The sequence below is a fragment of the Levilactobacillus sp. FUA 3915 genome (genome assembly GCF_044053135.1).
Classification (GTDB): Bacteria; Bacillota; Bacilli; order Lactobacillales; family Lactobacillaceae; genus Levilactobacillus; species Levilactobacillus lanxiensis.
On record NZ_CP168704.1, the window covers coordinates 2,595,216 to 2,652,886 of the forward strand.

58 protein-coding genes (2 of these 58 cut by a window edge) are annotated in these 57,671 nt (G+C 50.1%); 48 read left to right on the forward strand and 10 right to left on the reverse strand.

The genetic code is table 11. From position 1 onward, the window contains the following. The 26 genes from ACEPST_RS11985 to ACEPST_RS12110 form a co-directional block, all read left to right on the forward strand. Positions 1-383: the final stretch of a proline--tRNA ligase gene (locus tag ACEPST_RS11985; protein ID WP_203645477.1), read on the forward strand. The gene continues 1,330 nt to the left of window position 1, outside the view; the window shows 383 of its 1,713 coding nt (coding positions 1,331-1,713); its start codon lies off the left edge, out of view; it ends in the stop codon at positions 381-383. Between the two features lie 81 nt (positions 384-464). Further along, positions 465-4,802, forward strand: a complete 4,338-nt coding sequence (locus ACEPST_RS11990) for a PolC-type DNA polymerase III (RefSeq protein WP_204121451.1) — start codon at positions 465-467, stop codon at positions 4,800-4,802. A 1,077-nt stretch (positions 4,803-5,879) separates the two neighbouring features. Continuing rightward, complete coding sequence (locus tag ACEPST_RS11995; RefSeq protein ID WP_236000748.1) at positions 5,880-6,140, forward strand: hypothetical protein; 261 nt, start codon at positions 5,880-5,882, stop codon at positions 6,138-6,140. A gap of 127 nt (positions 6,141-6,267) precedes the next feature. Next, complete coding sequence (gene rimP, locus ACEPST_RS12000; protein WP_204121450.1) at positions 6,268-6,741, forward strand: ribosome maturation factor RimP; 474 nt, start codon at positions 6,268-6,270, stop codon at positions 6,739-6,741. 21 nt (positions 6,742-6,762) lie between these two features. After that, a complete protein-coding gene (gene nusA / locus ACEPST_RS12005) occupies positions 6,763-8,028 on the forward strand; it encodes a transcription termination factor NusA (RefSeq protein WP_203645485.1) in 1,266 nt (421 codons plus the stop codon). 26 nt (positions 8,029-8,054) lie between these two features. Then, on the forward strand, positions 8,055-8,351 hold the full coding sequence (gene rnpM / locus ACEPST_RS12010) for an RNase P modulator RnpM (protein WP_125579840.1): 297 nt from the start codon (positions 8,055-8,057) through the stop codon (positions 8,349-8,351). Beyond that, on the forward strand, positions 8,344-8,646 hold the full coding sequence (locus ACEPST_RS12015) for a L7Ae/L30e/S12e/Gadd45 family ribosomal protein (protein WP_203637347.1): 303 nt from the start codon (positions 8,344-8,346) through the stop codon (positions 8,644-8,646). The genes rnpM and ACEPST_RS12015 overlap by 8 nt, the downstream gene beginning before the upstream one ends. Positions 8,647-8,693: 47 nt before the next feature. Then, positions 8,694-11,186 (forward strand): translation initiation factor IF-2, encoded by a 2,493-nt coding sequence (gene infB / locus ACEPST_RS12020; RefSeq protein ID WP_204121449.1) that lies wholly within the window; start codon positions 8,694-8,696, stop codon positions 11,184-11,186. A gap of 19 nt (positions 11,187-11,205) precedes the next feature. Beyond that, positions 11,206-11,556: a 30S ribosome-binding factor RbfA gene (gene rbfA, locus ACEPST_RS12025; RefSeq protein ID WP_204121448.1), complete on the forward strand. Its 351-nt coding sequence runs from the start codon at positions 11,206-11,208 to the stop codon at positions 11,554-11,556. Between the two features lie 503 nt (positions 11,557-12,059). Next, positions 12,060-12,971, forward strand: a complete 912-nt coding sequence (gene truB / locus ACEPST_RS12030) for a tRNA pseudouridine(55) synthase TruB (RefSeq protein ID WP_395390909.1) — start codon at positions 12,060-12,062, stop codon at positions 12,969-12,971. 22 nt (positions 12,972-12,993) lie between these two features. Then, a complete protein-coding gene (gene ribF, locus ACEPST_RS12035; RefSeq protein ID WP_204121446.1) occupies positions 12,994-13,950 on the forward strand; it encodes a riboflavin biosynthesis protein RibF in 957 nt (318 codons plus the stop codon). A 638-nt stretch (positions 13,951-14,588) separates the two neighbouring features. Next, positions 14,589-15,626 (forward strand): heat-inducible transcriptional repressor HrcA, encoded by a 1,038-nt coding sequence (hrcA, locus tag ACEPST_RS12040; protein WP_203637351.1) that lies wholly within the window; start codon positions 14,589-14,591, stop codon positions 15,624-15,626. A gap of 20 nt (positions 15,627-15,646) precedes the next feature. Next, complete coding sequence (grpE, locus tag ACEPST_RS12045; RefSeq protein WP_204121445.1) at positions 15,647-16,231, forward strand: nucleotide exchange factor GrpE; 585 nt, start codon at positions 15,647-15,649, stop codon at positions 16,229-16,231. 36 nt (positions 16,232-16,267) lie between these two features. Further along, the gene (dnaK, locus tag ACEPST_RS12050) at positions 16,268-18,139 is read left to right on the forward strand and encodes a molecular chaperone DnaK (protein WP_204121444.1); all 1,872 of its coding nucleotides are present in this window, start codon (positions 16,268-16,270) and stop codon (positions 18,137-18,139) included. 170 nt (positions 18,140-18,309) lie between these two features. Next, positions 18,310-19,458 (forward strand): molecular chaperone DnaJ, encoded by a 1,149-nt coding sequence (gene dnaJ / locus ACEPST_RS12055; RefSeq protein WP_204121443.1) that lies wholly within the window; start codon positions 18,310-18,312, stop codon positions 19,456-19,458. A 304-nt stretch (positions 19,459-19,762) separates the two neighbouring features. Beyond that, positions 19,763-19,912 (forward strand): teichoic acid D-Ala incorporation-associated protein DltX, encoded by a 150-nt coding sequence (locus ACEPST_RS12060; RefSeq protein WP_125762847.1) that lies wholly within the window; start codon positions 19,763-19,765, stop codon positions 19,910-19,912. A gap of 53 nt (positions 19,913-19,965) precedes the next feature. Further along, entirely contained in the window at positions 19,966-21,492 is a 1,527-nt protein-coding gene (gene dltA / locus ACEPST_RS12065) for a D-alanine--poly(phosphoribitol) ligase subunit DltA (protein WP_204121442.1), read from the forward strand. Beyond that, positions 21,492-22,700: a D-alanyl-lipoteichoic acid biosynthesis protein DltB gene (gene dltB / locus ACEPST_RS12070; RefSeq protein WP_203645506.1), complete on the forward strand. Its 1,209-nt coding sequence runs from the start codon at positions 21,492-21,494 to the stop codon at positions 22,698-22,700. The genes dltA and dltB overlap by 1 nt, the downstream gene beginning before the upstream one ends. A gap of 35 nt (positions 22,701-22,735) precedes the next feature. Next, the gene (gene dltC, locus ACEPST_RS12075; RefSeq protein WP_125762841.1) at positions 22,736-22,969 is read left to right on the forward strand and encodes a D-alanine--poly(phosphoribitol) ligase subunit DltC; all 234 of its coding nucleotides are present in this window, start codon (positions 22,736-22,738) and stop codon (positions 22,967-22,969) included. A gap of 3 nt (positions 22,970-22,972) precedes the next feature. Further along, complete coding sequence (gene dltD / locus ACEPST_RS12080) at positions 22,973-24,262, forward strand: D-alanyl-lipoteichoic acid biosynthesis protein DltD (RefSeq protein ID WP_204121441.1); 1,290 nt, start codon at positions 22,973-22,975, stop codon at positions 24,260-24,262. Between the two features lie 195 nt (positions 24,263-24,457). Then, positions 24,458-26,290 carry a translation elongation factor 4 gene (lepA, locus tag ACEPST_RS12085; RefSeq protein ID WP_204121440.1) on the forward strand — a complete coding sequence of 611 codons (1,833 nt, stop codon included), beginning with the start codon at positions 24,458-24,460 and terminating at the stop codon, positions 26,288-26,290. A 390-nt stretch (positions 26,291-26,680) separates the two neighbouring features. Beyond that, positions 26,681-27,208, forward strand: coding sequence for a hypothetical protein (locus ACEPST_RS12090; protein WP_204121439.1), 528 nt, complete (start codon positions 26,681-26,683; stop codon positions 27,206-27,208). 420 nt (positions 27,209-27,628) lie between these two features. Beyond that, positions 27,629-28,012 (forward strand): hypothetical protein, encoded by a 384-nt coding sequence (locus ACEPST_RS12095; protein WP_395425073.1) that lies wholly within the window; start codon positions 27,629-27,631, stop codon positions 28,010-28,012. A gap of 135 nt (positions 28,013-28,147) precedes the next feature. Beyond that, positions 28,148-28,921 carry a hypothetical protein gene (locus ACEPST_RS12100; protein WP_395390916.1) on the forward strand — a complete coding sequence of 258 codons (774 nt, stop codon included), beginning with the start codon at positions 28,148-28,150 and terminating at the stop codon, positions 28,919-28,921. Between the two features lie 313 nt (positions 28,922-29,234). After that, a complete protein-coding gene (locus ACEPST_RS12105) occupies positions 29,235-29,579 on the forward strand; it encodes a hypothetical protein (protein WP_395409186.1) in 345 nt (114 codons plus the stop codon). A gap of 38 nt (positions 29,580-29,617) precedes the next feature. Then, the gene (locus tag ACEPST_RS12110; RefSeq protein WP_395390920.1) at positions 29,618-30,421 is read left to right on the forward strand and encodes a metallophosphoesterase family protein; all 804 of its coding nucleotides are present in this window, start codon (positions 29,618-29,620) and stop codon (positions 30,419-30,421) included. Positions 30,422-30,469: 48 nt separating this feature from the next. Here the strand turns inward: ACEPST_RS12110 and ACEPST_RS12115 are convergent, their stop codons facing one another. Then, positions 30,470-30,943 (reverse strand): hypothetical protein, encoded by a 474-nt coding sequence (locus ACEPST_RS12115; RefSeq protein WP_204121579.1) that lies wholly within the window; start codon positions 30,941-30,943, stop codon positions 30,470-30,472. A gap of 291 nt (positions 30,944-31,234) precedes the next feature. Between ACEPST_RS12115 and ACEPST_RS12120 the strand changes: the two genes are divergently transcribed. The 7 genes from ACEPST_RS12120 to ACEPST_RS12150 all read left to right on the forward strand — a co-directional run bounded on the left by ACEPST_RS12120 (position 31,235) and on the right by ACEPST_RS12150 (position 35,763). Next, entirely contained in the window at positions 31,235-31,699 is a 465-nt protein-coding gene (locus ACEPST_RS12120; RefSeq protein ID WP_204121580.1) for a hypothetical protein, read from the forward strand. A 26-nt stretch (positions 31,700-31,725) separates the two neighbouring features. Next, positions 31,726-32,532: a metallophosphoesterase gene (locus ACEPST_RS12125; protein ID WP_204121581.1), complete on the forward strand. Its 807-nt coding sequence runs from the start codon at positions 31,726-31,728 to the stop codon at positions 32,530-32,532. A 46-nt stretch (positions 32,533-32,578) separates the two neighbouring features. Further along, a complete protein-coding gene (locus tag ACEPST_RS12130; protein ID WP_204121582.1) occupies positions 32,579-33,265 on the forward strand; it encodes an endonuclease/exonuclease/phosphatase family protein in 687 nt (228 codons plus the stop codon). Between the two features lie 40 nt (positions 33,266-33,305). After that, positions 33,306-34,592 (forward strand): metallophosphoesterase, encoded by a 1,287-nt coding sequence (locus ACEPST_RS12135; RefSeq protein WP_204121583.1) that lies wholly within the window; start codon positions 33,306-33,308, stop codon positions 34,590-34,592. Between the two features lie 159 nt (positions 34,593-34,751). Next, a complete protein-coding gene (locus ACEPST_RS12140) occupies positions 34,752-34,994 on the forward strand; it encodes a hypothetical protein (RefSeq protein ID WP_204121584.1) in 243 nt (80 codons plus the stop codon). 179 nt (positions 34,995-35,173) lie between these two features. Continuing rightward, positions 35,174-35,410 carry a hypothetical protein gene (locus ACEPST_RS12145; protein ID WP_204121585.1) on the forward strand — a complete coding sequence of 79 codons (237 nt, stop codon included), beginning with the start codon at positions 35,174-35,176 and terminating at the stop codon, positions 35,408-35,410. 50 nt (positions 35,411-35,460) lie between these two features. After that, on the forward strand, positions 35,461-35,763 hold the full coding sequence (locus ACEPST_RS12150) for a hypothetical protein (protein WP_204121586.1): 303 nt from the start codon (positions 35,461-35,463) through the stop codon (positions 35,761-35,763). Between the two features lie 131 nt (positions 35,764-35,894). On the opposite strand, the gene ACEPST_RS12155 is transcribed toward ACEPST_RS12150, so the two are convergent. The 7 genes from ACEPST_RS12155 to mscL form a co-directional block, all read right to left on the reverse strand. Continuing rightward, positions 35,895-36,302 carry a hypothetical protein gene (locus ACEPST_RS12155; RefSeq protein WP_204121587.1) on the reverse strand — a complete coding sequence of 136 codons (408 nt, stop codon included), beginning with the start codon at positions 36,300-36,302 and terminating at the stop codon, positions 35,895-35,897. A 167-nt stretch (positions 36,303-36,469) separates the two neighbouring features. Further along, complete coding sequence (locus ACEPST_RS12160) at positions 36,470-36,829, reverse strand: hypothetical protein (RefSeq protein WP_204121588.1); 360 nt, start codon at positions 36,827-36,829, stop codon at positions 36,470-36,472. A gap of 133 nt (positions 36,830-36,962) precedes the next feature. Further along, complete coding sequence (locus ACEPST_RS12165) at positions 36,963-37,325, reverse strand: hypothetical protein (protein WP_125762827.1); 363 nt, start codon at positions 37,323-37,325, stop codon at positions 36,963-36,965. A 170-nt stretch (positions 37,326-37,495) separates the two neighbouring features. Next, complete coding sequence (locus ACEPST_RS12170) at positions 37,496-37,747, reverse strand: hypothetical protein (protein ID WP_204121589.1); 252 nt, start codon at positions 37,745-37,747, stop codon at positions 37,496-37,498. Positions 37,748-37,807: 60 nt separating this feature from the next. Beyond that, a complete protein-coding gene (locus ACEPST_RS12175) occupies positions 37,808-38,668 on the reverse strand; it encodes a DNA/RNA non-specific endonuclease (protein WP_204121590.1) in 861 nt (286 codons plus the stop codon). 1 nt (position 38,669) lies between these two features. After that, the gene (locus tag ACEPST_RS12180; RefSeq protein ID WP_204121591.1) at positions 38,670-39,299 is read right to left on the reverse strand and encodes a hypothetical protein; all 630 of its coding nucleotides are present in this window, start codon (positions 39,297-39,299) and stop codon (positions 38,670-38,672) included. Positions 39,300-39,599: 300 nt separating this feature from the next. Further along, positions 39,600-39,974, reverse strand: coding sequence for a large-conductance mechanosensitive channel protein MscL (gene mscL, locus ACEPST_RS12185; protein WP_204121592.1), 375 nt, complete (start codon positions 39,972-39,974; stop codon positions 39,600-39,602). Between the two features lie 191 nt (positions 39,975-40,165). On the opposite strand from mscL, the gene ACEPST_RS12190 reads away from it, so the two are divergent. From ACEPST_RS12190 to ACEPST_RS12230, 9 genes are all read left to right on the forward strand, one after another. Next, positions 40,166-40,564: an iron-sulfur cluster biosynthesis family protein gene (locus ACEPST_RS12190; RefSeq protein ID WP_204121593.1), complete on the forward strand. Its 399-nt coding sequence runs from the start codon at positions 40,166-40,168 to the stop codon at positions 40,562-40,564. A gap of 296 nt (positions 40,565-40,860) precedes the next feature. Further along, positions 40,861-41,178 carry a hypothetical protein gene (locus tag ACEPST_RS12195; protein WP_191988054.1) on the forward strand — a complete coding sequence of 106 codons (318 nt, stop codon included), beginning with the start codon at positions 40,861-40,863 and terminating at the stop codon, positions 41,176-41,178. A gap of 676 nt (positions 41,179-41,854) precedes the next feature. Next, positions 41,855-42,805 carry a 50S ribosomal protein L11 methyltransferase gene (gene prmA / locus ACEPST_RS12200; protein ID WP_204121594.1) on the forward strand — a complete coding sequence of 317 codons (951 nt, stop codon included), beginning with the start codon at positions 41,855-41,857 and terminating at the stop codon, positions 42,803-42,805. Between the two features lie 2 nt (positions 42,806-42,807). Continuing rightward, positions 42,808-43,566 carry a 16S rRNA (uracil(1498)-N(3))-methyltransferase gene (locus tag ACEPST_RS12205; RefSeq protein WP_204121595.1) on the forward strand — a complete coding sequence of 253 codons (759 nt, stop codon included), beginning with the start codon at positions 42,808-42,810 and terminating at the stop codon, positions 43,564-43,566. 95 nt (positions 43,567-43,661) lie between these two features. After that, positions 43,662-43,994 (forward strand): hypothetical protein, encoded by a 333-nt coding sequence (locus ACEPST_RS12210; protein WP_204121596.1) that lies wholly within the window; start codon positions 43,662-43,664, stop codon positions 43,992-43,994. An 87-nt stretch (positions 43,995-44,081) separates the two neighbouring features. Next, a complete protein-coding gene (locus ACEPST_RS12215) occupies positions 44,082-46,316 on the forward strand; it encodes a RelA/SpoT family protein (protein ID WP_204121597.1) in 2,235 nt (744 codons plus the stop codon). A gap of 14 nt (positions 46,317-46,330) precedes the next feature. Beyond that, a complete protein-coding gene (dtd, locus tag ACEPST_RS12220) occupies positions 46,331-46,777 on the forward strand; it encodes a D-aminoacyl-tRNA deacylase (protein ID WP_203645540.1) in 447 nt (148 codons plus the stop codon). A gap of 343 nt (positions 46,778-47,120) precedes the next feature. Then, complete coding sequence (locus tag ACEPST_RS12225; protein WP_204121598.1) at positions 47,121-47,765, forward strand: HAD-IA family hydrolase; 645 nt, start codon at positions 47,121-47,123, stop codon at positions 47,763-47,765. 124 nt (positions 47,766-47,889) lie between these two features. Further along, positions 47,890-48,252: a hypothetical protein gene (locus ACEPST_RS12230; RefSeq protein WP_204121599.1), complete on the forward strand. Its 363-nt coding sequence runs from the start codon at positions 47,890-47,892 to the stop codon at positions 48,250-48,252. Positions 48,253-48,703: 451 nt separating this feature from the next. On the opposite strand, the gene ACEPST_RS12235 is transcribed toward ACEPST_RS12230, so the two are convergent. Continuing rightward, positions 48,704-49,546, reverse strand: coding sequence for a fructosamine kinase family protein (locus ACEPST_RS12235; RefSeq protein WP_204121600.1), 843 nt, complete (start codon positions 49,544-49,546; stop codon positions 48,704-48,706). 24 nt (positions 49,547-49,570) lie between these two features. Further along, entirely contained in the window at positions 49,571-50,422 is an 852-nt protein-coding gene (locus ACEPST_RS12240; RefSeq protein ID WP_203645548.1) for an N-acetylmuramoyl-L-alanine amidase, read from the reverse strand. 403 nt (positions 50,423-50,825) lie between these two features. Here ACEPST_RS12240 and hisS point away from each other — a divergent pair, with 403 nt between their 5' ends. From hisS to ACEPST_RS12270, 6 genes are all read left to right on the forward strand, one after another. After that, entirely contained in the window at positions 50,826-52,121 is a 1,296-nt protein-coding gene (gene hisS / locus ACEPST_RS12245; protein ID WP_204121601.1) for a histidine--tRNA ligase, read from the forward strand. A 25-nt stretch (positions 52,122-52,146) separates the two neighbouring features. Next, the gene (gene aspS, locus ACEPST_RS12250) at positions 52,147-53,934 is read left to right on the forward strand and encodes an aspartate--tRNA ligase (protein ID WP_204121649.1); all 1,788 of its coding nucleotides are present in this window, start codon (positions 52,147-52,149) and stop codon (positions 53,932-53,934) included. A gap of 721 nt (positions 53,935-54,655) precedes the next feature. Further along, positions 54,656-55,183, forward strand: a complete 528-nt coding sequence (gene msrA, locus ACEPST_RS12255) for a peptide-methionine (S)-S-oxide reductase MsrA (RefSeq protein ID WP_204121602.1) — start codon at positions 54,656-54,658, stop codon at positions 55,181-55,183. A gap of 110 nt (positions 55,184-55,293) precedes the next feature. Further along, a complete protein-coding gene (locus ACEPST_RS12260; protein ID WP_125762790.1) occupies positions 55,294-56,169 on the forward strand; it encodes a YitT family protein in 876 nt (291 codons plus the stop codon). 329 nt (positions 56,170-56,498) lie between these two features. Further along, positions 56,499-57,647: a CDP-glycerol glycerophosphotransferase family protein gene (locus tag ACEPST_RS12265; protein ID WP_239064527.1), complete on the forward strand. Its 1,149-nt coding sequence runs from the start codon at positions 56,499-56,501 to the stop codon at positions 57,645-57,647. 20 nt (positions 57,648-57,667) lie between these two features. Beyond that, a protein-coding gene (locus tag ACEPST_RS12270; RefSeq protein ID WP_125762786.1) for an ABC transporter permease crosses the window boundary here: on the forward strand, positions 57,668-57,671 show its 5' end (the start). It continues 806 nt past the right edge of the window; only the first 4 of its 810 coding nucleotides appear in the window; it begins with the start codon at positions 57,668-57,670; its stop codon lies beyond the right edge, outside the window.

Consider the following 57,671-nt stretch of genomic DNA (forward strand, 5'->3'; position numbering starts at 1 on the left):
TCGGTGTAAGCCGTTTACTGTCTGCCATTGCGGAACAACAAGCTGATGAGAACGGGCTGGTTTGGCCCCGGAACATTGCGCCATTTGATATTCACCTGGTTCCCGTCAACCTGAAGAAGGAAGACCAAGCGAACCTGACGACTGAACTCGAAAATGAGTTGACTGCCAAGGGTTACCGCGTGCTGACCGATGACCGGAAAGAACGCCCAGGCGTGAAATTCGCTGACTCTGATTTGATGGGGATTCCGGTCCGCATCACGATTGGGAAAAAGGCCGGCGAAGGTATCGTTGAAATTAAAATTCGCAAGACTGGTGAAACGGTCGAAGTGATCAAGGACGAGGTTGCTAGTACCGTTGAAATCCTGTTCAAGGACATCGACTAGCGACACCGTAAAGACCAGCATTGATGGCTGGTCTTTTTGGTTCCTCACAGAAATGTTTCAAGTGATGAAAGGAGTTTCCTCGTGGACGAAGATCGCCATGCTTTATTTGAAAAATTATTACAACAACTAGATCTGTCTGCCGCTGCGACGCAACCGTATTTCCAGACGGCCACTATTGACCGGCTCACGGTGCACGAGCAATCACGGCGGTGGCACTTCTTCTTGAAGTTACCAAGTTTGATGCCGTTCACGGCTTTCGTTGATTTTCACAATCATTTACAAATGGCCTTTAAGGATATCGCCAAGGTTGAGGCCACCTTGGAAGTGGACCAGCCGGAGCTGACGAATCGGGCGCTCGGGGACTACTGGAAGTGGGTCGTTGAGAACAGCGGCTTGACCAGTAACCTGGTGCAGGAATTGTGTCAGTCACAGGTTCCGGGACTGGACGAGGATAACCGCGTTCTGTTATATGCGCAAAATGAAGTCGTCAAAGACTTCTTGACCAATCAGGCCCTTGGCCCGTTGGAAGCCACGTACCGGGATGCCGGTTTCCCTAAGTTTAATATCAAGGTCATGGTCGACGAATCTAAGTCCCAGGCCAAGATTGATGAATTCAAGGCTCGTCAGGAAAAGAACGATGCCCAGCTGGCCCAACAGGCAGCTGCAGCAATCGAAAAGGCCAATCAGAAGCGCGCCGCTCAGGGCGATACGCCGGCTGCGGAGGGTCCTACTCAGATTGGGAAGACCATCAAGGGTGACCAGCCGATTACCCGGATGGTGGATATCACCCAAGAAGAACGTTCCGTGGTGGTTGAAGGTTACGTCTTCGACAAGGAAGTGCGGAAGTTACGGTCGGGTCGGCAACTGTTGACTCTGAAGATTACCGACTACACGTCCTCGTTTGCCGTGAAGAAATTTTCGCGGGGAGCGGAGGACGAAGCCCAATTTGCTGGCGTTGAAGAAGGTAGTTGGGTCAAGGTTCGGGGGAGCGTGCAGGAAGACACCTACATGCATGACCTGGCCTTGAACGCCTACGACATTAACCAAGTGAAGCACGCCACGCGCCAGGATACGGCACCGGCCGATGAGAAACGGGTCGAACTTCATTTACACACGTCCATGAGTCAGATGGACGCGACGAACCCCATCACGGATTACGTGAGCCGGGCGAAAAAATGGGGGATGCCAGCCCTGGCCATTACCGATCATTCTGACGTGCAGGGATTTCCTGCCGCCTTTAATTCGGGGTCTAAGGCAGGCATCAAGATGCTCTACGGGGTGGAAGCCAACCTGGTGGACGATGGGGTACCAATTGGGTACAACAGCGCTCACGAGGCCTTAGATGGCGCCACGTACGTTGTCTTTGACGTGGAAACCACCGGGTTGTCCGCCATTTACGATAAAGTTATCGAACTCTCGGCGGTCAAGATGCAACATAAAAACGTGATTGAACAGTTTGAAGAGTTCATTGATCCTGGGTTTCCGCTGTCCGAGCAGACGACCAATTTGACCAGTATCACGGACGATATGGTTGCCGGTTCTAAGTCGGAAGAGGAAGTCTTTAAGCTCTTCCGTGAATTCTGTGGGGATGCCATCATCGTTGGGCATAACGTCACGTTTGACGTCGGGTTCATGAACACCGGGTACCAGCGTCACGGGATGCCGGAAATCAGTAACCCCATCATTGATACCTTAACGTTGGCCCGGTTCTTGTACCCAACGCTGAAGAGTTACCGGTTGAATACCTTGGCGAAACGCTTCCATGTCAGCCTGGAGCACCATCACCGGGCCGTCTACGATGCGGAATCCACGGGACACTTGAATTACCTGTTCTTAAAGGATGCCGAGGACCGCTATAACATTCAGTACCATGATCAGTTGAATGATCACATGACCGACAATGATGCCTACAAGCACGCGCGGCCGAGCCATGCCATTCTGATTGCCAAGACCCAGGACGGGTTGAAGAACATGTTTAAGCTGGTTTCGGCTTCGAACGTGGATTACTTCTACCGGGTGCCTCGGGTACCGCGGAGCTTGCTGGATAAGTACCGAGACGGCATCATTGTCGGGTCGGCTTGTTCCTCGGGTGAAGTCTTTACGGCCATGATGCAAAAGGGTCAGGTCGAGGCGGCGGCGAAGGCTAAGTATTATGATTACTTGGAAGTTCAACCCAAGGCGGCCTACAAACCCCTGATTGATTCCGGCTTGATTGCTGACGAAGCCAACCTGGAAGAAATCGTGGGCAACATGGTCAAGCTGGGGCACGACCTCAACAAGCCCGTCGTGGCAACCGGGGATGTGCATTATCTGGATCCGGAAGATTTCATTTACCGGAAAATCCTGATTCACTCCCAAGGGGGCGCCAACCCCCTGAACCGTCACGAATTGCCAGACGCGCATTTCATGACGACTAATGAGATGTTGGATGACTTTGCTTACCTGGGACCGGAAACGGCCAAGGAAATCGTGGTCACCAACACACAGAAGATTGCCAACGACGTGGACGAGGTTCATCCGTTAAAGGATAAGCTGTACACGCCTCGCATGGAGGGTGCCGAGGATGAAATTCGGCAACGGACCATGGATACCGCGCACGCGTGGTATGGCGATCCACTGCCCGAGTTGGTCCAACACCGGGTCGACCGGGAACTGAAGTCCATCATTGGGAACGGGTTCTCCGTGATTTATTTGATTGCCCAACGGTTAGTAGCCAAGTCCAATAAGGACGGGTACTTAGTTGGGTCACGGGGGTCCGTCGGGTCCAGTGTCGTGGCCACGTTCACCGGAATTACCGAAGTGAACCCGTTGCCACCACACTACCGGTGCCCGAACTGCCAGTATTCTCATTTCTATACCAAAGGGGAATACAGTTCCGGCTACGATTTACCTGAAAAGAACTGCCCCAACTGTGGGACGTTAATGATCGGTGACGGCCATAACATTCCTTTCGAAACTTTCTTAGGGTTTAAGGGAAACAAGGTCCCCGATATTGATTTGAACTTCTCCGGGGACTACCAACCGATTGCCCACAACTATACCAAAGTCTTGTTCGGTGAGAAAAATGTGTACCGGGCCGGCACGATTGGGACGGTGGCGGACAAGACCGGTTACGGGTACGTTAAGGCTTACGAACGGGATACCGAGCAGAACTTGCGGGGCGCCGAAATTGATCGGCTAGCCAAGGGTGTGACCGGGGTCAAACGGAACACGGGTCAACATCCCGCGGGGATCATTGTTGTGCCGGACTACATGGATATTTACGACTTTACGCCGATCCAGTACCCAGCCGATGACCAAAACGCGGCTTGGCAAACGACCCACTTCGATTTCCATTCGATCCATGATAATATTTTGAAAATTGATATTCTGGGGCATGATGATCCCACGATGATCCGGACGCTCCAAGATTTATCCGGGGTCGATCCGCAGACCATTCCGATGGATGATCCCGGGGTCATGGCGTTGTTCTCTGGGACGGATTCCTTAGGCGTGACGCCAGAAGAAATTCAATCCAAGACGGGGACGCTGGGTGTGCCTGAATTTGGGACGCGGTTTGTCCGGGGGATGCTGGAAGAAACGCATCCGCAGAACTACTCGCAACTCCTTCAAATTTCTGGACTCTCTCACGGGACCGACGTGTGGTTAGGGAATGCCGAAGAGTTGATCAAGAACGGTACCGCCACCATCGCCAACGTGATTGGGTGTCGGGATAACATCATGACCGACTTGATCAACTTCGGCCTTGATTCCGAAACGTCCTTCCAGGTCATGGAACACGTGCGGAAAGGCCGGGGTATCCCGGATGAATGGCAAGAGAAAATGAAGGAGACCGACTGCCCGGACTGGTACATTGATTCTTGCTTGAAAATCAAGTACATGTTCCCACGGGCCCATGCCGCAGCCTACGTGTTGATGGCGTTGCGGGTGGCCTACTTCAAGGTCTACTTCCCAATCATTTACTACGCCGCTTACTTCTCTGTCCGGGCCGATGACTTTGACGTCGTCGCCATGTCACAGGGGAAGACGGCGGTTAAGGCGGCCATGAAGGCCATCAACGACCAGGGGATGGACGCGTCCACCAAGGACAAAAACCTCCTGACCGTGTTGGAATTGGCCAACGAAATGCTCGAACGGGGCTTCAACTTCAAGATGATCGACCTGGAACGTTCCGACGCTGCCGATTGGATTATCGATGGGGACACGCTGATTGCGCCATTCCAAGCCGCACCTGGCTTGGGATTGAACGTCGCCAAGCAAATCGTGGCTGCCCGCAACGACCGGCCGTTTATTTCCAAGGAAGACCTGGCCAAGCGTGGGAAGGTCTCGAAGACCATCATCGACTTTATGACTGAGAACGGCGTGCTGAAAGGCTTGCCGGATGAAAACCAACTCAGCCTCTTCGACGACATGATGTAACCGCTCCTGACTCTAGGTTGTGTTGGCCGTGCCTTGCCGGGCGAGAAAAATGGGCCGGAACGCTGGGGGCAGGACGGCCAGAGCCAAAGGGCGGTCTCTGCCCTCGCTTTGAACCACCAAAACCGTGTTTCAAAGTCGCCATTTTCTAAGCAAGTCACTTAGAAAATCCCCCGGCTGAGCCCATTTTTCTCGCCCTATCGGCTTACATGGTGGAGAAGTCAGCAGATGCTACTTCATTGACTATGTCTTGTTAGGGTGTGGCGTCACGTGGAAGCTGGTTCAACTGGCGGTCACAGCGCCTTACCGGGCGGCGAAAATAAACCGGAACGCTGTAGGCGGACAGCCGAAGCCAAAGAGCGGTCTTCGGCTTCGCTTTGAGCCTCAAAGGACGAGTCTCAAAGACGCCAATTGCCTTGGCGAACCGCCAAGGCAATTCCCACAGCTGGGTTTATTTTCGCCGCCCTCACGGCTGACACCAGTTGAACCCGGTTCACGGCAACATCAGGTTACCTTGTATGATATTGTGTTAAGAAGGCAGAATTCCTATTTGGGGTTCTGCCTTTTTGTTTACTTTTTTTGTTTTTTAAAGCCAACACTGAAAGTTTTGAAAGAGTGATGATGACGGGAATGATTTTGGTCAAACGAGTTAGTTCGATGACCGTTAAATTGCGCGTTAGAAGTTGCTAAAAGTATTTCCAGTTTACGTGACTGCCAATATGGCCAGTTAACCATGATTCTGGGCTAAGACAGTGTAAGCCGCAGGTCTGGTGAAAATGGGCTCAGCCGGGGGAATGCCCTTAGTGGCGCACTTTGCCGCTTAGGGCATTGATATCTTTGAGACGCGTTTCTCAGCGGCTCAAAGTAAGACCGGAGACCGTCCTTTGGCTCCGGTCGTTCGCCCACAGCGGACCGGTCCCATTTTCACCAGACCGGAGGCGCAAACACAGTCTTAATGCCCAAACAGTCGGACTGTAAACGCTTACAAAATTCGCTAACTATGTTATAATTTACTTAAGGAAAACGTAAACCATTAATAAACTTTAGCGAAAGCGGGTGTTCACCATGTTACGGCGGTTCGTGCGATTACCAGATGGGTGGATTTTTCTGGCAGGTTATTGTTTGCTTGGCTTAGGTTACATTTTGTTCGGTATCATGGCGAGCGTGGGTGAGGCCACGTTCTTGGCGATGGTGTTAGCCTACTTCGTGGTGGCTTTCATCCTCACGCTGATTAAGGCCATTAGTTTAAAGTCGGTGTCCACGACGCGATTAAATTTCTTAGTCTTTGAATTTATCACGATTGTCGGCTTCGTTTTACTCCTGTTAACTTGTGAAGCGTAAGGGGCCCGACGGTTGCAATCACGCGGTAGCTGTAGTAAACTAGCTCTTGTAGTTAAACTCGTTTTTTAAATGAGTGAGCAGTCATTGCTCACTCTTTTTAATGGAAAAATATAGGAGGCGGAATTCTTTGAGTACTGTCGTCGAGACCGTGACGGCCTTAGCCCAGCCAATCGTGGCGCAGCATCAGTTTGAACTAGTTGACGTTGAATTTGTCAAAGAAGGTAAGAGTTGGTACCTGCGGCTCTACATCGATAAGCCGGGGGGCATCAACATTGAAGAATGTGCGATGGTCAGTGATGAGATATCCGAAAAGATGGATAGCTTGGATCCAGACCCCATTCCTCAAGCCTACTTCTTGGAGGTATCCTCACCGGGTGCTGAACGACCATTGAAGAAGCCGGCCGACTTTGAAAAAGCTGTCGGGGATTACATCCACGTATCCCTTTACCAAAAGATCGGTAATAGCAAGGTTTATGAAGGAACTTTGGAATCATTAAGCGCAGATAGTATGGAGTTAACGGTTAATTTAAAGGGTCGTATCAAGACCTTAACGATTCCCCGCGACGCCATTGCGCAAGCCCGGTTAGCTATCAAGTTCTAACAATAAGGAGCGAAACAACACATGAGTAAAGAATTATTGGGTGCCTTAGATGTTCTGGAAACGGAAAAAGGCATCGACAAACAAATCGTGATTGACGCCCTCGAAGCCGCTTTGGTTTCGGCATACAAGCGTAATTACGACCAAGCCCAAAACGTTGAGGTCAACTTTGACCAACGGAAAGGGGACATTCACGTCTTTGCCGTTAAGAAAGTCGTTGACCAAGTCTACGATTCACGGCTGGAAGTTAGCCTGGATGAAGCCCTGACCATCAACAAGGGTTATGAAATTGGCGATGACATCAAGTTTGAGGTCACCCCTAAGAACTTCGGTCGAATCGCTGCACAAACGGCCAAGCAGGTGATCCTGCAACGGGTTCGTGAAGCCGAACGGAACATCATTTACAACCAATACAGCCAATACGAAAATGAAATCGTGACCGGGGAAGTTGAACGCCAAGATTCACGGTTCGTTTACGTTAGCTTAGGTAAGGTTGAAGCCGTGATGGGTCGTCAGGATCAAATGCCTAACGAAACTTACCGGATTCACGACCGCATCAAGGTCTACGTGACCCGCGTGGAAAACGCCACCAAGGGCCCACAAGTCTTTGTTAGCCGGACCCACGCCGATTTATTGAAGCGGTTATTTGAACAAGAAGTCCCAGAAGTTTACGATGGGACTGTGGAAATCATGGCGATTGCGCGTGAAGCCGGTGACCGGGCCAAGGTTGCGGTTCGCTCAAACAACCCTGACATCGACCCCGTGGGGACCAGTGTTGGCCCTCGTGGTCAACGGGTTCAGACCATCGTGAATGAACTCGGTGGTGAAAACATGGATATCGTTGAATGGACGGATGACGAAGCCAAGTTTATCGCTAACGCGTTGAACCCAGCCGAAGTTCTGGATGTTATCTTTGACCCGAACAACGAACGGGCTTGCCAAGTTATCGTGCCAGACTATCAATTATCCCTGGCCATTGGGAAGCGGGGCCAAAACGCCCGTTTAGCCGCTAAGTTGACCGGTTATAAGATCGATATCAAATCAGAATCCGAAGCATCTGCTATAATGGAAGCTGATCAGACTGCTAGCGACGATACGACTGAAGCCAGTGATGTTTCTGCCGCAGCGACGCCTGATGAAGACGCGGCCGCAACTACTGAAGCCACGACGGACGTTCCATCAGCTGAGACTGAAACGACTGAAGATGCCGCAACGGCAACCCCAGCTGATTCAGCAGCGGATACCGACGCCACTAGTGACGCTACCGACGACGGTGACGACGCCGAATAGCGCCATTTACAAGGAGGGTTAGGTCCATGAAACAACGGAAGATCCCCATGCGCAAGGATATTGTGACTGGGGAAATGGCACCGAAGAAACAATTGGTGCGGGTCGTCCGCAACCAAGAACAAGCGGTCAGCATTGATCCGACCGGCAAGCAATCCGGGCGTGGGGCTTACATCAGTTTGGATGTAGCCATTGCGCAACGGGCCAAGAAGGAACGGACCTTTGACCACGCCTTTGGTGTTAAGATCGATGATCAATTTTACGATGATTTAATTGCGTACGTTGATCATCAGCAAGCACGACGGGAATTATTCGACAATGACTAATCCCGAGCGCGCCTTACAATTATTAGGACTGGTCCGGCGAGCAGGTAAACTGGTTACCGGCGAGTCCTTTGTCCTAGCCGCCGTACGGGATCGATCAGCTAAATTGGTACTCATGGCCAGTGATACTGGTAAGAGTAGTCAAAAGCAATTCCGTGATAAAACGACGAGCTATGACGTCCCATTGAATGAATCATTTACTAAGGACCAACTGAGCACGGCCATCGGGTCGGCGCGCACGGTCATCGCAATTACTGATCCGGGATTTGTCCGGAAGTTACAACAATTACTTGAGTAGCCACCTGACGTTCTCGTGATCGGTAGAATATTAAGGAGTGTGAAGATATGGGGAAAAAGCGAATCTATGAACTCGCAAAAGAAATTAATGTCTCCAGTAAACAGATCATCGCGAAAGCCGAAGAAAAAGGCTTTCCGGTGAAAAACCACATGTCAACGCTCGGCGAGAACGAAGAACGTCAGTTACGGGCTGCTTTTAAGCCTCAAGGCAAGCCAGCAGCTAAACCAGCCGCTGGTAAGTCGCAGCCGGCTCGGCAATCTGCGTCAAGTACGCAGGCTGCGCGACCAGCACAATCCGGGAACCAAACCCGTGGCAACGCAACGACTCACCAGAATCATGGGAGTTCGCAGCAGTCCGGTAACCAGCAGAAGTCATCGACGAACGGGAAGCAACAACGTTCACAGCAGAATTCAGCTGGCGGGAACCGTAACCAACAGAACGGCAACAATGGCAACCGGAACCATAATAATGGTAATGGGGGCAACAATCAGAATCACCGTAACAACAATAAAAATAATGGCCAGACCGGGAGTACACACACTGAGCAACACAATTCCGGTACCGGCAGATTTGGTGGAAGCTTGAATAATAATACAAACAATAGTAACGGCCGGCGTAGTAGCAACGGTGGCAACGGCAATAGCCGTGGGGGCCGTAATAACCGGAACAACCGCAATAACCGCCGTCGTAATAATAACAACAATAATCGTTACAAGAAGAACCAACGGATTAAAGACACGAACCAACACAAGGGCGCACCAGAACGGAAGAACAAGGCTTTACCAGAAGTTTTGGTCTATTCCGATGGGATGAACGCCCAAGACTTGGCCAAAATCTTACACCGTTCTTCAGCTGAAATCGTGAAGAAACTCTTCATGTTGGGCGTCATGGTCAACCAAAACCAATCCCTGGACAAGGACACGATTGAAATTTTGGCCGATGACTACGGCATCAAAGCCCAAGAAAAGGTTGAAGTCGACGTTTCTGATATCGACAAGGCCTTTGAAGAAGAAATGGCCAACAAGGATCACCTGGTTAGCCGGGCACCAGTCGTTACCATCATGGGTCACGTTGACCATGGGAAGACGACGTTGTTGGACCACTTGCGTCATTCTCACATTACTGAGGGTGAAGCCGGTGGGATCACGCAGGCCATTGGGGCTTACCAAGTCCACTACAATGACAAGCTGATCACCTTCTTGGATACCCCAGGACATGCGGCCTTTACTGAAATGCGGGCCCGTGGTGCCGAAATCACCGACATCACTGTCTTGGTGGTTGCTGCCGATGATGGGGTTATGCCACAAACCATCGAAGCCATTCACCATGCGAAGGCTGCTGGGACGCCAATTATCGTGGCTGTGAACAAGATTGATAAGCCAGGTGCTAACCCGAACCACGTCATGGAACAATTGACGGAATACGAATTGATTCCTGAAGACTGGGGTGGCGACACCATCTTCGTTGAAATTTCAGCGAAGTTTGGCAAGAACATCGACGAACTGCTCGACATGATTTTGCTGCAGTCCGAAGTCTTGGAATTAAAGGCGAACCCTGAACAAAACGGTGCTGGGAACGTTATCGAAGCCCGTTTGGATCAAGGTCAAGGCTCCGTTGCGACTTTACTGGTTCAACAAGGGACCTTACACGTTGGGGACCCAATCGTTGTCGGGAACACGTTTGGTCGTGTCCGGACGATGGTCAACGAACGTGGTCGTCGGATTAAGGACGCCGTACCATCAACCCCTGTTGAAATTACTGGGTTGAACGACGTGCCAGAAGCTGGGGACCGGTTCGTGGTCTTCAACGATGAAAAGACGGCTCGGGCAGCCGGTGAAGAACGGGCCAAGGAAGCCTTGGTCAAGGAACGCCGGAACACGAGTCATGTCACGTTGGACAACCTCTTCGATTCCCTTAAGGAAGGCGAAATGAAGGAAGTCGACGTGATTATCAAGGCCGACGTTCAAGGTTCCGTTGAAGCTTTAGCTGGGAGTTTGAAGAAGATCGACGTCTCTGGCGTGCGGGTCAACATCATTCACTCTGCTGTTGGGGCCATTAACGAAAGTGATGTCACTTTGGCGGAAGCCTCAGATGCCATCATTATCGGGTTCAACGTCCGCCCAACACCACAAGCACGGGCCCAAGCCGACAGCGACAAGGTCGACATTCGCCTGCACAACGTCATCTACAACGCCATCGATGAAATTGAGACGGCGATGAAGGGGCTGCTGGAACCAACCTACGAAGAAGAAATCACTGGTGAAATTGAAGTCAAGGATATCTTCCATGCCTCTAAGGTCGGCACAATTGTCGGTGGGATGGTGACTGAAGGTTACGTCAGCGCTGATAGCGACGTCCGGTTGATCCGTGACGGCGTGGTCATTTACGAAGGTAAGCTGGGTAGCTTGAAGCGGTTCAAGGACGACGTCAAGCAAGTTAAGATGGGTTACGAATTAGGGTTAACTATCGAGAACTACAACGACATCAAGGTAGACGACGTGATCGAAGCCTACGTGATGAAGGAAGTTCCCGTTAAATAAATAATCGGAGGCAAACGCCATGGCACAATATCGAGTTGGCCGGTTGGAACAAGAAATCCAGCGGGAAGTTACGGATATTCTCCTAAAACGTGTCCGCGATCCGCGGGTCGAGGGCGTCACCGTTACCGGTGTGGAAGTCACCGGTGACTTGCAACAGGCAACGATTTACTACAGTATCTTATCCGACAAGGCTTCTTCAGCGGAAAAGACGCAGCAAGGTCTGAACAAGGCCACTGGGTTGATCCGGTCCGAATTGGGTTCACGCTTAAGCATCTACAAGACGCCAGAGCTGAACTTCGAACAGGACTCTTCCGTGCGTTACGGGAGTCATATCGATGAACTGTTAAATGATTTACATCACCGCGAGTAATCGCAGGTGCTAGAAGGGCGTCGGTCGTTAATGACCGGGGTCCTTTTTCTGTGCGGTGGTGGTTAACGCGCACGACGACAACGTAATTCTGGGGTTTCCATTAGCCAGCAACCTTTTGTCTGTGGTAAACTATATGAGCTATGCATCTTAGGATTAATTAAAGCAACTTGATAGCCAAATGAGACGTGTTATTGCATGAATGCGGGACCAATTAGTCTGGACTGCAGGATTGGTGAAAATGGGTGGCTAATGTAAGCGACCAGAGGCGAATCAAAATTCCCGGCCGTGTCGATGCTCTTAGCTGAGCGATTTTCTCAGTTTAGAGCATGGGACGACCTTGGAGACTGGTGTCCTTCCAGGCTCCAAGGCGAGCTGGAAGACCGGGTCTCAGGCTGGAAGCGTTCCCCACAGCAGGGGGTTTTGAACCCGCCGCCGGAAGCGACTGGTTAGAGACCTTATTTTCACCAGTAACTAACACATAGAAATGAAATGGAGGAACCAGCATGGATGGGATTATCCCCCTGTATAAAGAACGCGGCATGACCAGCTTCGACTGTGTTGCCAAACTGCGTCACATTTTACACACAAAAAAAGTTGGCCACAGTGGCACACTGGACCCCAGCGTCGACGGTGTTTTGCCAATTTGTATTGGCTCAGCGACGAAGGTCGTTCCGTACCTGATGGCCTCCGGTAAAATGTACCGGGGAACCGTCACGTTAGGCTTTGCGACCACGACCGAAGATTTAGATGGTGAGGTCGTGGAGAAGCAATCGTTGACCACGCCGTTCACCTTTGAACAATTAACGGCTGCGACGGCGAAATTGACCGGGACTATTCAACAGACCCCGCCGATGTTTTCCGCGGTCAAGGTCAACGGGCGTAAGCTGTACGAGTACGCGCGTGCTGGTGAAACGGTTGAACGGCCCACGCGGACGATTACCGTCGACCATTTTACGTTGACTGATGCCGGGACCTTTGACGCCGACGCAGGAACCCAGACCGTGGCCTTTGAAGTGGCCTGCTCCAAGGGAACCTACGTCCGGACGCTGGCCGTTGACCTGGGTCGCCAACTTGGCGTGCCCGCAGTCATGGCCTCGTTGACGCGGCACAAGAGTGGAGGTTTTACCTTGGACCAGACGGTGACGTTGGATCAGGTAGCCGAAGCCATGGCCAATGAAGACTTGAGTCCCATCTTACGGCCAATCGACTATGCCTTGGCTGAATACCCACACGTGGCTCTGAGCGACCGTGTCTGGGCTTTAGTGAAGAACGGGGTCTTCCTGACAACGGAAGAGGTGGACGGCGCTACGGCACCGGAAATCGCCTTGACCTATCAAGGCGCGACCAAGTGTCTGTACCAGTGGTCTGAAGAAAAACAACAATATAAACCGCTAAAAATGTTTGCGGTGAACTAAGTTTTGAGAAGAGGAATTTCCAATGGAAGTTATTCACATACATCACCCCTTAGATGCACGTCAGATTCCCGATGAGCCGGTCGTCTTGGCCATGGGCTTTTTCGATGGCGTTCACCGGGGGCACCAGGCGGTCATCAACCGGGCGAAGGCGGTGGCACAAGCCAAGGGCGTCAAGCTAGCCGTCTTGACTTATGATCACCATCCAGCCCTGGTTTACCGGCCATTACAAGCGGATGATCAAAAATATTTGAGTCCCATCAAACGGAAGCTACAACAACTGGACCGTTTGGGCGTTGACCGGGTATTTTTAGTGAACTATACCGGTGATTTTGCTTCACAAACGCCCCAGGAGTTCGTTGACAACTACCTGGTCGGTTTTCACACGGTGGCCGCAGTAGCGGGCTTTGATCACACCTACGGCAAGAAGGACGTGGCCAACATGGACTTGTTGCCAGGCTACGCTCAGGGCCGTTTTGAGGTGGTTACCGTTCCCGAAGAGGCTAACGGCACGCAAAAGGTGAGCTCCAGCCATATTCGCGAAGCCATGAAGGCGGGAGACATTGACTTGGTTAACCAATTACTGGGCTATACCTACCGTTCGACCGGGCTGGTCGTTCACGGCGAGGCCCGTGGCCGGACAATTGGGTACCCAACAGCCAACGTGTTGGCGCCCCAGGACGAATGGATCCCCGGTATCGGTATCTATACGGCTCGGCTTAAGGTCGGCGCCATCTGGTACCCTGGGATGGTCTCTGTGGGGCGCAACGTGACCTTTGGGGATAACCGGCCCATCACGGTGGAAATGAACCTGTTGGACTTCCAGGGCGACCTGTACGGCGAACCCGTTGAGGTCGAATGGCACCACCGGCTTCGTGGCGAGGTCAAATTCGATGATGCGGATGGCTTAGTGGCCCAGTTGAAGCAGGACGAGGACGATACGCGGGCCTACTTCCAGCAACTAGCAGCGCACGAATCGTAACGGGCTAAACTAGTCTTTGTTGGCGCCTCCGGGCTGGTGAAAATAGGCCGTGACGCTGTGGGCGCACGTCTGGAGCCGAAGGGCGGTCTCCAGACTTACTTTGAGCCGAAGACCACGTCTCAAAGACAGCAGTTGCCTAAGCGGGAAACCCGCTAAGGCAACTCCCACGGCTGAGCCCATTTTCACCAACCCTGCGGCTAGCACTGGTTTGGACCGTGACACAGTCGTTTTTGAGTCCTGTGTCGTTGGTTGAAAGTAATGTTGGCCAGTGTAATTTGAAATTAACTTAATCATATTTCACAATAAATCGTGTCACGCACTTCCTGAAACCAGGTTGTGGCGTGGCATTTTTAATTTGTGCTCGGCTATTTTGACAAATTAATTGGGTGAATGTCGGGGACGTGTTACCATCTGGCGTGGTGATACTGGTGGTAACGGCTATTATTGGTTTAGGACCGGTTACCCTTAAAAATCACCAAAAATGGGTATTTTTCTCAGTAAATTCCAAAAATTAGCACTTAATAGCAACGATTGCTAAAAATTCTACCAGATTTCTTGACTTCAAAACCGGGTTTTGCTACATTATATATGTGTCTTAGCACTTGTGATGTTTGAGTGCTAAAAAAGGGGTGATTGTGATGCTTTCAGAAAGACAAATGATGATTCTGCGAGCCGTTGTCCGCGACTTTACTAACACTGGTGTGCCAGTGGGGTCCAAGACATTAGCCAAGCAGTTACCCATCCACGTAAGCTCAGCGACAATTCGTAACGAGCTGGCGGCGTTGGAGGAGCAGGGGCTCATTGAGAAAACCCACTCGTCTTCCGGTCGAATTCCTTCTGGCGAAGGTTACCGGTACTACGTCGACCACCTGGTTAAACCAGATCCGTTACGGCCCAACGATATGGACGTGATTCAGTCTTCGTTAGGCGGCGATTTCCATAAGATTGACGAAATTATTTCGCAATCGGCAACGATTTTGTCCAACCTGACCAGCTACACGGCCTTTACGTTGAAGCCTGAATTGAAGAACAGTCGTCTCAGTGGGTTCCGGTTAGTGCCACTCGGCAAGCGGCAAGTGATGGCCATCCTCGTCACCGATAGTGGTGACGTGGAGAACCAGACCTTCGACGTGAACGAGACGGTGACTGGCGACCAGCTTGAGGCGGTCGTCCGGTTGATTAATGATCAGCTGGTTGGTTTGACGTTGCCAGAAGTCTTACAGAAGTTACAAGCAGATATTCCGATGAAAATTGCCAATTATTTACAGAGTCCTGAGGGCTTCCTGGATATCTTTGGCGACGTGCTCACCCGGGCCGCACAAGAGCGGTTCTACGTGGGCGGTCGGCTCAACCTGTTGAACTTCTCACAGGACAGTGACGTGGATTCACTGAAGTCGTTGTATTCATTGATCGATAAGACCGATGACATTGCCAACGTCCTGGGGCAACCGAGTGATAAGATTTCCGTGCAAATTGGAAATGAAATGACCAACGATGCGCTCCGTAACTTCAGCTTGATCACCGCCACCTACGACGTCAACCAGCACGGCAAGGGTATGATCGCCATTCTGGGGCCAACCCGGATGCCATACTCACGGATGCTGGGAATTGTCGGTGCGTTTCGTGAAGAGCTCGCGAAAAAACTATTAGATTATTATCGGTTTTATGACGAGTAAAGAAAGGGAGGTTTTTTATCGTGGCTGACAAGCAACAACCATCCACTGATGATGAAACTGCGGCAAAGGCCGCCACTACTAAGCAAGACCCAGACAAGACTGAGCAAGGCACAGCAGCGGAACCCAAAGCCGCCGCTAAGCCAACCGTTACGGCTGAACAGTTAGCCGCCGTGCAAAAGAAGGTGGATGACTTCGAAGACAAGTATCTTCGGGCCGAGGCGGAAGTGCAGAACATGCAGGCGCGTTACCAAAAGGAACAAGCGTCGCTCATCAAGTATGATGGTCAGCAACTCGCGAAGGATGTGCTCCCCGTGATTGATAATTTGGAGCGAGCTTTAGCGGTTGAAGCGACCGATGATGCCAGCAAGCAGATCAAGAAGGGTGTTCAGATGACCTATGACCACATGGAAGACGCGCTGAAGCGTAACCACGTGACCGAGATCGAAGCACTGGGCAAACCATTTGATCCAACGTTACATCAGGCTGTTCAGTCCGTACCCGTTAGTGATGGACAAACGGCTGAAACAGTGGTTAACGTGCTGCAAAAGGGCTACCAATTGAAGGACCGGGTTCTCCGGCCGGCAATGGTTGTCGTGGCACAATAAATTTATAAATAAAAACTAAAAAAGAGGGAATTTTTGATGGCAAGTAACAAGATTATCGGAATTGACTTAGGGACGACGAACTCTGCTGTCGCCGTTCTCGAAGGTAGCACGCCTAAGATCATCGCGAACAAGGAAGGCGCCCGGACGACGCCATCCGTTGTCGCTTTTAAAGACGGCGAAACGCAAGTTGGTGAAGTGGCCAAGCGCCAAGCAATCACCAACCCTAACACCATTTCATCTATCAAGAGTCACATGGGTGAATCAGGTTTCAAGGAAACGATTGATGGCAAGGATTACACGCCAGAACAAGTTTCCGCAATGATTTTACAACACCTGAAATCATTCGCCGAAGATTACATTGGCGACACGGTTGACAAGGCCGTTATCACGGTCCCAGCTTACTTCAACGATGCCCAACGGCAAGCGACGAAGGATGCCGGTAAGATTGCTGGCTTGAACGTTGAACGGATCATCAACGAACCAACGGCCGCTGCTTTGGCTTACGGTTTGGACAAGCAAGACAAAGATGAAAAAGTCATGGTCTACGACCTTGGTGGTGGGACCTTTGATGTTTCCATCCTGGACTTAGGTGACGGTGTCTTCGATGTGCTCTCCACGAACGGGGATACGCATTTAGGTGGGGACGACTTTGACCAAAAGATCATGGACTGGTTGATTGCCGGCTTCAAGGACGAAAACGGTGTCGACTTATCCAAGGATAAGATGGCTGTTCAACGGTTAAAGGACGCTGCTGAAAAGGCCAAGAAGGACCTTTCTGGTGTGACTGAAGCCTCAATCAGCTTGCCATTTATCTCCGCTGGCGACAACGGCCCCTTGCACTTGGAAAAGAGCTTGAGCCGTGCTAAGTTCAACGAATTGACTGCTGACCTGGTTGAAAAGACCCGGATCCCCGTTGAAAATGCGTTGAAGGATGCTGACTTACAAGCTAGCGACGTTGACGTTGTCATCTTAAACGGTGGTTCTACGCGGATTCCAGCCGTGCAAGAAGCTGTACAAAAGTGGACGGGTAAGGAACCTAACCACTCCATCAACCCTGATGAAGCCGTTGCTTTAGGTGCCGCCGTTCAAGGTGGGGTCATCACCGGTGATGTGAAGGACGTTGTTTTACTTGATGTGACGCCATTATCCTTGGGTATCGAAACCATGGGTGGGGTCTTCACCAAGTTGATCGACCGGAACACGACCATTCCTACCAGCAAGTCACAAGTCTTCTCAACTGCTGCTGACAACCAACCAGCCGTTGATATCCATGTCTTACAAGGTGAACGGCCAATGGCTGCTGACAACAAGACGTTGGGTAACTTCCAACTCGCTGACATTCCAGCTGCCCCTCGTGGTGTTCCTCAAATCCAAGTAACGTTCGATATCGACAAGAACGGGATCGTTAACGTTTCTGCCAAGGATATGGGAACAAACAAGGAACAAAAGATTACCATCAAGAGCTCCGACGGCCTGTCTGACGACGAAGTTGAAAAGATGATGAAGGAAGCTAAGGAAAACGAAGCTGCCGACAAGCAACGTAAGGAAGAAGTCGACACTAAGAACGAAGTCGACCAATTACTCTTCCAGACCGACAAGACGTTGAAAGACGTTAAGGGTAAGGTCTCTGACGATGAAATCAAGAAGGCTGAAGATGCCCGCGATGCTCTGAAGAAAGCCCAAGAAGCAAACAACTTGGACGACATGAAGAGCAAGAAGGACGACCTGAACAAGATCATCCAGGACCTCTCCGTCAAGTTATACCAACAAGCACAACAGGCACAACAAGCACAAGGTGCTGACGGCGCTGCTGCTGGCCAAGCTAGCGGTGATGCTAAGAGCGATGGTAAGGATGACGATACCGTTGACGGTGACTTCCACGAAGTTAACGACGACGATAAGAAGTAATCTTACCGTCAGTGTGTAAGCAGAAAGTCAGAGTCCGTGGGGCTTTGGCTTTTTGTTTCGAGTATGCTATTCTTACTAGAGGATGTTTTAACAGCTGAATCGGTTGTACCGAGTCTAGTTAGCGAACGACGCTAGTAACGGAAATATCGGAATTGATTGGGAGGAAAAAGATGGCGGAAACGGACTTATATGGCGTACTGGGCGTCGCAAAGGATGCCAGCCAAGCAGAAATTAAAAAGGCCTATCGCAAATTGTCAAAGAAGTATCACCCGGACTTGAATAAGGCCCCTGATGCGGCGGAGAAATTCAAGGCCGTGCAGGATGCCTATGACGTTTTGGGTGACGAGCAGAAGCGGTCTAACTATGATCAATATGGTTCCGCTGATGGCGCACAAGGCGGTTTCGGTGGTTTTGGCAGCGGTCAACAGGGTGGCTTCGGCGGCTTTGGTGGCGGCGGTGGTTTCGACGACATCTTTAACCAATTCTTTGGTGGCGGTGGCGGGCAACGTAACCCGAACGCCCCACGGCCAGGTCGGGACCTGCAATACCAAATGGACTTGAAGTTTGAAGAAGCCATCTTTGGGAAGAAGACCAAGATCAAGTATACTCGTGAAGCCCAATGCCACACCTGTGGCGGGAACGGCGCTAAGCCAGGGACTTCACCCGTCACTTGTCACCAATGTGGCGGTTCCGGTTATGTCACGACTGAAACCAACACGCCACTGGGCCGGATGCGGAGTCAACAACCTTGTCCTGTCTGCCACGGTACGGGCCAAGAAATCAAAGAAAAGTGCCCAACCTGTGGGGGTACCGGTCATACGGAAGACCAACACGAAGTTGAAGTCACCATCCCAGCTGGGGTCGATGACGGACAACAAATGCGGTTACAGGGCCAAGGCGAAGCCGGTCAAAACGGTGGTGGCTATGGTGACCTGTTTATCATTTTCCAAGTGGAACCAAGCAAGGACTTCCGGCGCGATGGCACGGAAATCTACTTTAACCAAGACGTCTCATTTGTCCAGGCAACCCTGGGGGATGACGTCACGGTCAAAACGGTCCACGGTGACGTTAAGCTGAAGGTGCCAGCCGGTACCCAAGGCGGCACGACCTTCCGTTTGAAGGGCAAGGGTGCACCAAGATTGCGGGGCAATGGTAACGGTGACGAACACGTGACCGTGAAGGTTGTCACACCTAAGAACTTGAATAAGGGGCAACGCGATGCCTTACGTGACTTTGCGAAGGCCAGTGGCGAAAGTGTTACAGGTACTGGCAAAGGAAACTTATTTAACAAAATGCGCGACAAGTTCAACGAAAATTAAGCATGGGTTAAGAATGCGTAAATAGTTGATATATCAAGGCTGCTGACGATTGTCAGTGGCCTTTTTTGATGGGCAAAATAACCGTGACCCCCCTGAAATGAAAAGAAAGGTTTAAGGTTGAGTGAGGTTGTTTGCAATCCGGGTAGGGCAATGATATTCTCAGAACATAAGGAGCGTGGTAGGGACCACATAAGCTCCAGGCTTAGCCAGCGTCGATTCGTCGGGGAGTTACCGATCTGGTTAAGTGGTGTACGGACGTCGACTTTGGGGGCGAATCGGTCGACAAACTTTGGGGGTGAATTTCATGAGAGCAAAGTGGCTGGCTTTATGGCATCAGCCGGTGGTCGCTTTTATTGGCTGGACCTTATTCTACTTTGTGATTTTGATGGCGTTGGTTTATTTATACGGGTATAGCGGTTTGAATAATTCAACGTTCATTTACAACGAGTTCTAGTTGCGAGAACAACCAGCTCGCGGGAGTATGATTAATCTTTGGGGGGATTGAGTATGATTAGAAACATGATTACGGCCATGGATCAGTGGGCGCTCCAAGACCCGGAACGGTTAGCTTACGATGACCTTGGTCACACAAACACTTACGGGGAATTAAAACAACGTTCAGACGCCCTTGCGGCTCACCTGGACAGTATGGACCTACCGGCTCACGCACCGATCATGGTGTACGGGGGCCAAACCTTTGACATGATGGCGACGTTCCTGGGAATCGTCAAGAGTGGTCACGCTTATGTGCCAATCGACACGCATTCACCCTTGGAACGGATTACCACGATCAAAGAAATTGCCCAACCAGCCGCGGCGATTGCCGTCAGCGACTTACCAACCACGTTGGGTGACACACCGGTGCTCACCGCCGATGACTTAACGACAATTTTTAACCAGTCCGTCGACTATCACGTGAATCATGGGGTTAGCGGGGATGACACCTACTACATCATCTTCACGTCAGGGACGACTGGGAAGCCTAAAGGGGTTCAGATTTCACACACCAATCTTTTAAGCTATGTGAACTGGATGCTGAGTGACGACTTTACGTTACCAGCCAACGCCCGCACGTTATCACAAGCGCCATACTCGTTTGACCTGTCCGTCATGGACTGGGGACCGACCTTGGCAGCTGGTGGCACGCTGGTGGCGTTACCGAAGACCGTGACGGATAACTTCCGTGCCTTGTTTGAAACCTTACCAACGATGAACCTGAACGTCTGGGTCTCAACGCCATCCTTCGTGGACATTTGCTTAATGGAGCCCACATTTGATGGGACTCATTATCCACAGCTCACCCGGTTCCTGTTCTGTGGCGAGGAATTGACCCACGCCACGGCAGCGAACCTGCACCAACGCTTCCCAAAGGCTCGTATCTTCAACACTTATGGCCCAACGGAAACCACGGTGGCGGTGACCCAAGTGGAAATTACCGAACAGATTTTAGCGGACTACCCACGGTTACCAATTGGCTATGCCAAGGATGATACGACGATCACCGTCGTTGATGACCAGCTCCAACCGGTTCCAGTAGGGACTGAGGGTGAGCTGATGATCAGCGGACCGTCCATGTCCAAAGGGTACCTGAACAATCCAGAAAAGACTGAAAAGGCCTTTGTCACAGTGGATGGGAAAACAGTTTACCGTGCTGGTGACTTAGGGGTCCAATTGGACAACGGGTTGATCATGTACCGTGGCCGGACTGATTTTCAAATCAAGCTCCACGGTTATCGAATCGAACTGGAAGAAGTTAACCACTACCTGTCCCAAGAGGACCACATCCAAGTGGGAGTTGCCGTGCCACGGTACGACCGCAACCACAAGGTTAGCCAGTTGATTGCCTGGGTCGTCCCAAGCGAACCAGACATTGAAAGTGAATTAGCCCTGACCAAGGCTATCAAACAGAATTTACAGGGCGGCGACATGATGGAATACATGATTCCACAGCGTTTCGTCTACAAGGAAAGCCTACCGATGACCCCCAACGGCAAGGTTGATATTAAATCGATTATCGCCGAGGTCAATCAGTAATGTTGTCATTTGAACCTTACGGCAACCCAACGTACTTTGCCTTGTTGGGCGTGGCGTTACTGCCACTGATGATTGGTCTTCTGTACGGCAAACGGTCACGCCTGTACGAAACGTTGATCTCAATCTTCTTTCTGGTCTTAACCTTTGGCGGTCCAAAATGGACGCAAGGGGTGGCCTTGATCATCTACATTTTGTACGAAGTGGCGTTGACCTGGGGGTATGCCGTTTATCGCAAGCACCAAAATTCGGGGCCGATATTTTACCTGATGGTGATTCTCGCCATTATTCCGTTGACCATCGTGAAGGTCACACCCGCCGTGGAAAACGGTCAGGCTTCCCTAATTGGGTTTCTGGGGGTCAGCTACCTGACGTTCCGGGCGGTGCAAACCATGATGGAAACGCGGGATGGCACGTTAAAAGACTATCAGGTCATGACGTTCTTGCAGTTCATGCTGTTCTTCCCCACGATTTCATCCGGGCCCATTGACCGTTACCGGCGGTTTGAAGCCGATTACCGGTCGGTGCCCGATCGCGAGAAATATCTCGGGATGATTCAAAAGGGGATTCGTTACATCTTCGTTGGTTTCTTGTACAAGTTCATTCTGGCCTACTACTTCGGGACGATGCTGATGCCTAAGCTACAAGTGATGGCGATGCATTCTCGGGGCGGCTTCCTGGACTTGTCCTGGCCGGTGCTGGGGTACATGTATGCTTACAGTGCTGACTTGTTCTTTGACTTCGCGGGATACTCATTGTTTGCCGTCGGCACGTCCTATATCATGGGCATTGCGACGCCAATGAACTTCAATCAACCGTGGCGGTCACCGAACATCAAGGATTTCTGGAATCGGTGGCACATTACGTTGTCCTTCTGGTTCCGAGACTTTATCTACATGCGCCTGGTTTTCTGGTTCATGAAGCATAAGGTCTTCAAGAAGCCAACCACCACGGCTAACGTGACGTACATTATTAACATGTTGGTCATGGGGTTCTGGCACGGGGTCACCTGGTACTACATTACGTACGGGCTGTTTCATGGGTGCGCGTTGGTTATCAACGACACCTGGCTGCGGTACAAGAAGAAGCACCGGGCCAGTGTGCCACACAACGGCTTCACCCAAGTATTTGCCATCTTCTTAACGGCAAATATGGTCTGCTTCAGCTTCCTGATCTTCTCAGGGATGCTGGATAAATTATGGTTTCATTAAGTAGGGTTATAACTATTATTTAGGGGGAAATTATTATGGATATCAAAGAAACTGTTTTAGGGATTTTGAACGACTTAACGGGTAACGATGTTAGCGGCGCGATGGACGACAACTTGTTCGACAGTGGCCTGATGGACTCTATGGGGTCTGTTCAACTGTTATTGCAATTACAAGGGGACTTAGGCATCAACGTGCCCGTTTCTGAATTTGAGCGGTCAGAGTGGGACACGCCCAACAAGATCATTGCGAAAGTCGAAAGTCTGGCTTAGCCAATGGCAAAGCGATTACTACGGATCTTTGGTCCGTTAATTCTCGCGGCGATTCTGGTTTTTGCGGTGTTGGCAATGCCCGTTACCTGGGGCTTCAGTCACGTTAGCGCGGCTCGTGAACGACAGGCGGCAGTTTCCTTGTCACCCAACGTCTTACGGGGGAAGCATATGAAGGAACAGGCGCTAAAGGATGGCTACGTGCCGTTCTTTGGTTCCTCCGAGTGGTCACGGTTTGACCCCATGCATCCGTCCGTGTTGGCCCAGAAGTACAAGCGGTCTTACCGGCCGTTTCTGCTGGGGGCCCGGGGCTCACAATCTCTGACACAGTACTTCGTGATGCAAAACATTCAGGGCGAATTGCGGAACAAGAAAGCCGTCTTCGTGATTTCACCACAATGGTTCGTGAAGAACGGGACGCGGAAGGACGCGTTTGGCTTCTACTACTCACAATTACAAACGGCGGAATGGTTGACCCATTTCCGGCATGATGCAATTGACAAGTACGCGGCCCAACGCTTGCTTCAAATGCCCGCAGCTAATTCGGACCACTTCATCTACGCTGCGCTACAACGCGTGGCCAAGGGTGAAAAGTTGACGGATTTCCAGCGGTTCTACCTGCAAACGCGCAAGAATATGCTGACACAAGAAGACCAGTTCTTCTCCGGCATTGACCTGCCATCGCAAAACCTCAATCGGGTGAACCAGCAAGCCAAGAAGTTACCCACTCATTATTCCTACTCGGCACTGGATCGCCTGGGTGGTCAGTTAGGGAAAGCTGCGACGGGTGATAACCGATTCCATATCAGCGATAAGTTCTATAAGCAAGGGCTGAAGAAGGAATTGAAGACGGGCAATCTGAAGAACTTCCAGAAAAACCTGTCGTACACCAAGTCGCCGGAATTCGCTGACTTCCAGCTGTGTCTGGATCAATTTTCACGGTTGAACACCAACGTGCTCTTCATCATTCCACCAATCAACGCGCGGTGGCAGAAGTACACGGGCTTATCGGCCACGATGCTCAAGCAATTTGACCAAAAGATTCACTACCAATTACAATCACAAGGGTTCAACAACATTGTTGATCTCAGCAACAAGGGGAACGTGCCGTACTTCATGACGGATACGATTCACTTGGGCTGGCGTGGTTGGTTGGCCGTCGATCAAAAGGTCAATCCGTTCCTCAGTAAGCAACAACCGCAACCGCACTATGCGATTAACGACAAATTCTACAGCAAGCAATGGCAGAACTTGGCGCCAAGCGATTTAAAGCAGTACGAGGCGGACAATAAATAGATGTTAGACGGCGGGTACCCCTTTGGTGGGGTACCCGTTTTTGGTTTTTGAAGGGATGAAACGAATTTTCAGAATCAAATTCGTTTTAGGTAAACTTTCTATTGCTTATCGGATTCAGTAGGGGTTAAAGGTAGGAAAATGCGATGGCTATGTTATAATTGTTGAGAATGGCGTTTAAGAAAGTAGGAAATCAACATGGATCTTGAGAAATTAAAGCAACATCAAAAATACATCCGTAACTTTTCTATCGTGGCGCATATTGACCACGGGAAGTCCACGATTGCGGACCGAATCTTGGAGTTAACGGATACCATTTCCAAGCGCGACATGCAAGATCAAGTGTTGGATAACATGGACCTTGAGCGTGAACGCGGAATTACGATTAAATTAAACGCGGTTGAATTGACGTATCACGCCAAGGACGGCCACGACTATGAATTTCACCTGATCGATACACCTGGGCACGTCGACTTCTCCTATGAGGTTTCACGGAGTCTGGCAGCCTGTGAAGGGGCCGTCCTGGTCGTGGATGCTGCCCAAGGGGTCGAAGCCCAGACGTTGGCCAACGTTTACTTAGCCTTGGACGACAACCTGGAAATCGTGCCGGTCGTTAACAAGATCGACCTGCCCGCCGCTGATCCCGAAAAGGTTAAGAAAGAAATTGAAGACGTGATTGGGTTGGATGCGTCTGACGCCGTCTTGGCCAGTGCCAAGCAGGGTATCGGGATTCCAGAACTCTTGGAACAAATCGTGGCCAAGGTCCCTGCACCTAGTGGTGACTTGGATGCGCCGCTAAAGGCTTTGGTCTTTGACTCCGTTTACGATGATTACCGGGGCGTTGTGCTGAGTGTCCGGGTATTTGAGGGCACGGTTCAACCCGGCGATAAGATTCGTCTGATGAACAGCGGTAGTGAATATGAAGTGACTGAGGTCGGGGTCAACTCGCCTAAGCCAATTTCACGCGATTACCTGATTGCCGGTGACGTGGGTTACATCACGGCCAGCATCAAGGACATCACGGATACGCGAGTGGGTGATACCGTCACCAATGCGGCTAAGCCTGCCGTCAAGGCCTTGCCTGGGTACCGGGAAATGAGTCCGATGGTTTACGCTGGGCTTTACCCGACCGACAACGCGAAGTTGAACGACCTGCGTGAGGCTTTGGAAAAATTGAAGCTGAACGATGCTGCATTGGAATTTGAACCCGAAGCGTCGCAAGCGTTAGGATTTGGGTTCCGGTGTGGGTTCTTGGGGATGCTCCACATGGACGTCATCCAGGAACGCTTGGAACGAGAATTCAACTTGGACTTGATTACCACGGCACCATCTGTTACCTACCACGCGTACTTGACGGACGGTGGCATGAAGGAAGTTGAAAACCCTGCAGAAATGCCGGAAGCTTCCGCCATCAAGCGGATTGAAGAACCTATCGTGAAGGCCACTATCATGGCGCCTAACGAATACGTCGGGGCCGTTATGGACCTGTGCCAACACCGACGGGGCCAGTTCTTGACGATGGAATACCTGGACGATTATCGGGTCAACATTATCTATAACATGCCGCTGTCGGAAATCATTTTTGATTTCTTTGACAAGTTGAAGTCGAGCACTCGGGGTTACGCTTCCTTGGATTACGAGCGGGCCGGGTACCAACAGGCCGACTTGGTTAAGATCGATATTCTCCTGAATGGCGACAAGGTCGATGCTCTGAGCTTCATCGCGCACCGCACCTTCGCCGCCCAACGGGGGCGTGAAATTGCGTCTCGTTTGAAGGGCATTATCCCACGCCAAAACTTTGAAATCCCTGTGCAAGCAGCTATCGGGGCTAAGATCATTGCGAGAACGACGATCAAGGCCTACCGGAAGGACGTGACCGCCAAGCTTTACGGTGGTGACCGGACTCGACGGATGAAGCTGTTAGAGAAACAAAAAGTTGGGAAAAAGCGGATGAAGGCTGTTGGGAAAGTGGATATCCCTCAGGAAGCGTTCATGGCCGTTCTCAAAACCGATGAGGATGAAACCAAGTAGTGACGCGGGTTCTAGGGGACTGCCTTTTCAGTATTCTACCTGTATCCGACGAAAAATTTCAGCACCCGTTTTCTTAATTACATGCAAATATGTCTTTAATATTGTAGAGAGCCAAGCATGGTCTAATCGTGCCTGGCTCTTTTTTATTCCCACAATTCACTTGGTGCATGACCACCATATAAAGAATAAAAGTCTAAAGTGAGCCCTTCTTCTTAGTGGATTTATGAGTGCATGTAACGACATGTCTTGTCGGATTAACTCATAATGCAAACATTTCCTACCAGATATAGTCATGGCCGTTGATGTGAATTTTACTTTGCTTTATACTAATTGAGCAGGACTGTTATCCTGGCTTAACAAAATTCTAAATTAGAGCAGAAGGCGTTATTTATGAAACAATTACAATTACATAAAAATCTATCCAGGCTTTTAATCGTCACTGCAGTTTTCTTAGGTCTATTAGGAATTGGAAACATTACGGCCAGCGCTACAAATAAAAAGCCGTATTGGGGAACCTATGACACCCGCCGAATCACCTACTATTCATACTCAAAGACGAAGCATTACAAGGGTGTTTGGAATTATGCAATCAAACAATGGAATAAACAAAAGGTCGTAAAATTAGTTAAAGTTAAAAAAGTCAATGATGCTTTAATTGAACTCGACACGGCAGCTCCTAAGCGCAATACAACCGAACCATATTTGACGGAAAACGCAGTCATGGGGGATGTTCCCAACGTTGGCATTGGAGGATTTTGGTTGACGTTGAATCGGACCTACTTTAAACACGAAAGGACTTCATTGAAGAATCAAAAGTCCAAGCCATGCAAGCCCTTGGTTGGGGACTCGGCTTATCATACGATCAGACCTGGTCAAAAAATAGTATCATGGGAACCGCTGATCACATTACTGCTTTAGATAAAGCCAATCTTAAGCGCGACTATAGACATACGCCTAAGCACTAAATGTGAGAATGGTTCCAGTGAACAGTTAGCAATCAATATCTCTTAGACTCTTCCCAAAGCATAGGTAGAGATTGTTAATTTTTCTAAATTACGTAACAGGTGTTCATGCCCCTTCTCAAAACTGACGAAGAAACTTAATAAGATAGGTTAGTAAACTGTAAGTAGTCTCGCAATAGCGATTCTACTTATTTTTTTGAAAAATATTTAAAGATAAATAGCTAATATTAGAAGAAATATAGATGCATTGTGGTATTATATAGACTGTGGTATATGTTGGACGCTTTGATATCGATAAGTATCCATTTAGCTGGGGTTATTACTGCATGAATTAAAAAAATTAGTGAATTGAAAGGGACGAGGACATATGCTTCAATTGAGTGAAAATGAAACAGAACGCTTCAATGAGTTGATACAGCTGCTTGCGGCCGCTAATGCAAATAGCAAGGCAACGGATAATAAGCCTTCGGCACATACTCTCAAGGAGATAAGCACCAATAAGGTTAATGAGGCATCACGAATTGCTGAATTTTTTGACGCGCAGCCATACGAAATGTTAAGAAAGTTAACGACCTTTATGTTGTATGGAAGGGAGTTCTTTGATGGTAAACCGACAATCAGTATGGAGAGGGCTCTTGAACTTCAGGAGGAATCATTCCCCAAGAGCCAAGAAGGTTTGTCTAGTTATCTTGCAGGTAAGTCGCCAACAGCACTGGCAGAATATTTTAAAAATGCTCGGGGATTTTTAGAATTTAGTTGATAATCAGTAAGAATCGGCGCCCAAATACTATTTAATTACAGGAGAGATAATTATGATAGTTATGATTGAAAGTGCCAATACATTTGTGCTTGTTCATAAGAAAGGAAGAAATTTATGCTGCCTAACAACGATTTCATGCGTGTTAATATTACCAAGGATCGCGATTTTAAGATGTGGGAGTCGCCTCGTCATCGTGATGCAGAATCTTCATCGACAGCTATGGAATTTCTCTGTATTACTTACAAAAAATTTCCGTGGGAATTCTCCCAAGCTATTAACTTTGGTAGTGAAGGTGATCATAGTTTTCCAAAGGGAATTGCCTTTTCACTGAAACCTGAGTCGCGTTATCGTCAGTTACTTGGCGACGAAGTTTTGGTGACGGGGAGTTCAGACTTTAAATTTGATAAATTTCCAGTAGCGGCTCTTAATCGCCTTGAAAGAACGGACCAAGTGCAGAAGTTAAGTGATATCTGGAAGAGTTGTATGGACCGTAGCTCAAGTTACCTCAACTTCAGTTTGACGCCCATGATTGGCGACAGAAAACTGCCTAAGACGCCATGGTTACCGGTATTTTTGGCTGAACTAAATCAATATTATACCGAAGATTCGCAAGTGCTATTTAAAGGGTTTACTAGTCGTGAGCAAAAAATGTTTAAAGTTTACTTGGATAATGCTTTTGAGCGAACGCTGTTCAGAAATCAATCTAGTGGCGTTGCCGATTACGGTCGTGCCGTTTTATTTCTTGAGGACCCCTGGTTACTGTCTACCATGATTGAATTCGGTGAACGATTTCAGCAGGCACAAAACGCAGGTGAATCGTTGCTGGAGGACCCGTCTGAGGTGTATAGGATGGTTTATCTAGCAAGGTGGTATTGGGCTGAGAAACAGGCGAATAGCCCCTTTTATTAACGGCTATTTGCATAAGGTCAATAGTTTGCGGCTTTTTAAATTACGCGAGAAGCAATCATGATTATTTCCGCAACTGGCGAGGATGAATAAGCTAAGATAGGACAGGCCACTAAACTGTAAATCGTTTTGCAGCGGTGATACAACTTAAATTTTTTAACAAAGAACAGTATATGAAAACAAATAATCCGTATTTTATGCAAAACTATATTAAATGTGGTATTATTACTTCGTGGAACATGAATCGGTTGCTAGCAGCTTGGGATGAAGAGCTATCACGGGGTGATTGAAAATGAATAGTTCAGGCCTATTATTTATGGATAAACCAAGTATAGGGTATTTTGATGTCGTCACGGAACAGTTCAGTTGGCGGAATCAAGTGGCAAATGATGATGAAGTTTTTGAACATTTAGATCAGGCATTGGCGACTGGCGAATTCGATTATTACTACCGTGGGGATATGCTTTTAATCCCCGATCCCATACCGATACCACGAGTCAATTGGCATAGTGTGGTTGTTTTAGGGGATGACCAGGAAATTACTTGTAGAGGGGCATTCACCGCTTGCTTTCATGCTCACCAGATAAGCTCCGGAATTTTGGTTAGCTCGCTTACGTTCCCTGAATTTGAGCGGCTAAAAGTAGGACTAAAAATTGTATAAGAATCTGTAGTTGGGGAGTATTCAGAGGAGGAAAACTGATGGCGATATATATATGTCTTGGTGATTTACACGGGCAGGTAGCGACTTTAGAACGACTAAGAGCAGTTCAGGCCCGTTACCCTGAGGCCATTACGGTATTTATTGGGGACTACATCGATTGCTACGGCGAAAATAGTGGTTTCGAGCTGATTGAGCAGATTCGGGCTATGCAGCAGGCTGATCCCCGCCACGTCGTTGTTTTGATGGGCAATCATGAACAGGCTGCCGTCGATTTTTTTGATGATGAATGGCGCGATGCTTGGTTGCGTTTTGGTGGGAGGAACACGTTGACTACTGCGGGGATCTCAGTAGGTGGTAATCAGGATGTGAGAATGAATCGTCAGCTTCTGTTGGAGCGTAAAGCGGCGCTCATTGACTGGATGCGAGCCCTGCCATTAACGTATGCAGCAGAGAAACTATTTTGCGTTCATGCTGGCTTGGATTTAATGCTAGAAAATTCTATAACAGACACCCCGGAATACGACCGGCTTTGGTTGCGGGCTAAGTATTGGTATAGCAGAAGCTTAAGTTGGGGAACGTTTGGACATAACCCACTCGACGTTAGCTTAATTACAGGTCATACGCCAAATGGCATGATTGCCGGAGAATATGATGAGCAACAACGGCCGGCTAAGTTAGAGTCAAATCATCATCCGATTTACGCCATCCAATACCCGAATGAGATGCCACGCTACTTAATGGATGGTGGTGCCGGGTCGGGGGATGTGCATTTACTCGGCAACATTGGCGTTTTCGACGGTGAGACGGGGTTACTCATCGATAAAGTGGAGGATAAAGTCTGATTGGCAAGCATTCTCGCCTGTTAGCAGCGCACGAAAAAAGCCCAAGAACTAGTCGTCTTTGGGCTTGAAATGAAAATCTTGTGTGAGGGGAGCAAACAGTGCGGCAATTTGGTTGCCCTTATCAGCGTACGCGTTAAATAATTCATCTACCTCGGCATCCGAGTAAGTATAGTTAGATTTCACGGATAGATTACAGAGGAGGCGCAGATCACGGACTGCACGACTCATGCGCTTCTCAGCTATTCGGTGAAAGCGGACGTGGGAAGACGGTTCGTCCGGTGCTGTGGGCGTGGGACCAGAAAATGTAAATTTACTAGGCATTTCGTTAAAGTTGGTGGGGCCTTTAAAGTACTTTCGACCTTCTTCACCCAAGCTTTGGTAAGTGCCAAAGAGTTCATTAATTTCTTCGGGCGTATAGGTGTATTGTGGCGCGCTGAGGTTAGCAATCAGATTCATCGTCTGAAAGATCCGGGTAAGCCGTAGCTCAGCCAATCGTCTAAATTTTTCGTTGCGTGTTTCCATAGAAGTACCTCCATATTCTCATTCTAAAGATATGGTAAGAATTGGTCAACTCTATTAGGCAAGTAATGGGTTCGACAGTCAAATAATTGAAATCACGTGCTAACTCACAGTGAATGGAGAACCTCTATTTGAAAGGATATACCTGATATTTGAATAATTCGGAAACATAGTACGTGTGGATGTGAGAAAACGACGTAGCATTAGCATGCTGGAATGGAATTTTTACCGTGGGTTTATTGCGAGGATAATACGTGAATTGAAGACAAGATTATCCAAAAAATAGGAGGCAGTATGGGATTATTTGAGAGAGTAAAATTACACTATGGTAGCTTTATTGAACGGCGCATTGAAAATAAGTATGAGAATGTTATGCGCCCCGTTTATTTGCCTAAGTATGATAAATGGGTTGTCGATACCGAAATTCAACGAAAGCGGCGGCAATCGCGTGCACTTAGTAAAAAAGAAAGAGAATCTATTCCAGGGGCCGAGACTGGAGATATTATTTGGGTCCTGGGTGAACTCGCCCGGACGGGTCTGTCCTACCGCTTCTGGACGGCTAGTGCTCGTAAATCTGGCTATCATGAGCATGCTCATTGGTTTAGTGAAGTTCTGTCTTTTTTGGCTGATGATCCGGTGAATTTTGAAATTGACGAGTCATTTAAGTCAGACTATTCGGCCCAAGAACTGGAATACATTTCGGCGGTTCAAAAAAAATACGCAGAGATTGATAGTGAGCAGGCTAAGGATAAAGGCTAAAAACAGTTCAAAAGGAGGCTGGCTAATTGCGACCAGTTATAGCACTCTCTGATATTCACGGTCAGATGCTGGTGTTCCCAGCACTAGCTAAATTGCGGGAAAGGTATCCTGAGGCACCGGTTGTCTTTTGCGGTGATTATCAGGATGCTAAACATCACCACTCAGGATTCAGAGTCGCACAAACGATTAAAAATATGCAGGAAGCCGAACCGGATAAAATTTTCGTTCTGCAAGGGAATCACGATGCGTCAGCCTATGAGAGCTTGACCGGTGAAAATGACTTCTGGTTAGAAATTGACGGAGAAGACGTCGTCATGGAGGCCGCTCTGGCCGCTGGAAAATTACCCAAGGATATCGATGATGCTCTGGCCATTGTTAAGCGGGAAGATGCTGACTTAATTCAGTGGTTGGGGGCGTTGCCGTTAGACCTGCAGATTGGTAAGCTGGTCTTCGTCCACGCCGGATTTAATTTATCTGCACCGCACCCCATCGCGGATACGCCACCCCATGATAAATACTGGCTGCGAGAAGAGTACTGGTACGGGACTGCATATGCGCCAAACTACGCGCACAATCCTTTAAAGGCGGCAATTGTTTCAGGGCATACACCGACCTCGCTGATTACCGGGACCTATGATGGAGATGTCGCGGTGGCAACGTTGCGGAATCGCACGGCCACGCCCCATGGTGTCTTGATCGTTCAGTACGAACATGAATTTGCCCGTTTCTTTATTGACGGCGGCAATCACAGCGGTCCAGCCCGGATGTTCGGCAACCTTGCTGTGCTGGACGCGGATCGAGGGACTTTGATTGAGGCTGTGGAAGATAAGTAGGTAAATCGTCAGTTACGCTGTAAATCATGGAAGGGAAGCTGTGGAAATGCTTAAGGTAATGACTGTTAATGTGCCACCTATGACGAAGAGCGGGTCAGTTTTAAGAGAGAGTCAGGTTTCAGATAAGCAGAGACTGAATCTGTTAGTCGCTAAGATCCAGAGTGTCGATGCGGAAATTATTTTCTTTCTAGAAGAGGACCCAGCTATTTTTGAAGAGGTTGTGGCTCGACTCTCGGGGGAGTATGCGTTTTACTATCCACAGGGGTTCACTCGTAGTTGGTATGCTGGGGTTGTTGTTGCGATTAAGAAAACACTAGTCAATGATCACGCACGTTTGTCTGAAGCACCAAGGGATGGCACTGGGATTGTTTCCAAATCAGGAAAATGGCAAAGTGTCATGGTCGACGGCGAAGTCATCCTGGCGGTCCATTGTCCACAGCCGAACGACCCAGATTATGCAGATTTTAGGCGAAAGATTAATCAATTCTCTAGAGATAAAGCGGTGACTTTGGTGGCAGGTGATTGGAATCCACAAGCTGGGACGCAAGTGAGTTTAGCAGATTTTCAGGATGTTCTCCCCACGGATTCAACGACAGCTTTTGATACTAAATTAGATTATATTTTCGTCCGCAGAGGAAGAAAATATCAACACGTCCTGCTGGATAAGACATGCATGACAATGGGAGATAATCTGTTCTCAGACCATGCAGTGACGAGTGTTGAGCTCAACTGACGGGTTACGCTGAGTATTGGTCAATATGGGGGTGAACAAAGTGGCAAGCAATAAAGTCATTTATGCATATTTAGGGCTACCGGGCACGGAATCTTGGCTGTTTTCTCAGCCAGGATTAACGCCTTACATTTTGTCTGAGCATCGGCTTCGTTTGGCAGCTGGTAATCCGCAATTGCAGCTCAGCAGTGAGGGTAACCTTGAAACGGCTATTAATCCAGCTCCTGCACCACTAGTTGAACGTTTGCTGGATCAGTTAATGAGACAACGACTGGACATGCAGGACCCCTTCATTTTAGCCGTGAATCTGTTATCGCGGAAACGGTTGCGTTGGTTTAGACGATTGGTGAAAGAGGCGTGGGGATACCGGGTTATCATTATTGATGGCATGTCTGGACCATCACGGCCGGATTCAGATCTCGCCATTGCCGCTGGCTACGACACGGACGTCCGCTACCGCTGGTCACGATATTTGGCCCGGTACTCGGCAGTTGATTGGTCTGCCTTGGGCACGGTTATCAGTCCTGAACAGTTCTTGAAAATTTTACAACACGCCTTAGAGTTTCAACCCGTTAGTGACGAAACTAATCGGCTAGTTATCTTTAGTGATATTCATGGTGATGCCACGAATCTACGGACACACTTAGCAGAACTGGCGACACCGGATACGGAATTTGCGTTTCTGGGTGATGCTATTGACCGGGGTGAGGATTCAGCCGGAGTTATCCGTGCTCTGCTGGCGCAGAATAGCGGGTTGCAGTTATTGGGGAATCATGAACATCGCTTGTTGACTTGGTATCAAGAGCACAGAATTAGTCAATCAGGAGCCGAAGACTTTGCGCAAGTGACGTTGCCACAGTTGGAAAGTGCAAACGTTAGTCGAGCAGAGATTCAGCAGTTTATCAGCGAATTGGGAACGCATTTGGCACTTGAATTCGCAGGGCGAAAGTTCTTGTTGAGCCATGCTGGGTTAGAACCCGCACAGGTCGGTCATTGGCTGAATCCGCGTTCGTTAACGGATGGAATCGCTTTGGCACCATCAGATAGTTTCATTCATGGCGTCCGGGTTGGTCAGCAGTCCGTTTATCTACGAGATATTGATCAGATCTGGGCAAATTCGGTGGCAATGAAGGATATCATTGCCATTCATGGTCACCGTAACCGTTTTGACCGGGATGTCACCTCAGCTCAGGGAATGAGTATTAACCTGACCGATGGTGATGGCGAGACGTTCCGTTACCTGGTACTAACGGCGGCTGACCACCGTTTTGTGCTCCACATTGATCAGCGAGATGGCAGTCAGCAGCGAATGATTTCCGGAAATTTTTAGGTGAAAATAGATAAAATAGTGCATATGTTTTCCCGTTCGTTTAGAAACTAAGCTTTCCAGACAAGTCATCCCCCATACATCACTAGCCCAATCAATGGTAATCTACAGATATATTTAGCGACGTTAGACAACTGAAGGACGATTGAGGGGGAGTAGCGCATGACTAAGGGACTAGCATTTGCGTTTCATGGGGGACCAACCGCGTTTATTGATCGATTGGCCATTGTCATCGACGACCTGGATGACGAAGACTTGAAAATTTTGGAACAGGTTTGTGAATGGTCATGGACGAATCACAGTGTCATTCCGGTGGAGAGCTTTCGGTTATCACCAACTGAGGTCGAATGGCGGTTAACTAAGCTGGAACGGTTAGAACTGTTGGATCTTGGAGAACGCGTTTAAGTAGGGAGTCAACGACTGACATTGAGGATGTTGGTCGTTGACTTTTTCTTTGTTGGACAAGAGAAAAGTGTTAGAAAAGTAATTTTACGGACCAACACGCAAATGATTATTAACTTTACTTACTATGTTATTTTTAACGTGTTAGAAGATAATCTATCACCAGAAAGGAATGAAATAAGATGTTTTTCAAAATTAAGAATGATGATGTGAAGGCATTTGTCAAACAATTTGAAAGGATGAGAAATCAAATATCTTATAGTGAATTCTGCTTGATTGAATTATTGACTAATCTAGCTATTGATAACGGTAGCATGAGTTTTAGCGCAATAAAGAAAAAGTTGAATGTTAACACTGAAGAATTAGCTAAAAATATAAATCGGCTTATTGAAATGGACCTGTTTGAATTTGATCTATGATCAGATTGTTCTACGACAACACGGGCATCAAGTGTTGAGGGGGTACTGTCATGATGCTGGAATTTTCTGTTAAAGATTCTGACATGGAGTTGCTAGACAGATTGAAAGCAGTGTCAAAAAAATTGAAATGGATGGATTGGCGTGTGCTTTCCGAGATATTCGGTTTGTTTGATGGTGATGAAACAGCAATCTTTACCTTTGATGAGTTGTCTAAGAAACTTGACATTAGTCTTGATGAAATTGACTATACGATTTCACATTTGGAATATTATAAAATTGTCACGGTAATTTGGGATGCCAATTTAGTATTTGAAAATGATACTCAGATGTTTTCTGATACGATATCTGCTTGAGATGTGTGCCTTAGTCAGGGGTTCGTTTAGAAATAACGATTCCGAAACAAATTCGTTAAATCTAAAACACCCAGGCACGCGTCAATCGACGTGAACCTGGGTGTTTTGTGTTGCTAATGAATGGTCTAAATTTAGTAGCCAGTATAGTTCAAAATACGGTCAAAAGTTGCCTTTGTGGTCCGCGTGGCAACTTTCTTTTTGCTGGCGAATGGGAATTGCCCAGAGAACTGCAACTGCTTGCGAGATAACTGGGTCAACTTCACCGGTTTTTTGGAAAATTTACGCATCATGATCGAATAGTGATTACCAGTTTGCTTCACGGAGGTTACCTTGAGATGGAAGGAACCTTTACCAAAGGGGCCGATGTCAAAGTAATGCCGGGTCAAATGGATGGCCTTGGCCTGACCATGTTTGTAGTAGCCGCGTAGCTGCGTGGGCACCGTTTTGGTTGTTTTAGCCTCAGCCGATACCGGTAGTCCGGCGGAGCCCAACAACAGACCGGTTAACAGCGTGACTGAAAGTGTTAGACGTTTATTCATTGAAATCATCCTTTACACCAAGATTTATGTAGACACTAATACACAGATTAATATACAGCTGAAATTAGGTGAAATAAAATGTATTCTTCGTTAGACTGTGAAGGCGATTGACCATCGCACAAAAAAAACGGTTGCCATTTTCGACAACCGTTGGAGCTATTTCCCTGTTAATATTTGTGATACCAATGATGACCCTTAGCCGCAACCACAAAGAAGGTTCGTGAATTGTGGGTATATTTATGTGGCGACTTGATTACCCAGACGCCACCGGAACTCATCAACCAGTGGGAAATCTTGACGTGGGCGCCCTTGTGAACGTAGCCGGCATCGGTAAAGCGGTTGGCGGCTTCGTACTTGCCGGTCCGCACCCGGTAAACGTGAACGGTCCGGGTGATTTTGACACGGCGGGTAGCCTTGGCAGCGTACGCATTACCATTTAAATAGCTGGCGTGGACGGGGATGGGGATGGCGGGTAAGCCGACCATGACCAGGGCCAGTAACAACAATCCCCATTTTCTCAAATGCATGAAACTCCTCCTAGAAAGACCATCAGCTTTTAACGTCGTCAGTTTTGGACGTCACCGCAGACCAGCAAAAAACGGCTAGCTAGTAGCCAGTCGTTTCAGTAGTCTAATGAATAAGGGGCTTAGTCATTCGTGTTTACTCGCGTTCAGCGTCCTCGGCCAATTCCAGCCAAATGGTTAGGGGTGACGGGATGTAGTCCGGCCACTTTTCCATTTTCTTAGCACAGCGGTCCAACAGGTGGCTCTTGCCGTCCGTGGCGAGGTCCTCAAAGACCGTTAACGCTTCGGTATTGTCTTCCAAATCTACCTTCAGTGTTGGGGCACTGTGGCGCCATTCCTCAATCAAATCCTGATAGATCACGATTCTGCGTGCTTGTAAGATGGTGTAGTCCACACCTTCTACGTGGAGCTGCTTGGTGAATAGGTCATACTCGTCAAAGACCGCCGTTTGGGCCCGTTGCCAATCAGTTTCGGTAAAATCTGCTTGTTGTTCTTTCATCTTCGTCGACCTCTAGATTCACATAAGATATGTAGAATAGTTAATTTTTATTTATTCGCTAAACAAATGACCCTTTCCACAGTATAGCATTTTCTCGCGAAATAGTAAGCGGCTGGTTAGACCAATCGGTGGCACGCAAAAAGGCTGGCAGGCGCACCAGCCCTTCAGACCTACTTTTCCCAGCCACACAGCGTGTAGTGGTGGTTCTTTGCCCATTTCTTCGTCACGTGTTTGAGCTTACCCGCGTGATTCAAGCCACGACAGGTTTTGTCGAAGTGATAACGATGGCCGTGGTTAGGGGCAATCCAGACTTTGGCGCTCTTGGCTTCGGCAGTAGGAACGGGGGCGGTCAGGGGTTCGACGACGCCACCCAGCGTAAAGGTGATGGCAATCAGGGTTAGGGCTTTGCGTAGTGTTTTCATCTAATTTTCCTCCTAGGGAATCGCGTCAGCTTTTCAAGTCTTCAGAGTTTGGACCACTGATTAACTGGCTTGACTGTAGCCGGTGGCGTAGTCAATCGTGTAACCAGGTTCGACGTTAAAAATGTAGACGTTGAAGTGAATCTCGTTGGAGCCTAACGACTGGGCCCGCATCTGGACCCCACGGGCGACCAGTTCACTGCCACGGAAAATGGGGGTCACGGTGTAGCGTACGTAGTGGGCCTTGCTGGCATGAAGATAGGTGGCGACGTCCATTTCGTTGTGTAGCATGAGCGGGCTGTTTAAGGTCCGCGTCCCGGTCATCAGGTTCTTCGGATTGTTATTTTGACCGGTAAATTGGTAGCCGATTAAATGGCTCCGGTTGTACAACCAGCCGTGATGCGTGCGCTTGTTGTGCCAGCCGGTCGGATCGACGGTCAGGGATTCCCGCTTAGCACTCGGCATCAGCGACTGATTCAACAGGGCTTCGGCGCCGGTGACCCGGTTTTGGCTGTCGAGATTGTGATACGTTTGCCAGGCACCATGAGCCTTGGACAGTTGTTTGCGACTAAAGCCCGGATTGTTGTGGTTGACGGTAATCTCCTGTTGGCCCGCGTAGGTGAGGGCGGCAAGGTTCGTGGTGGCCGCCGACTTGGTGGACCGTTTAGCGGCTGGTTTCTTCTTGGCGGATTTTTTAAGCTTTGCCTTGCGGTGAGCCAGGGACTTCTGTTCGCTGGCTAGGCGGGCACTCTCAGCGGAGTTGGCCTGCTCCAATTTTTTAGCCTGCTTTTGGGGCTGGTGATCGTAAACGACCTTGGTACTGGTCGCATTGGCCGCGGCGGACTGCTTGTTATGGGTACAGCCACTGAGCCCGATAAGTGCCAGACTCAGCAGCGTGGCCGTGATAGCGGTTATTTTTTTCATCTTATCGCAACGCCTTTCTGTAGCCGGCCGCCTTGGCTTGCGCTTCCGTCTGGAAGTAAACGGCGTTACTACTGTTCATGTGGTAGCCCGATTGTCCGGGCACGTGATAGATCTTGGAATTCTTGTTGCCGATGATCTGGCCGTCTTTGCCGGTGGTCAGGTCGCCTCGGGTATGGCGAGCGTGGCTAGACTGCGTGGGCGCACTAGAACTCGCGGTCTGACTATTGGCCTTGGCTGCGGCTGCCTGACTGGCAGCTTCCCGCGAGGCACTCTTGGCACTTGCCCGACTTTCGGACTGGCTAGAGGCCTGACTGGCACTCGCGGCTTTGCTGGCAGCGGCGGCCTGTGAGCTGGCTTGGGCATCGAGTTGGTCACTGGTGGCGGTCTGCTGGCTGGCAATCACGGCCAACCGGCGGGACTCGGTCTTGGCGCGGGCTAAGCGTTTCGTGCCCACCTGAACGGTCTTGGTCTTGATGGTCGGCTGTGGGTTGTCAGCGGCTAGTCCGACCACGCCGCCAAAGAGGGCGAGAAAAATAAAGGCGCTCCCTAAAATCTTACGGCGATGGGGTTTGCGCAGGACCCAGTAGGCCGCACCGCCCCACAGGAGAATCCAAATAAGTGCAAACGTCATGTGATAATCAGCTTCTTTCCCCTAGTTTGCCACTTTAGTCCTGTATGTATGCTACAAAGTAGTTGTGGCTCACCACCAATTCTACGGGCATGGACCGCCAGTCGCAAGACTTATTTGTAATTAATTCTAAAGATTGTGATGGTGAACAAAATTTTGCGGGTTAATGACGTCGCTAATAAAAAGTTGATCAGTGGGTCAACGTAAAAAGCCATGCCTACCGTAAATCACGGATGGACATGGCTGATTGAAAGCTTTGTGTAATGATGGGGCGTATGAGTAGAAACTGGTGAACTAAGCGGCTTACTTGTCTTTTTTAAGCAGCTCGACGATTTCACGAAGGTACTTTTCTTCCTGCGTTGGCACGGGTTCGCTAGGTTCTTCCGTCGGCTTGGCCAAAATCTTGTTGAGTAGCTTAATTAACAGGAAGACCACGAAGGCAATGATTAGGAAATTAATGACAGAGTTGATGAAGGCTCCGTAGCGGAAATGAGCGCTGCCCACGGTGAGCACTAGGTTGGAGAAGTCAATGCTCCCCACAAAAATTCCCAGCAGAGGGTTGATCAGGTTGGTGACCAACGAGTTAACGATGGCGGTAAAGGCTGCCCCAACAATAACCCCGACGGCCAGGTCCATGACGTTGCCGCGGGCGATAAACTCTTTAAATTCTTTTAACACGAGCGATTCCTCCTAAAGGTTTTGTCTTCTATTTTTAATGATTTGGGTAAAAATTGCAACCAAAACGCTGAGGCTAAAACGTTTAGCAACCAATGGCCGATTAGCAACGAGGCGCTCAACGATGCACGGCCGACTGAGCTGCGGTAAAATAGGTATATAACTAGACGAATTCAAATATAGGGGGACTGATGATGGCGAGCATTCAGTTAAGTGACGCATTGGTAGCGTTATTGCAGCGCAAAGGGTTGGCACAAAAGGATCTAATCTTGTTGACGGACGATGGTGGCGGCAAGTATTCCCTTCAGGGTGGCGCCTGTACGATTGGTACCAACTTCACGCTGATTGTGATTGAGGCGCCTGACAAGGATTATCCGGTTAGCTTGCATAACGACCAGGGGATTCACCTCTGGACGTCCGACTACGATTTGATTTTTCTGGAAACGGGTGTGGCCATGGATTATCGAAACGGCCAGATTTCTATCAAGGATGATGCGCATGCGCTGTTGGATAATACGGTCCAAATTGCGAATGGCCAGGACGTGTTGGCTGCCTTCGCCCAGGGCATTACGTTGAAGGGTGCGTCTTGCTAAGCTTACAGTCACGCGTACCGAAAGTGAGCCGCTTTTTTTCAATTTAGTTGGTTCCAATGGTCCTGAAAGTATAGTACAATAAACAATGTAAGTGGTTTCAATCGGATTGCCAAATGCGTGAAATTTCCTGTAATCGACCGTGAAAAAAGTTTGGGAAGCCAGACATTTTGCTTGCAATCTAGTGAAAAATCAACTATTATCAATTATTGATACATTTTAAAACGGGTAGGCAACCGAACCGGCGTTGACGTCGGTTAAAAGCTGAGTAGATTGTCATGAATTAGGAGGTGATTACCATGCTGAGTCGAACCAAAGAGTTCTTACGGCAACATAACTATCGTTACGAAAAGTCGTATATTCGGCCATTGATGGCGCCAGAGAGCGTCTACGTGTTTAAATTCGGTCAAGATTCGCTCAATAATCGGGTAATCATTCGTTATGGTCACACGTGGACCGGTCGTCAGCGAATCAACGAGATTGATTTGCGGCTGCACAAACAAAAGCATCCACGTGTGTTTCAAAACGAGGCGGATATGTTAGATTACTTGGAAACGCAACTTGCCCAGCGCGAGCAACGCCACGCTGATCATCCGAGCGATACCGAGAAGGTCTAGGACCGTTTTGTTAATTACTTAATTTTAGCGGTGAGCCGCAGGCAATTAAATTTGTCTGCGGCTCTTTTCTTTGGCCTGAATTTTGGCAATTCACAGCCGACTCCTTTATAATTGGAGAGTCAGCTTCTTTCGGGCGACCAACCTGCGTGAAAATTGCGGGTCAATGCCGCTCCCGGCGGCGGGTTCAAGGTGGTCCTGCTATGGGGAACGGTTCCAGCCTGAGAAGCGGTCTTCCACCTCGCCTTGAAGCCTGGAAGAACACCAGTCTCCAAGGTCGTCCCGTGATCTAAGCTGAGAAAATGCTCTCAGCTTAGATCACCGACACAGCTGGCCACCTTGCCCCGCCTCTGGTCGCTAACACTGATCAGCAATTTTCAATGGGCTTGGACTGCAAGAATACGACTTGTGTGTGCCAGCTGTTAGCCAGTGCGTGCGGGTTAAACTTGTGTTAGCTGCAGGGTGGGTGAAAATGAGCTCAGCCGTGGGAGTTGCCTTAGCGGGTTTCCCGCTTAGGCAACTGCTAGTTTTGAGACGTGTTTTTCGGCTCAAAGTAAGTCTGGAGACTGTTCTTTGGCTCCAGGCGGCGCCCACCGCGTTCCGGCTCATTTTCACCCGCCCGGAAGCATAGTGAAAGATAAAATATAGAAAATTAAACCCTCAAGGAGGATATTTACCCATGGAATGGACCGAAGTCAGTGTCATTACCACGAACGAAGCCGTTGAGGCCGTTAGCAATATTTTACAGGAAGCAGGGGCCAGTGGCGTGAAAATCGATGACGCCGCCGACTACGCCAACCTGAAGCCCGGCAAGTACGGCGAAGTCGTGGATCTCGCAACGATTCCGCACCGGACGTCTGGCGCGGAAATTAGCGCTTACTATCCCGAAACCATCTTTGTCCCAGAAATTTTACCAACCATCAAGCAACGGGTCAGTGACCTGACCAAGTTTGGCTTGGACCCCACGCCCGGGACGGTTACGACTAAGGCTGTGGACGATGAAAGTTGGGCGACTGCCTGGCAGAAGTATTACCATCCAGTCCGGGTCACCCGTTATCTGACGGTCAGCCCTAGCTGGGAGAATTACCAACCCGTTCAGGCAGATGAGCACGTGATTCGGTTGGACCCGGGGATGGCCTTTGGCACCGGGACGCACCCAACCACGCGGCTGTCACTGACGGCTCTGGAAATGGTGGTTCGCGGCGGCGAGACCATGTACGACGTGGGAACCGGTTCAGGCGTTTTGAGTATTGCGGCTAAATACTTGGGTGTGAAGGACATCACGGCCTTTGACCTCGACGACGTGGCCGTTCGTTCCGCCAAGACCAATCTGGACCTCAATCCCGTCGCAACAGACATCGTGGCTAAGCCTAACGACCTGTTAAATGGGATTCACAAGCCGGTTGATTTAGTGGTGGCCAACATTTTGGCCGAAATCATCTTGCCACTGATTCCCCAAGCTTGGGAAAACCTGCACGATGGCGGTTACTTCCTGACGTCTGGAATCATCGTCGACAAGCTGGATGAAGTTGTGGCTGCCCAGAAGAAGCAGGGCTTCATCATCGATAACATCCTGCAAATGAAGGACTGGCGCGGCGTGATCGCCCACAAGCCAACGGAGGATGACTAAGCATGCAACGGTATTTTTTGGAGGCAACTAGTCAGGATGGCGAACAAATTACCCTCTCATCGGCCATCTACCATCATTGGGTCACGGTCCTGCGCGCTGAGGTTGGTGCCGAGGCTGAATTCGTGGACGACACGGCGCACCTGTTTCACGGCCAACTTCTGGCGGTGACTGGGGATACGGCGACGGTCAAACTGACGGCCGTCCCCACGCCAGCGGTCGAACTGCCCGTGGGCGTCACGATTATCTGTGGCTTGCCCAAGCAGGAAAAGGCTGAATGGATCACGCAAAAGGCCACCGAATTGGGCGTGGACCACGTGATTTTCTATGCCGCGGACTGGTCGGTTGCCAAGTGGCAGCCCAACAAGGTTGCTAAAAAGTTAGCCCGCTTAACTAAGATTGCCCATGGTGCAGCGGAACAGGCACATCGATTGCGTCGGCCAGACGTCAGCTACGCCAAAAACCTACGTACGGCCTTGGAAACGCCACATGACGTGGCCCTAGTGGCGTACGAGGAGTCAGCTAAGCAGGGTGAACAGAGCGCGTTGAACCGGCAGCTTCAGACCCTGACTCCCGGTCAACGGGTGGTCGCTGTCTTTGGCCCCGAGGGTGGCATTAGCCCAGCCGAAGTTGCCCAGGCGCAGGCATTAAACGCCACACTGGTGGGCTTAGGCCCGCGGATTCTCCGCACGGAAACGGCACCGTTGTATTTCCTGTCGGCGGTCTCCATGGTCTTGGAGTTACAGCAAGTTAACCCTAGTTAATCGCGTAAATTAACCCGGATAACGGGTAACAGGGTGAAATCTCCCCTGAAACATGCTAAAATAGTTGCAATTATTAAGAGAGATGGGTGAACGAGATGGCATTTTTAGAACGGATTGGCTGGCGTTACTGGCTGGTCGCCATCGTTATGGGGTTGGCGTTGCCAGCATTAGCCACGGGGATTGGGATTAGCCCCGTCATGCGCTTCGGCGGGTTACTGGTGATTATTAATGGCTGTTTGGCGATTGTTTTAGGTCGCCTGATCTATCGGAAGACCCAACCAGGGTGGTGGCTGTTGATTTGGCCACTCATTTATTTAGCGGGTTCGCTGTGGTTTTTGCCACGCTACACCCGTTACTTTGCGATTGTTTACCTGTGCATCTCCTACTTGGCGTACGGTTTAACGCAGGCCAAGACTGAATCGAAATAACTTAACTGTTCAAAATGACCTGTGACTGACCGCGCAATGTCGTGGCGGCACAGCCAATTTTAAAAAACTAAGGGTGGTGGCGTCCATATGACCAAAGAACGTGTCTGGACGGCTAAAGAAGTAATTGCCAGAGTCGGTAAATATATGAATGCGGAACACGTTGAAATGGTGGTTAAAGCCTGCCAGTTTGCGACGGTTGCGCACAAGGATCAAACGCGTCAGTCTGGCGAACCCTACATTATGCATCCCATTCAGGTCGCAGGAATTTTAGCCGACCTGAACATGGATCCCGAAACGGTTTCGGCCGGCTTCCTGCATGATATCGTGGAAGACACCGGGGTCACCTTGAGTGATGTCCGGGAGCTATTTGGCGACGACGTGGCGTTGATCGTTGACGGCGTCACCAAGCTGGGGAAGATTAAATACAAGTCTAACCGAGAACAATTGGCGGAAAATCACCGAAAACTCCTGTTAGCGATGTCCAAGGATATTCGGGTCATGATCGTCAAGCTGGCTGACCGGTTGCATAACATGCGGACGCTGGAACACCTGCGGCCGGATAAGCAACGGCGAATCGCCAACGAAACGCTGGAAATTTACGCGCCACTGGCCGACCGTTTGGGGATCAGTACCATCAAGTGGGAGCTTGAAGATATCTCACTGCGGTACCTGAACCCGCAACAATACTACCGCATCGTCCACCTGATGAATTCACGGCGGGACCAACGGGAACAGTACATTGCTGGGGCCATCAAGGATATTCAGGACTCCATCAAGGATTTGAAAATGACGCCCGAAATCTACGGCCGCCCGAAGCATATCTACTCCGTCTACCGGAAGATGAAGGACCAGCACAAGCAATTTAGCCAAATCTATGACTTGCTGGCCATTCGGGTCATCGTCGATACCATTAAGGATTGTTACGCCGTGCTGGGGGCCATTCACTCCCAATGGAAGCCGATGCCCGGCCGGTTCAAGGACTACATTGCGATGCCTAAGGCCAACATGTACCAATCTCTGCATACCACGGTGATTGGTCCTGAAGGCAAGCCGCTGGAAGTCCAGATTCGGACCAAGGAAATGCACGCCGTGGCTGAATACGGGGTTGCGGCCCACTGGGCTTACAAGGAAGGGGTCACGGACAAGGTTCAAGAGACCAACTCTGGTGACAAATTGAACTTGTTCAAGCACATCATCGAACTGCAAGAAGATACCGATGATGCTTCCGACTTCATGGACAGCGTCAAGGGTGAACTCTTTGGCGACCACGTCTACGCATTTACCCCTAAGGGCGACGTGCTGGAACTGCCTAAGGGTGCGGGACCATTGGACATGGCCTACGCCATCCATACCGAGGTCGGCCACCACACGACTGGGGCCACCATCAACGGTAAGATCGTTCCCCTGAACTACGAAATTAAAAATGGGGACATTGTGGACATCCGCACATCTAGCAGCTCGGCCGGTCCTAGTCGGGACTGGGTCAAGCTGGTCTCGACGCGACGGGCCCGCAACAAGATCAAGCAGTTCTTCAGAGCCGCCGACCGGGAACAAAACATTGTCTCCGGCCAGGACGCCGTGGAACGGACGATTCGCGACCTGGGTTACGAGCCGAAGGGCTTGATGACCAAGGAAAATCTGGACAAGGTCACCGCTAAAATGCACTACCAGCACGCGGATGACCTGTTGGCCGCCATCGGGTTTGGCGATTTACAACCTCGCGGGGTTGCCAATCGGTTGACCGAGGGCGTGCGGCAGGCTGAAGAAGACGAACGCCGCCGGCAAGAGGAACGGGAACTGCTGGAAGAACACCAGACCATTAAGAACGATCCCGATAGTGAAAAGAAGGATCGGAAGAAGGCCAAGGACTCCGATGGCGTGGTCATTGAGGGCGTAGACAACCTGTTGATTCGGTTGAGTCACTGCTGTTCCCCCGTTCCCGGTGACGACATTGTTGGGTACATCACTAAGGGCCGCGGAGTTTCCGTGCACCGGCAGGATTGCCCGAACGTCAGAAATGCTGAGCAAAATGGTGAACGGTTGGTCGACGTGCGCTGGGGTAATAAGGCCGGCGACAAGACCAATTACAACGCCGACATTGAGGTTCAGGGCTACAACCGTAACGGGCTGTTAAACGACGTGTTACGGACAATCAACAACAATACCAAGTACCTGACGTCCATCAACGGGAAGGTCGACCACAATAAGATGGCCACCATTTCCATCAGTCTGGGGACGCGAAACCAGCTCGAGCTTCAACGAATCTTGGATAATATCAAAAATATTCCGGACGTCTACGTGGTCAAGCGGGCGTTCCACTAAGGAAGGGTCAAACGATGCGCGTTTTATTGCAACGAGTTAGACAGTCAAGTGTGTTAGTTGAAGGCGACGTGAAGGGGTCCATTGCCGAGGGATATCTGTTACTGGTAGGTGCGGAAGATAGCGACACCAGCGAGCAGGTCGATTACCTGGTTCACAAGATCACCAAGCTACGGGTCTTTGAGGATGAAGATGGCAAGATGAACAAGAGCATTGAGGACGTGGATGGCAGCATCCTGTCTGTCTCCCAGTTCACGTTGTACGCCAACACCAAGAAGGGCAACCGACCAAGCTTCGTCGACGCCGGCGACCCCGCCCACGCGGAAAAAATCTACAACGAATTCAATGAGAAGTTAGCCGCAACGGGCCGTCACGTGGAAACGGGTGTCTTCGGCGCCGACATGCGCGTCGCCCTCATCAACGAGGGGCCCGTCACGATTTGGTTTGATACGGACGAGAAATAGAGTGCGGAGCGAGCCGCTTAGACTCTGAGCATTAACGTGGCTAAGGGAATATCCCCGTACTTGGGATATTTTCTTAGCCGGGTTAAGCGCAGGAGCCTGGCTCGCGTAGCACGTTTCAGAGGCCGCCAGGACCAGAATTGCTCCGCGAAGAACAAGTCAAGCGGTCTAAAACAAGCTGGGTTCAAAGGATACATCTGTCTCTAAGATAGATGCCCATCTGAACTTAACCGCCTCACATAGCACGAAAATATTTCAAATCGACAAAAGCAAAACCAATAAAAAATCACACAAAAACGGCTAGCTTCCCAACAGAAACTAGCCGTTTTCTAAAGGAGGAACCGGCATGCGCTATCAACAATTATTTTGGGATTTTGATGGAACCCTCGTAGACACCTATCCGGGGATGGTCGCGGCGTTTTGTGACGCGTTGGAGGCCTGTGGCGTTAATAACTTTGAATTGGATGAAGACGAAATCTATAAGGCGATGCGCCAACACAGCCTGGGCAATGCCCTTCAACGGTTTACGGCTGAATTCCGCTTGAACCGTGAACGGTTAGCAAAGGTCTACCAACAAGAGGCGGCACCACGGCTGAAAGATGCGCCGGCATTTGCCGGTGTTGCCGAGGTTTTAGCGGCCAACGTTAACGCAGGCGGCCGGAACTTCTTGCTGACGCACCGGGACCATCACGCGATGGATCGGCTGTCACAGCTGAATCTGGCGCAATACTTTACTGGTGCGGTCACGGCCGACGATGATTATCCGAGAAAGCCGGACCCAACCAGTCTGATTGCCCTGTCCAAGCAGTACGACGTTCAACGCGAGGATGCCCTAATGATTGGTGACCGTAACCTGGATGTCCAAGCGGGTCACCGCGCGGGGATGGCGGGCGCCTTATTTGACCCCGAGCACTTGATTGTTGACGAGAGCCAGCCAGAAATTCGCGTGATTCGTTACGCTGAGTTGCAGGATTGGTTAACGGAAGAATAGCCTTAAGGCAAGTTAAGTTAAGCTTTCAGATTATTTCCGCATGGGGTAGTTGGAAATTTCAGGAATCGTTTACGCCATCCTACAGCTAACAGGAAAAAATGGTTGCGTATAGAGAAGAGCATATATGAAAAAAGTAGTAACGATTGGATTAAGAATAATAGCCTCAATCATAACGATTTATTTGGGATTATGGTACCTGGTAAACGCCGATGCAGAAGTAAATACGGTTGAAACAGTTGATCCATCATTTATTTGGGCTGATTTACTCTTGTGGTTAGAAGTCGTGTTGATGGTCCTTATATTAATTAACTTGTGGCTAGGTTTTCAAATATCTGAGAAAATAACCAATTGGTGTGTGCTAATGGCATTGGTCGTGTCTATTTTGATTCTGTTGATGGCACAGGCACTAGGGAGCTTTATTCTAGTAATATTGGTTTTGGCGTTAATTGTTTGGACGCTCAATTTCAAATTAAAAGAAGGGCATTAATTATGAACCATTGTCAGTTACGCGTGGGTCTAGTTAATGTTCAAACGCTTGAAATTCAGTGAGTTATGGACAAAAACAGGAAGAAAACTCCCGATTTTTTGAGAGTTTTCTTCCTGTTTTTCTGTAGAAACCGAGTAATGTCCCGGCCTCTTTATTAACAATTTTGGGTAAAAAACCAACATGTAGAAAATATTTGCAGGAGAGGTGGTTAAAATATGTGGCCCATGTCAGTGACCAGAGGCGGATCAAGGCGACCAGCTGTGTCGATGGCATTGGCTGAGGTTTTTCACTCAGCCTAGGCCATGGGACGACCTTTGAGACCGTTTTGGGGGCTCAAAGTCGAGGTGGAAGCCCGTTTCTTAGGCTGGAACGGCCCCACAGCAGGGCACCTTGAATCCGCCGCCGGGAACGCACTGGCCAGCATATGTTAACCATCCCGGAGGCGAAAGCTTTAACCGCGTGAAAGGATCTCATCAACCGCGCCGCCATACGTTTCCCCAAACAGATTCAAATGCGCCAACAAATAATACAGTTGGTAGTGCGCCAACCGATCCGTATATCCCGCGGCAAACGGGTAGGCATCCGTGTACCCGCGATAGAAGTCGGCGGAGAAGCCCCCGAAGATGGTGGTCATGGCGATATCAAATTCACGGTCGCCGTAGAGAACGTCGGGGTCAATCAGCGTGGGGGTGCCATCGGCGGTAAACAGATAGTTGCCCGACCACAAGTCGCCATGTAACAGGGAGGGCGTGATTTGCCGGTCCTGATTCTCGGTGATGATGTGTTGACGAACCCGGTCGTAAGCGGTTTGGCGCTGGTCGTTCCACAGGTGATGGGTCTGTGCCCGTTTTACCAACGGATCGAGGCGTTGCTGAAGATAAAAGGTGGTCCAATCCGTTTGCCAATCATTATGCTTGGGGAGCTTGCCGACGAGGTTGTCCTGATCAAAGCCAAATTTTGGAGCCGTGACCCGGTGCACGCGGGCAACGGCTTGTCCCAGCTCGTACTGACTCCCGTGCCCGGTCTCTAGAAATTCCAGAACCAGGTAGGCGTCGCCGTCGATGTTGCCGGTGGCTAACACGTCGGGCACGTTTACGGCCTGGCCAAGTGCCTTGAGTCCGGCAACCTCGTGACTGTAAAAGCTGGCCGGCGTTTGCGGTTGAACTAACAAGAAGGCGGGGCCCTCTGCCGTAGTCAGGCGGTAGGCTAAGTTGATATCGCCGCCGGAAACCGGAGTCTCTGCGCTAACGTTGGGGAGTGGCAGCTGAGCCAACCAAGCTTGTGTGAGTGTCATAGATGAAGATCTTCTTTCTAAAAATTAAGAGGCTGCTTGAAAATACTTGCTGAGGCCGGCAACTACGCGGGTAGCCACGGCCTTTTGATAGCTGGTGCTGCGGATGTAGCTGAAGTCCTTCTTGGTGTTGATGTAGCCCATTTCTAAGAGCAGTGAGGGCCGGTTGTTATCTCGAATGACCTCAAAGTTGCCGTACTTGACGCCCCGGTTGGTTAGGCCCAGGTCGTCCATCTGACTGTTGACGTCCGTGGCCAATTCATATGAGGTGTCGTGGTGGTAATAGTAGGTGGTCGTTCCGGAGCCAAGGTTGTCCGCGGGGGCCGAGTCAAAGTGAAAACTGATGAAGGCACTGGCCTGATCCGTGTTGGCGAGGGCGGGCCGGTCGGCTAGGCTGACGGTCTTGTCGCTGTCACGGGTCATGATGACGTGGGCACCACGGGCGCGGAGCTGCTTAGCAACCTGTTGGGCCATGGCCAACGTGTACGTTTTTTCATCGTGGTTCTGGTCGATGGAGAGGGCGCCGGAATCGCTGCCCCCGTGCCCGGGATCCAAGACGATGGTGGCTTCCGACAGGGCGGTGGCGCGTTTCAGGTTACCCGGGTGTTGGACCAACCAACTAGCGACCCAGCCAAAGTGGTTCTGACTGTCGCGCACGTGGTACCAGTTATCTTTTTCACCTAAAATGGTCAAGCGACTGTTTTTTTTAACCTTGTGGGTGACAGAATAGGTCAGGCCGGGGCCGGTCCGCAGGTTAATATTGCTGACGGTCGCGACGACGGAATTGTGCTGGATAAAGGCAAAAATCAAGCCTCCAGCGACTAAGAGAATGACCAGTCCGGTGACCAAGCCGGGCCAGTTGCGAGGTTTAAAATGCATGTGACGGTCTCCTTTAGTAAATTAGTTTTTATTATACCACGGCGAGTGAAAATGCTTGTTAGAATCCCGTTAAGATATGGCCAAGACCGCTTTCAACAATCAGGCAAAACTTTGGTAACCACCTTGACTTTTCCCCCAATTTTCAGTATTCTTAGGAAGAATAAAATAGATTGCCCATGAGAAAGATTAGTAAGAGAATGCCCGTTATCAGAGAGGTCGCGTTGCTGGGAGCGACTAACGGTGTAACTTTGAAGACACTTTTGAGGCTAATGACGCTCGTCGTCATTCGTTTGCAACGTTATCCTGCAGAGAAATTTAAAAGGTGGTACCGTGCATACCTGCGCCCTTGTCTATTGACAGGGGCGTTTTTTATTTTCTGTGGGTGCAGGAAGGGAGAATGCTCATGCGTTATCAACGACCAAAGGGAACGGCGGACATCTTACCAGGAGACTCAGAAACCTGGCAGTTCGTCGAGGCCACCGCGCGCCAGTTGTTTGCTAATTACCGCTTCAAAGAAATTCGGACGCCAATGTTTGAAAACTTTGAAGTCTTTTCACGGACTTCCGGGGATACCTCGGACATCGTGACCAAGGAAATGTACGACTTTAAGGATAAGGGGGATCGGCATTTATCCTTGCGGCCAGAAGGAACGGCCGGTGTGGTTCGGGCATTTGTTGAAAATAAACTTTACGGCCCCGAAACGCAGAAGCCTTACAAGGTCTACTACATGGGCCCCATGTTCCGTTACGAACGGCCCCAATCAGGTCGGCAACGGCAATTCCATCAAATCGGGGTGGAAGCCTTCGGTAGTGACGCGCCCGAACTGGACGTCGAAGTCATTGCTTTAGGGATGAACCTGTTGAGCAAGCTGGGTCTGAGCCACTTACGGTTAGCGTTGAACACGTTGGGTGACAAACCTAGCCGAGACGCTTACCGTCAAGCCTTGATTGACTTCTTGGAACCCCACTTTGATGAATTGAGTGACGACTCCAAGGTCCGCTTACACAAGAACCCACTGCGGGTCCTCGACAGCAAGGACAAGCACGACCAAGAAATCGTGGCCGATGCACCGTCTATCCTGGACTTCCTGACGCCGGAAGCCACGGCCCACTTTGACCAAGTCAAGGCGAGCCTGGACGCTTTAGGCATCGACTACGACGTTGATGCCACCATGGTTCGGGGGTTGGATTACTACAACCACACCATCTTTGAAATCATGGCCGATTCACCAGCCTTAGGTGAAGGTTACACGACCGTCTTGGCCGGTGGCCGGTACAACGGGTTGGTCGCTGAGTTGGGTGGCCCTGAGATGTCCGGTGTCGGCTTTGGTCTGGGTGTTGAACGCCTGGTCTTACTGATGCAGGCCGAAAAGGTTGCCATTCCAAATGATCACCCCTTAGACGTTTACGTCGTGGGTATCGGTGACCAGACGTCCTTAGAGACGTTGAAATTGGTTCAAGCCATTCGTGCCGCTGGATTGACCGCTGACCGCGATTACCTGAGCCGCAAGCCTAAGGCCCAGTTCAAGACGGCTAACCGTTTGGATGCCGCCTACACCTTGACCATTGGGGATCAGGAATTAGTCGATCAAACGGCCAACCTGAAGTCCATGGCGACGGGGGAAGAAATCAGCGTGCCATTAGCTGACATTTATCAAGATTTTCAAAACGTCGTGGCAACCAAGTTCACGGCAAAATAAAAGAGGGAAAGACATGGAAAAGAATTTGAAACGCACCACATATGCCGGTTTAGTCGACGAACAATACCTCGACCAAACCGTTGTCTTAAAGGGTTGGGTGCAAAAGCGCCGGAACCTGGGTGGCCTGATCTTTATCGATCTGCGCGACCGCGAAGGCATTGTGCAATTGGTCTTCAGTGAAGAATACAACAAGGACTCTTTGGAAGTCGCTGAACATTTACGGAGCGAATACGTCATCGAAGTGCAAGGTCAAGTCGTTGCACGGACGCCTAAAGAAGTTAACCCCGACATGAAGACGGGAAAGGTTGAAGTCCGGGTCACCGGCATCAACCTCCTGAACAAGTCCAAGGAATTACCATTTGAAATCAAGGATGGCGTGAACGCCTCTGACGATTTGCGGTTACAATACCGTTACCTGGACTTACGTCGGCCAGAAATGCAAAAGGGCCTGTTACTGCGGAACCGGATCGTCCAATCCGTCCACAGTTACTTTGATCAAAACGGCTTCATCGACATCGAAACGCCAGATTTGACCAAGTCCACGCCAGAAGGGGCCCGGGACTACCTGGTACCTTCACGGATCTACCCAGGTCACTTCTACGCCTTGCCACAATCCCCACAATTGTTTAAGCAATTGCTGATGGGTTCTGGCTTTGACCGTTACTACCAAATCGCCCGTTGCTTCCGTGACGAAGATTTGCGTGGGGACCGTCAACCTGAATTTACCCAGATTGACTTGGAAACGTCCTTCTTAACGGCCGAAGAAATCCAAGACCTGACTGAAGGCCTGATTGCCAAAGTTATGAAGGATACGTTAAACGTGGACGTCAAGCTGCCATTCGAACGGATGGACTGGGACGACTCCATGGCACGCTTTGGGACCGACCAACCTGACGTGCGTTTCGGGATGGAATTAAAGGACCTGTCTGCCATCATGGCCAACACCGACTTTAAGGTCTTCTCTGGTGCCGTTGCTGACGGCGGCCAAGTTAAGGCTATCGCCGTTCCGGGTGGTGCTGACAAGTACAGCCGGAAGGATATCGACAAGTACGGCCAATACATCGAACGCTTCGGCGCTAAGGGCTTGGCTTGGATGAAGGTTACCGACGACGGCTTCAGCGGTCCTATTGCGAAGTTCTTCAAGGAAGGCGACTGGTTCAAGCAGATTACCGAAGCCACCGGCGCCAAGAGTGGCGACCTGTTGCTGTTCGCTGCCGACTCCAAGCGCGTGGTTGCTCAAACGTTGGGTTACCTGCGGGTCGCTATCGCCAAGGAACAAGACATGATCGACCAAAACAAGTGGGCCTTCCTCTGGATCGTCAACTGGCCATTGTTCGACTACGATGTCGACTTGAAGCGGTGGGTTCCTGCCCATCACCCATTCACGATGCCTGCTGAAGGGGATGCGCACTACCTGAACGACGGCGAAGACCCACACAAGGCCTACGCTCAAAGTTACGACATCATCTTAAACGGTTTGGAATTAGGTGGGGGCTCCATCCGGATCCACACCCGTGAACTCCAAATGAAGATGTTGAAGGCCTTAGGCTTTACGCCAGAACGTGCTGAAAAGCAATTTGGTTTCTTACTAAAGGCCTTGGATTACGGGTTCCCGCCTCATGGTGGTCTGGCCATTGGGTTGGATCGGTTTGCCCGCTTGCTGGCTAAGCGCGACAACATCCGCGACGTGATTGCCTTCCCTAAGAACTCGAAGGCCACGGAACCAATGACCGAAGCCCCATCCGTGGTTGCTGACAAGCAATTGCTGGACCTGGACTTACTCGTCGCCAAAAAGGACGAAACGGAAGAATAAGCAATTTGCGGATAGTCGCCTGCGACAGCTAGGCATTCCGCCTGTGGGGTCCACCCGAAGCCAAAGGGCGGTCTTCGGGTTCGACTTGAAGCCTGACTCAAACCGTCAGTCTCCAAGGTCGACCAGTCACGTAAGCCGGCACAAAACGCCGACTAACGTGACACGCACAGGTCTCCATGCCTAGCCGTCTCCGGCTATCGCAAATGGCTTAAGCTTCGGTTAGCTTGGTGGGAGTCATCTGTTTAATTTCTGCCGAATCTAAACAAAAATAGTTTATACGGGACTCATCCTTACCTTTAAGGTAGGCGGTGGGTCCCGTTTTCTATTACTGTGTAGCTTGAGATATCAGTGGTAATGTAAAAATATTATCCGTCATTAACTAGAGTAGGTGGATAGCAGAACGGAAACACAACTGGTTCAACCCATTGTCAAAATAAATAATCCCTATCAGTGACCAGAGGTGGGCCAAGATGGACAGCTGTGTCGGTGTTGTTGGCTGGGGTCCTTTCCCAGCCTAGAACACGGGACGACCTTTGAGACCGGTTTTGGGGCTCAAAGGCGAGGTGCAGGACCGTTCCTCAGGCCGGAACCGTTCCCCACAGCAGGCCGTCTTGAGCCCACCGCCGGGAACGAACAGCAATTATTTATTTTCAGACCAAGGGGTTGACCCGCTGGTGAAAAAGCGGTGTAATTGATAACATTAGAAAATGGAGTGATTATGATGAGTGAAATTGAAACGGCAACATTTGCTGGCGGCTGTTTTTGGTGCATGGTCCGGCCGTTTGACACCTTCCCAGGAATTCAAAAAGTGCTATCCGGCTACACCGGTGGAACCGTTGCCAACCCGACCTATGAACAGGTGAAGAGCCAAACGACCGGGCACACTGAGGCCGTGAAAATCTGGTTTGACCCCAGCGTCGTGAGCTATCGGCAACTGGTTGAGTTGTATTGGCAACAAACTGATCCTACCGATGATGCCGGGCAATTTCAGGACCGCGGCAGCAATTACCGGCCCGTCATCTTCGTCAATAGTGCGGAGCAGGCGCAAATTGCGCGCGATTCTCGGGACGCCCTGCAACAACGTGAACAGTTCGACAAGCCTATTGTGACGCAGATTCAGGTCGTTCAACCCTTCTATCCGGCGGAAGAACGTCACCAACAATTTTATAAGAAGAATCCGGAGCGCATGGCGCAAGAAGAAGCTGGCGGTCGTGAAGCATTTATCAAGCAACACTGGCAAGAAGATTAGAAGTCGCTAAAAGCTGGCTTTTGCCGTGGCCGGAACGCTAATTAAATGCTATACTAAGCCGAGCATAGTGTGAAGTATGACAAAAAATAAGCGAGGTCGAGTATTAAATCATGGATGATGTGCAGCAGTTGTTTAAACGGCATACCTATACGGCCAAGTTCTCCGTCGCGTTCTTCTACGGGGTTCTGGTGTCGATTGCGGTGAACTTTTTCTGGACGCCGGGACATATTTATTCTTCCGGGGTTACCGGGTTAGCGCAGTTAGTCAACAGTTTAACGGCGGGGTTGGGGGCGTTTCACATTACGACGGCCCTCGGGCTGTTTCTGATCAACATTCCCATGTTTTTCCTAGCTTGGAAACAAATTGGTAAGTCTTTTACGGTCTTTACGTTCATTTGTGTCCTGTTCGCGTCCGTGATGATCCGGGTCATCCAACCGGTCCATTTGACCAGTGATCCCATCATCTGTGCCATCTTTGGTGGGGCCGTCAACGGATTCGGGACCGGATTTGCCTTGAAAAATGGGATTTCAACCGGTGGGCTGGATATCATCGGTATCGTGCTCCGGCGTAAAACGGGTCGCAGCATGGGGACCATCAACATTGCCTTTAACAGTTTGATCGTCATCAGTGCCGGCTTCGTTTACGGCTGGCCATACGCGCTGTATTCTGCGCTGGGTCTGTTCGTGAACGCCAAGGTCATCGATATGACATTTACCCGTCAACAGCGGATGCAGGTCATGGTCATTACCGACCGGCCTAAGACGGTGATCGACAGTATTCAAAACCATATGCGGCGGGGAATTACGATTGTCCACGGCGCTGAAGGAGCCTACCGGCACGACGAGAAGACCATTTTGTTCACGGTCATTACCCGTTACGAAATGGATGCGCTGGAAACGGCGATGGAAGAAGCCGATCCAAAGGCCTTCGTCAGTATCTCGGATACGGTTAAGGTTCTGGGACACTTCTACGAACCTAAGTGGTAAAGTTTACGGAAAGTCTGGACGAGGGTCCGGGCTTTTTTAATTGGCAGCTTTTTTGGGGGAGATGACTGCACAGGTTGCGGGTTAGAGTAAATATCAGCTAGTCGCATGCCTCACAATTAAATGAGCTGGCTGATGAAAATTACTAGCTGTATCAGTGACCACCGCCGGCCACCTTGAGCCCACCGCCGGGAGCGAAAGGTGGAACACCATTTTCATCAGCTAAAAGGGCAAAGTATTAAAGGTTCGTAAAATTCTCTAGGTTATCCCAGTAGATGTGGTATAATTCTCGGTGTTATGGACAGCGAAATCTAGTGATATTGGTGATTAACGTGAAAGAGATTTATTTATGGTTAGTACGACTGATGTCGCTACTCTGGTCGGGGCGACGGCAACGTGACGTGGTCTACCTGATGAGTTTCGGTGACAACGTCCCGTTTATCAAGGCGCTAGCGGCAGGTATGCCGGCTGACCGGCAACTGTTGGTCTTTTATCGACCCAGTTGTCAGGCGGCCGCAGACGAGCTGGCAGCGACGGGTATCATGGTTCGACCGTTTACGGACGGCCTAGGCTTTGTGTTCACTGGCATTAGCCAGGTGATGCGGGCCCGGGTGTTGTTTTGCGACAACTATTACGCCTTCTTAGGCGGTTTACGGCATCCCCGACGCATGCGCATCGTTCAGATGTGGCACGCCGCGGGGGCGGTGAAGCGCTTTGGGTGGGATGATCCCACCACGGTAGACCGTTCGGCCAGTGATCAACGCCGTTTTCAAGCGGTTTACGATCAATTCGACGAGTACGTGGTCGGGGCGCCGGCCATGGGACAGGTGTTTGCGAGCAGCTATCGGGCACCGCTGGACCGGATGCAGGTCCTGGGGTATCCTCGGTCTGATCGTTTACAAGACGCCAACTGGGTGGCACAGACCCAGCAGCGGGTTTGGCAAGAACTGCCAGCCTTAAAGGGGCACCGCGTGATCTTGTATGCACCAACTTACCGGGAGGGCGTGACCTTCACACCACCCAAAGGGTTAGCCCAAGCGCTACGGTGTGATCCGGATGCCCGGGTCGTGCTCAGGTTACATCCGGCGTTGGCAACCAAAGCGGAAGACTTCCAGCGGCAATTGGGTGCGCAGGGCGTCGACGCGGCGGGCTTGTCCACGGCGGAACTGTTAACGGTGACCGAAACGTTGGTCACGGATTATTCATCGGTGGCGTTTGACTACAGTTTGTTGGCCAACGCCCATAGCTTACTGTTTTACCTATTTGATTTACCAGCCTACCAGCAGGATCCGGGTGTGCAACCGGACTTGCTGGACTGGCTACCGGGCCCGGCCTTAACGACCAACGCCCAACTGGCAGCGGCCATCCAAGCGGATGCCGCTACCGAGCTTACCCAATTCAATCAACATTGGAATAGTGCCAACGACGGCCACGCGACTGAACGTGTGGTTGCCCGTTACGTCGCACTATTATCCGATTAAAGTTAAAGGAGTGCAGTGCCTTGA

What these genes read in the sequence shown, in the direction of transcription:
- nusA (WP_203645485.1), top strand. Translation starts at nt 6,763, where the DNA reads ATGAGTAAAGAATTATTGGGTGCCTTAGATGTTCTGGAAACGGAAAAA.
- rnpM (WP_125579840.1), top strand. Translation starts at nt 8,055, where the DNA reads ATGAAACAACGGAAGATCCCCATGCGCAAGGATATTGTGACTGGGGAA.
- ACEPST_RS12015 (WP_203637347.1), top strand. Translation starts at nt 8,344, where the DNA reads ATGACTAATCCCGAGCGCGCCTTACAATTATTAGGACTGGTCCGGCGA.
- infB (WP_204121449.1), top strand. Translation starts at nt 8,694, where the DNA reads ATGGGGAAAAAGCGAATCTATGAACTCGCAAAAGAAATTAATGTCTCC.
- rbfA (WP_204121448.1), top strand. Translation starts at nt 11,206, where the DNA reads ATGGCACAATATCGAGTTGGCCGGTTGGAACAAGAAATCCAGCGGGAA.
- truB (WP_395390909.1), top strand. Translation starts at nt 12,060, where the DNA reads ATGGATGGGATTATCCCCCTGTATAAAGAACGCGGCATGACCAGCTTC.
- ribF (WP_204121446.1), top strand. Translation starts at nt 12,994, where the DNA reads ATGGAAGTTATTCACATACATCACCCCTTAGATGCACGTCAGATTCCC.
- hrcA (WP_203637351.1), top strand. Translation starts at nt 14,589, where the DNA reads ATGCTTTCAGAAAGACAAATGATGATTCTGCGAGCCGTTGTCCGCGAC.
- dnaK (WP_204121444.1), top strand. Translation starts at nt 16,268, where the DNA reads ATGGCAAGTAACAAGATTATCGGAATTGACTTAGGGACGACGAACTCT.
- dnaJ (WP_204121443.1), top strand. Translation starts at nt 18,310, where the DNA reads ATGGCGGAAACGGACTTATATGGCGTACTGGGCGTCGCAAAGGATGCC.
- ACEPST_RS12060 (WP_125762847.1), top strand. Translation starts at nt 19,763, where the DNA reads ATGAGAGCAAAGTGGCTGGCTTTATGGCATCAGCCGGTGGTCGCTTTT.
- dltA (WP_204121442.1), top strand. Translation starts at nt 19,966, where the DNA reads ATGATTAGAAACATGATTACGGCCATGGATCAGTGGGCGCTCCAAGAC.
- dltB (WP_203645506.1), top strand. Translation starts at nt 21,492, where the DNA reads ATGTTGTCATTTGAACCTTACGGCAACCCAACGTACTTTGCCTTGTTG.
- dltC (WP_125762841.1), top strand. Translation starts at nt 22,736, where the DNA reads ATGGATATCAAAGAAACTGTTTTAGGGATTTTGAACGACTTAACGGGT.
- dltD (WP_204121441.1), top strand. Translation starts at nt 22,973, where the DNA reads ATGGCAAAGCGATTACTACGGATCTTTGGTCCGTTAATTCTCGCGGCG.
- lepA (WP_204121440.1), top strand. Translation starts at nt 24,458, where the DNA reads ATGGATCTTGAGAAATTAAAGCAACATCAAAAATACATCCGTAACTTT.
- ACEPST_RS12090 (WP_204121439.1), top strand. Translation starts at nt 26,681, where the DNA reads ATGAAACAATTACAATTACATAAAAATCTATCCAGGCTTTTAATCGTC.
- ACEPST_RS12100 (WP_395390916.1), top strand. Translation starts at nt 28,148, where the DNA reads ATGCGTGTTAATATTACCAAGGATCGCGATTTTAAGATGTGGGAGTCG.
- ACEPST_RS12105 (WP_395409186.1), top strand. Translation starts at nt 29,235, where the DNA reads ATGGATAAACCAAGTATAGGGTATTTTGATGTCGTCACGGAACAGTTC.
- ACEPST_RS12110 (WP_395390920.1), top strand. Translation starts at nt 29,618, where the DNA reads ATGGCGATATATATATGTCTTGGTGATTTACACGGGCAGGTAGCGACT.
- ACEPST_RS12115 (WP_204121579.1), bottom strand. Translation starts at nt 30,943, where the DNA reads ATGGAAACACGCAACGAAAAATTTAGACGATTGGCTGAGCTACGGCTT.
- ACEPST_RS12120 (WP_204121580.1), top strand. Translation starts at nt 31,235, where the DNA reads ATGGGATTATTTGAGAGAGTAAAATTACACTATGGTAGCTTTATTGAA.
- ACEPST_RS12130 (WP_204121582.1), top strand. Translation starts at nt 32,579, where the DNA reads ATGCTTAAGGTAATGACTGTTAATGTGCCACCTATGACGAAGAGCGGG.
- ACEPST_RS12140 (WP_204121584.1), top strand. Translation starts at nt 34,752, where the DNA reads ATGACTAAGGGACTAGCATTTGCGTTTCATGGGGGACCAACCGCGTTT.
- ACEPST_RS12145 (WP_204121585.1), top strand. Translation starts at nt 35,174, where the DNA reads ATGTTTTTCAAAATTAAGAATGATGATGTGAAGGCATTTGTCAAACAA.
- ACEPST_RS12150 (WP_204121586.1), top strand. Translation starts at nt 35,461, where the DNA reads ATGATGCTGGAATTTTCTGTTAAAGATTCTGACATGGAGTTGCTAGAC.
- ACEPST_RS12155 (WP_204121587.1), bottom strand. Translation starts at nt 36,302, where the DNA reads ATGAATAAACGTCTAACACTTTCAGTCACGCTGTTAACCGGTCTGTTG.
- ACEPST_RS12160 (WP_204121588.1), bottom strand. Translation starts at nt 36,829, where the DNA reads ATGCATTTGAGAAAATGGGGATTGTTGTTACTGGCCCTGGTCATGGTC.
- ACEPST_RS12165 (WP_125762827.1), bottom strand. Translation starts at nt 37,325, where the DNA reads ATGAAAGAACAACAAGCAGATTTTACCGAAACTGATTGGCAACGGGCC.
- ACEPST_RS12170 (WP_204121589.1), bottom strand. Translation starts at nt 37,747, where the DNA reads ATGAAAACACTACGCAAAGCCCTAACCCTGATTGCCATCACCTTTACG.
- ACEPST_RS12175 (WP_204121590.1), bottom strand. Translation starts at nt 38,668, where the DNA reads ATGAAAAAAATAACCGCTATCACGGCCACGCTGCTGAGTCTGGCACTT.
- ACEPST_RS12180 (WP_204121591.1), bottom strand. Translation starts at nt 39,299, where the DNA reads ATGACGTTTGCACTTATTTGGATTCTCCTGTGGGGCGGTGCGGCCTAC.
- ACEPST_RS12190 (WP_204121593.1), top strand. Translation starts at nt 40,166, where the DNA reads ATGGCGAGCATTCAGTTAAGTGACGCATTGGTAGCGTTATTGCAGCGC.
- ACEPST_RS12195 (WP_191988054.1), top strand. Translation starts at nt 40,861, where the DNA reads ATGCTGAGTCGAACCAAAGAGTTCTTACGGCAACATAACTATCGTTAC.
- prmA (WP_204121594.1), top strand. Translation starts at nt 41,855, where the DNA reads ATGGAATGGACCGAAGTCAGTGTCATTACCACGAACGAAGCCGTTGAG.
- ACEPST_RS12205 (WP_204121595.1), top strand. Translation starts at nt 42,808, where the DNA reads ATGCAACGGTATTTTTTGGAGGCAACTAGTCAGGATGGCGAACAAATT.
- ACEPST_RS12210 (WP_204121596.1), top strand. Translation starts at nt 43,662, where the DNA reads ATGGCATTTTTAGAACGGATTGGCTGGCGTTACTGGCTGGTCGCCATC.
- ACEPST_RS12215 (WP_204121597.1), top strand. Translation starts at nt 44,082, where the DNA reads ATGACCAAAGAACGTGTCTGGACGGCTAAAGAAGTAATTGCCAGAGTC.
- dtd (WP_203645540.1), top strand. Translation starts at nt 46,331, where the DNA reads ATGCGCGTTTTATTGCAACGAGTTAGACAGTCAAGTGTGTTAGTTGAA.
- ACEPST_RS12225 (WP_204121598.1), top strand. Translation starts at nt 47,121, where the DNA reads ATGCGCTATCAACAATTATTTTGGGATTTTGATGGAACCCTCGTAGAC.
- ACEPST_RS12230 (WP_204121599.1), top strand. Translation starts at nt 47,890, where the DNA reads ATGAAAAAAGTAGTAACGATTGGATTAAGAATAATAGCCTCAATCATA.
- ACEPST_RS12235 (WP_204121600.1), bottom strand. Translation starts at nt 49,546, where the DNA reads ATGACACTCACACAAGCTTGGTTGGCTCAGCTGCCACTCCCCAACGTT.
- ACEPST_RS12240 (WP_203645548.1), bottom strand. Translation starts at nt 50,422, where the DNA reads ATGCATTTTAAACCTCGCAACTGGCCCGGCTTGGTCACCGGACTGGTC.
- hisS (WP_204121601.1), top strand. Translation starts at nt 50,826, where the DNA reads ATGCGTTATCAACGACCAAAGGGAACGGCGGACATCTTACCAGGAGAC.
- msrA (WP_204121602.1), top strand. Translation starts at nt 54,656, where the DNA reads ATGAGTGAAATTGAAACGGCAACATTTGCTGGCGGCTGTTTTTGGTGC.
- ACEPST_RS12260 (WP_125762790.1), top strand. Translation starts at nt 55,294, where the DNA reads ATGGATGATGTGCAGCAGTTGTTTAAACGGCATACCTATACGGCCAAG.